Source organism: Aminobacter ciceronei (assembly GCF_014138625.1).
Lineage (GTDB): Bacteria > Pseudomonadota > Alphaproteobacteria > Rhizobiales > Rhizobiaceae > Aminobacter > Aminobacter ciceronei.
In genome coordinates this window covers 55,806-105,336 of record NZ_JACJHY010000027.1, presented here as the reverse complement: position 1 = coordinate 105,336, position 49,531 = coordinate 55,806, and the positions used below count along the sequence as shown (strand labels likewise).

Here is a 49,531-nt window from a genome sequence, read left to right as displayed (position 1 = left end):
GCCAAATACACCATCAATGCCGCGCGCACCTTCGGCATCGCGGAGCATGTCGGCTCGCTCGAAGACGGCAAGATGGCCGACATCGTCATCTGGCGTCCGGCCTTCTTCGGCATCAAGCCGGAGCTCGTCATCAAGGGCGGTTTCATCGCCTGGGGCGCAATGGGCGACAGCGCTGCTTCGCTGATGACCTGCGAGCCGCTGCTGCTGCGTCCGCAATGGGGTGCCTTCGGCCGCGCCAAGCAAGCGCTGTCGGCATGCTTCGTCAATCCGCTCGCCATTGAGCGCGGACTGGCCGCGACGCTCGATTTGAAGAAGGCATTGCTGCCCTCACGCGGCAATCGCAGCCTGTCGAAGAAGGACATGCTGCACAACGACGCCTGTCCCAACATCCGCGTCGATCCGCAAACCTTCGACGTCTTCGTCGATGGCGAACTGGCGACATGCGAGCCGGCCTACGAGTTGCCGCTGACCCAACGCTACATGCTGAGGTGACATCATGGACACCAGGACGACCTCATTGAACCCGTCCCCTTCACGCGTCGGCGCCGCCCGAATCGGCATTGGCGGTCCCGTCGGCTCGGGCAAGACCGCGCTGATCGAACGGCTGATTCCGGCTTTCGCGGCGCGCGGCGTGTCGCTGGCGATCGTCACCAACGACCTCGTCACCGCCGAGGACGCCGAGCGCATCCGCCGCTCGGGCCTGATCGACCCTGCACGCGTTGCGGCTGTCGAGGCGGGCGCCTGCCCGCACACTGTCATCCGCGAGGATCCCACACTCAACATTGCCGCCGCCGATGATCTGGAAGCCTTGTTCCCGGATGTCGAGCTGATCCTTATCGAAAGCGGCGGCGACAATCTCGCCTCGACCTTCTCGCTCGACCTCGTCGACTGGTGGATGTTCGTCATCGATGTCGCCGGCGGCGACGACATCCCGCGCAAAAATGGTCCGGGCGTGCTCAAATGCGATCTGCTGGTCGTCAACAAGACCGACCTTGCGCCTTATGTCGGCGTCAACCTCGCTGCGATGGCAGCACAGGCCGCCGCCGCGCGCGCCGGCCGACCGATGGCACTCACCAACTGCCGCAGCAATGAAGGGGTCGACGCGATCGCCGACCGCATCCTTTCGGATGTGTTGTTCAGATGACCAGCCACTGGCCACAACTGCGCCCCGAATATGCCACGCCGCAACCGCGCCATGCACGCAGCGGCCGCTTCGAGCTGGCGCTGTCGCGTCATGGCGCGCGCACGCATATCGGCCGCCAGTATGTCTCCTACCCGTTCCACATGACGCGGCCGTTTGCGCTTGATGCCGCCATCCCGTCCCTGCTCACCGTCTATCAGCAGTCTTCCTCGGGCGGGCTCTATCGGGACGACAGGCTCTCGAGCCGCTTCGATGTTGGGGCGGGCGCCGCCGGCCACGTCACCACCCAGGCGGCTACGGTCGTTCACGACTGCTACGGCCAGCCAGCTCGCCAGACGACCGAGATCGTCCTGCAGGAGGGGGCGTTCCTGGCGCTGACCCCCGATCCGCTGGTGCTGTTTCCCGGTGCCGCGTGTTCGAACATCACCCAGGCCCGGCTCACGCCCGGTGCGGTGCTGTTGCTGTCCGACGCCTTTACCCTGCACGACCCGCAGGCGCGCAACCGTCCGTTCGAGCGGCTGGAGGCGAAGGTCGAGATTCATGACGCCGACGGACGGCTGCTCGTGCGCGACAATCTTGACATCGCCGGAGCGGACCTTGCCGGCCCGGCTTCGCCCGCCGGCGCATGGAAGGTCGTGTCCAGTTTCATGCTCGTTGGCGCGCCTGACCGGCTGCCAACTGTCGATGAGCTCGCCGGCCTCGGTCGAGCGGAACGCCAGATAGCCGGCATCACCGCGCTGCCCAATGGCGCGGGCTGGGGCGTGCGCTGCCTGGCGGCGGACGCGATCGCGGCGCGCGGGATCGCCGACGATCTCTTTGCGCTCGCCGTTGCCGCAGCCTTCGGACAGCAACCCGCGCGGCGGCGCAAATGACGACCAATTCGCATCCGATCTGTGAATGATGAAAGGAACAGGACGATGAACAGCAAATCTCTCATTCGGACAGCGGCACTGGCCGCCTTCGCACTGGCGCCCGGTCTCGCCAGTGCCCACACCGGCATCGGCCATGTCGAAGGTTTCGCCCACGGCTTTGTCCACCCGCTTGGCGGGCTCGACCATGTGCTCGCCATGGTGATGGTTGGGCTCTTTGCCGCCCAACTGGGCGGCCGGGCCCGCTGGCTCGTCCCGGCAAGCTTCGTGTCGGTGATGATCCTGGGCGGCGCACTTGGTCTTGCCGGCATTGCCGTGCCGTTCGTCGAACTCGGCATCGGCCTGTCGATCGTCGTTCTCGGTGGTGTCGTCGCCTTCAACCTGCGCGCCGGAGTGGCGGCAGCGATGGCGCTGGTCGGCTTCTTTGCGGTCTTCCATGGTTATGCCCACGGTGCCGAGATGCCCGAAAGTGTCAGCGGTCTGGCTTATGGCGCAGGCTTTGTCCTGGCGACGGCGATGCTGCACGCGGCCGGACTTGGCTTCGGCCTGACTCTCGACGGCAAGGCCGGCGTACGTGGAGCGGTCGTGGTCCGTTCGCTTGGCGCGCTCGCGGCTTTCGCCGGCATAGGCGTAGTGACCGGCCTCGTCTGAAAATGGATTAGCGCGTGGGAGGCCGTGTTTGTGTTCCGGCAGGTAGAGGCGAGACACAGAGACACACTGAGCGGTCAGGACGAACTATCATGATCCAAGACCTTTCGACACTGACGGGCAATAGGCTTCGTGAACAGGCCATCGCTTTGTTCCACGAAGGCATAGAGGCGTCCGACCCCGAAAGAGCTGTTGCTTCGGCCCTGCAAAGTCGCAAGACCGAACTTGAGCTTGCCAAGCGAGTAATCCTTATTGCTTTCGGCATGGCAGCGTGTCCAATGGCCCGCGCCGCCCTGCCTTTTGTGGTCAACAAGCTGCACAGTGCGTGCATCGTCACAAACTGCGAGAATCGATCGGCAGTAGAAGGGATGCACGTCACGGTCGCCGGTTATCCGCTTCCCGACGAGCGCAGTGTCGCAGCAGCCTATGCAGTTGAACGCGCTGCGCGTTCAGCCGTACCTGGCGACTTGGTGCTGGTACTCATAAGCAGCGGTGGTTCAGCGCTGGTGTGTGCCCCAGCGCCAGGTGTGTTGCTTGCCGACAAAATAGCGCTCAGCGAAGCCCTGCTGCACTCGGGCGCGGATATCTACGAGATTAATGCTGTCCGGCAGCAGTTTTCGCGCCTGAAAGGCGGCCGCCTTGCGCAACTCACAACCGGCGCGCAGATACTCTCGTTGATCCTTTCGGATGTTGCAGGCGATGAAGTCGGAACAATTGCATCGGGGCCAACAGCGCAGCCTGCAACTACTGCTGCAGACGCACTCGCTGTACTAATCCGCTACCGCTTGAACGGGGTTGTGTCGGGCGCCCTACGCTCATATGCCGATCATCTGCTCGAACGTACCGAAGAAATGAGGTTCTCGCATGTCGAGAACGTGGTGGTTGGCTCTGTCAACGCTAGCTTGTGCAAGGTGATCGAACGGGCAGCTGCCAGTCACAAAACTATCCTCAAAGTTGACGAGCTTGAAGGTACCGCATCCGATGTCGCTGCGACGCTGCACCACCTAGCGAAAATGCAGTCTGCAGAAAGCGGGCCAATGGCGATAGTCGCGGGTTGGAGCCCTGCCGACAGGAAGGCCGGCGTCCGGGAGCGAAACCAAGAACTCGCTCTTCGTTTCGCGTTCCTCGATGAGCAAGCACCAATCGGGCATCCGTGGGCATTTCTGAGCGGCTGCGCTGGACGTGACACAGCCGGAGCTATTGTCGACCCCAACTCGATTTCGCGAGTACGGAAGCTTGGCTGCGATCCAGGAGCTTTGCTTGAGGCTGGTGCCTTTCATCAAGCCCTTCAGTATTCGGGTGATTTGCTCGCAACAGTCAGCACCCGCACCGCTGCAACTGACCTGCAAATATTACTGATGAATAGGCCTGCAGGAAAATGAGGGAGGTGATTGGGTCTGCTTCTCAAGGAAAGGGTTCAGATGTGCTGATGATTTGTCAGAGCATACGTCGATCCGAGCCAAAAGGTCAATTCCGTGGAGAGTGACGTCTGCGTTGATAACTATGCTCGAAATAATGTAGGCCTCAATTCGAGGCAGTTGCAGGTACTTATCGGAAGGGAAGTGCGAAAGTATCGCAGGAAGCACGAAATTACGGCCACCGAACTTGCTCACGCGGCGGGAATTTCGCTTGGGATGCTATCTAAGATAGAAAAGGGGATAATTTCACCGTCGCTTGGTACCTTGCATTCACTCTCGGAGGCTTTGGCCGTTCCGATTTCGGCTCTTCTACGACGTGCCCAGGCCGAGAGAACTGCCGTATTTACAAAGTGCGTGTCGAGTAACGCAGGCGAAAAATCCTCAATTATAATTGAAGCAATATCAAGTGTAGATGGGTTTGCTGTTCATCCATTGATATTAACGTTTACGTCTGAGAATTTAAATAAATCAAGTGAAATTTGTTCTGAGGCCGGGATAAAGTTTATATTTATATTGGATGGAAAAATGGAATATAATCATGGCGATAAAACATACGATATGGCAACGGGCGACAGTCTTCAATTTGATGCGATAATATCTCACGGGCCTAAGACGTTAAATTCATCAATAGTTAAGTGTTTATCAATACTATCTGTTGATCGAAATAACTGAATGCGTGTCGACTGGCGCAATTCTGATTTAGTCGATGCTCGCAAGAATTTGGGCATCGATACAAAAATCGAGAAATACCTGACGAACTTCTGTCGTGGAAATTTCCGCGGTCTCTGCCCGCGTCAAGGCGATGACAGCAAGGCGAGCCGTTTCTGTGCGGAGCCCGCCAGGCCATTCAGACAAAAAGATCCGAGCCTCGTCGATAGAGGAAATCGCGATGGTGCGGCCTTCGAATGCGATCCAGATGATATCAAAGTCCATCGTCGGCGAGTCTCACTACAGTATTTGTCGACACTTCAAGCCTCCACACGCAGATAACCGCTCAGCCCGGTTCTCTGATGCTCGATCACATGGCAGTGGAACGCCCAGTCGCCAGGGTTGTCGGCGACCAGTGCCACCTCCATCGTTTCCTTCGACAGCAGCAGGGCGGTGTCTGTCACCAGTGGGGCGACCTTGCGCTTGTCGGAGCGCAGCAGGCGGAAGCTCATGCCGTGCAGGTGGATGGGATGATCGTTCGGTGTTTCGTTGCGCAGGCGCAGGACATAGCTCCGACCCTGTTTCAACACGGCGAGCGGCTCGCCGGGGCCCGGTATGTCGGATTGCCCGGCAACCCGGTTGATCGACCAGAATGTGTAGCCGAGGGTGCCGCAAATGCTCGGCGCAGGGGCGTCGCCGCCGGGCGACCAGCCAAAGATGAAGTCTATCGTTTCAGCATTGGCGAGATCAGCCTGTGGTATCGGATTGGGCCGCAATGGCTTGAGCTCGTCCAGCCTGCGCCTGATACTGGCACCCAGGGGCCGAAACCGCGCGAGAAGCCGCGGCCCTTGCGGCGTTCTCAGGCTCAGGCTCACAATGTCGCCCGCACTGTCAGGTACACGCAAGGCGATGTCGGCGCGCTGCCCCGGCGCCATGACGATACCCTTGGGCGCAATGGGCTGCGCCAGGGGATTTGCATCCAGTGCGATCACCAGGGCGGTTCCGCCCTCGAGATCATATGTGCCGACGCGGGTGACGTCGGTCACCGCCAGACGCAGCCGCACGAGGCTGCCGGCGGCGAGATCATATGTCGGAGCGACCTCCCAGTTCACTGTGCCGACCGTGCCCAGAGTGCCGCCACGGGCCGCATTGCGTGGCTTGAACAACTCGATGAACTGACCATCGCTGCCGAGGCGGAAGTCCCTGATGTTGAGCGGCAGGTCGCGGTCGAACCCCGGGTCTTCCTCGTCTTCGACCACCAGGACGCCGGTCAGCCCCCTGGCCATCTGCTCCAGCGTGTTGCAATGCGGATGATACCAATAGGTGCCGGCATCCGGCGCTGCCAGAGTGTATCGGAAGCTGTTGCCGGGCGCGATCGGCGCTTGTGTCAGATAGGGAACGCCGTCCATCGCATTGGCGATGCGCAAACCGTGCCAGTGCACGATCGTCGCTTCCTCCAGCTCGTTCACCACATCGATCGAGAATGGTTTGCCCTGCGGCAGCCGCAGCACCGGAGGCGGTCCGTCGGCGTGAAAGCTCATCATGCCTTCGGTCGTCGTGCCGGGCAGGATCGAATGGCGCAGCATCGACGCCCGCAGGGTCAGATCGACCGCGTTGGCCCGACTTGCCGCTACAGCGCCGGTGGCGGCCGCGGCAAGAGCTGCGGCACCCCCGAGCAAGACCTCGCGGCGCGATATTCCAGGCATACGGACTTACCTTTCGCAGGCCTCGATGGCGCCGTTCTTCGAATTTCCGGCTTGCCGGGGGCAATCCCAAAACGATCCGGGTCGAAACGATCCAGACCGATACATCCATCCGCCTGCATCAGCAAACGAGAGCGCCGTGACGCGGAACACTGTGCTCATGTGCCTTGTCGGGACGTCGCCTGCTCATTCCGGGCCATGTCGGTCCGGGAATTTCGAGGCCACTTGCGGACGACAATGGCGGCGATCAGGAAACCCTGCACCAGAACAACAGCGTAAGCGGCCAGGATGGCGGCGCAGGGGACGACAAAGTTCAGTTGGGGAGCCGCGCCGAGCACCACCGGCATTACCCATGAAACGACCGACACGACCCCGCAGCCGATGAGTGCGGCGCGCTTGCGCGGTTCGATGTCAGCCAGGAGGTGCTTTCCGACCTGCTGCCTGAGGAACGGCAGCACCAGGCGATGAATGGCGATGCCGTTGATCGTCAGTATGGCGACGATGATCACCTTGGCCCAGATCTTCGGGTTCAGGACTTTCTCCGGCTCGGCGGCCTGGTAGAGCAGAAGAAACCCGATGCCCGACAGCCAGAGCATCAGCAGGCCGCGGGCAACAAAGCGACTGATCCATTCGACATTGTCGACGAGCTCGGCTGTCACGGCTGTCCAGCGATAACGCGACAATGTCAGGTCGAGAAACGCCGCCCCGCCGAATCCCAGGATCAGGCCGCCGAAATGGATCAACCTCAGTGATGTCCTGGCATAGGACAAAAGCGCGGGTGATGATGCGAGGGAGAGGTCGAAAATGCTCAATTGTGTCACCGGATGGAGGACGCAACGGCCCATCACCCCCTCCCGATGGGAAGGCGTGCCCGCTGCGTATCGAGCCTGAAGGGAAAGTTCGAGTTGACCGAGTGCGCCCCACCGAGCCGGGGCAAACTGGACGGGTTCGTCCTATTTAAGCTGATTTTCATAGTCAAGTATGAGGGGTCGCTATTTTAGCATTTCTGCAAATTTCCCGGGGCATGTGGCGCTGTTGTGTTGGCTGACACTGGCGAAACGTGAGCGCACCGAGCAGCTGATAGAGGCGCATGAGCAACTGGCGATCGCTTACAGCGGGGCCTACTTGCTCTGGGCTTCGCGGTCGTCACTCCTCATGGCGTCGGGGCTCGCTACGGTGGCCTCGATTCCTCGCTTCCAATTTGCTAAAGTAGTTGATGACGGTACTTTTCGGGTTGGCGGCTAGGTTGATGCTGACCGAAAAATGCGGCTCTGAAGGGCGATTGATCTCGATAGATTCCGACAGCGCGCAAAAAATTTTTCGCGGAAATTCCCGTTTAAAATCAACACCGTATGATTTTGACGGCTTATGGGTCGGCATATCGGTCTGTGGGCAAGAAAAAACCCAGCTAGATCAATGACCTAGCTGGGTTTTGAATAATTGAGTGGGAATGATTTCAGGCCCATCCTGACGTATCCGAAAAAACGCCATTCTACGATCTAACCAATTGAAATAAAAATACTTTCTGTTGCTGCCTGCCGAGAACAATCGGCAGGCAGCAGACCGACTTGTCGTGCGTTCTGACGGACCTTCCCTCTTCATCGCGCTGAAGACACTGCGCCGGCAACTCCCGTTATGTGCTGCCGTCACGCTACGATGCTGACGCACCCATGTCCCGGGCCACCTTTAATCGGGTTACGTACCTGGTCGTCGAGCAGGCGAAGAAGGACGGTCTGCCCCTTGAGCCTTTCACCGTGCACGATCTGAGGCGGACTGGTTCGACGCTGCTCAATGAACTGGGTTTCAACAGCGACTGGATCGAAAAATGCCTCGCGCATGAGGACGGTCGTTCGTCACGAGGTCAGCCGTCGGGCGAGATCTCTGCTGGCCTGAACAGGCCGAGCTTGTCGAGCGGGCTCGTGACCGTGCGCACCGTCCGGGTCGCGACCTTGGTGTAGAGGGCGGTGCTGTTCAGCTTGGCATGCCCGAGCAGGACCTGGATGATCCGGATGTCGACGCCGTCTTCCAGCAGGTGAATGGCGAAGCTGTGACGCAGCGTGTGAGGCCCGACCCGCTTGGTAATGTCGGCGGCCTGCGCCGCCTCGACGACGATGCGGTAGAGCTGCCGCGTGCTGATCGGCTTCATTGCGTGTTGGCCTGGGAACAGCCAGCCATCGCGGTGGCGTTGAGCAGCCCTGCCGGACAGCTGAAGTGCCGCGACCGTTTCCGTGAAGCGGGCGACCAAGCGTGTTGATATGCCCCGTCAGAGCATCCGCTGAAGAACGTCCCGCGGTCTGAGTTGCGCAGATGATGCTTCAGCGCGACGCAGGCAGGTCGCAGATAGGCGCTGTGAAGCGCCTGCAAACCCCGTAAACCTTGGGCCGGTCGTCAACTGAACTCCCAATTCCGGTGCGGTCACCTTTGTGTTTGAACGCGGAGAAGTCGGCTGTTCGGACGGATACGCGATTTCGGTCGAGCCGGTCTGCTAAAACTTTGTCGGCCGTTTCAAATTCCGCAGGATGACAGCGTACCACCATGTCGAGGTCAGCAGCCCTGAATAGTTGATGCCATACGCGGAACGCGCTGAGATAGATCTCGTGGGGCTCGCACGGCGGGTCATCTTAGCAGGACCCGTGGAACAGACGAAAGCTCAGCTGGAACGCATCAGCGCCATAGGAACAAAACTCTGGCAAGGATGACCGAGGGTTCGGCGGCCTGAACACAGAGGGACAGCAGTTTTGCAAGATGATGCGGTGCTGTGCGCCGGGGGAGGTCCGGCAGGATAGCGAACCTCCCGATCCTGCTAGTTGATCGTGACTGCCATCACGCCTGGGCGAGCAACATTCTCCCGAGCCAAGACAAGCAGGATCACTAGGAAGACCGCTTCGACCACAGCGAAGGCCATGAAGGCTTCAGAAAATGAGCCGCCCGAAGCCCTGATTACCAGGCCCATCATCCACGGAGAAACGAAACTCGCCGCCACGCCGAGGACTTCCGCATAGCCAACTGCGACGGTCGCCAGTTCGTCGGCGTATTTCTCGGTGAGCAGGGCGAAGATGGCGCCGCCACCAAGTACCGCGATGCCGCTCAGGCCAGCAAGGACCAGCAGCCAGCCAAACGGCATCGGATAGATTGCCGCAGCGGTGAAGGCGAAGGCGATCATCAGCGCCATTGCAGTGCCTAACTTGATCATGAAGGCCTTGCCTACGCGGTCGGCCGCGTAGCCGCCGACGACCAGGAACAACACCTGCGACAGACCCATCAGCGTGCCGACAACAGCCGCGCTTTCGACCGGCATGTTCTGCACTGCGATGAAGGCCGGTACGACCCAGGTCGCCGTTCCGGCAATGGCGAAAGTGCAGGCCGCGATGCCCAGACCCCCAACGATGATCCACTTCGAGCGGAAGATGACGCTGATCGGGATCGATGCACCACGCGGCAGCGGCGGCTCCCAGGCAAAGCCGTTGATACCTATCTCGGCCGGCCCATTGCGGGCGAAGAGGCAGTTGATGAGAGCGACGATCAACGTCCCGCCGGCCAGAACAGCGAAGAATGTACGCCAGCCAAAGGCCATGGTCAGCGGAATTCCAAGCGCGAAATCAAGCGTGATCGCCAGGCTGTATGCCGCCAGGATGAGGCCGATGATGCTGCCGCGTCGAGACTGCGGAAACCAGCCGATGACCAGCTTCATGTTGCCGAGAAAGATCGCCGCGTCGAAGAAACCAATCAAGAGACGCAACGCGACCAGCTGACCATAACTCTGCACATAGATCTGCAGGACCATACCCAGGCCGGTGCCTGCAAGTCCGATCAAAAGCATCATGCGCGCCGTCATGTGCCGGCTGAAATGCGACCACACGACCATGCCGATGCCGTAGGTCAGCGCGAAGATACCCTGCGCGAAGCCGGCCTGAGCCGGGTCGAGTTGCAGGGTTTCGGAGATGAATGGAATGACTGCTGCAAAGGCATACCAGTCCGCCGCAAGAAAGACCTCGCACACCAAGGCGAGTGCAAGCATGCCGATTTGCCATCGCCGGATGCGCGACCGGTCGTTTTCGGTAATTGTGTCCCAGTTCATCGTCCGTCCCCCGTTGGAAAACCTGGTTTTTGCGTGAGTGTGGTCGCCTATTTTTGCAACTTCGTTTGAGCTGCGGCCCACTTTCCGCGGGTATTCCGCCTGCGGCGACTGACACAGGCGGAAGGATGTGTCGCCGTCAGCTCTGCGGCGGCAGGAAATTGACCTCGTGTTCGGCTGCGATACGCACGACTTCAGCCGGATCGCCGACATTGTGGATGCGGTCGAACAGTCCGCGCAGGACCCGCGTCGGTGAGACCCAGAACAGGCAGCGCACAGTGCCGGAAGACTTGTTGAAGATGCCGTGCGGCTCTCCCATCGGCATGCGGATCAGGTCGCCTGCGGTTGCATTCACTTCCTTGCCGTCGAGCCAGAGGTCGAGGCGGCCCTCGAAGACCGAGACAAACTCGTCCTGGGTCGGGTGCGTGTGAGGCGGAACGAAGGTGCCGGGGGGCAAGATCGCGTGCCACGCCATGGAGGCATCCGATTGTTGCTTCAGCGTGTATGTCTGGCCAAGAATACTCCAGACGGTTCCGTCATAGGCTTCGTCGCTTTTTGTCACGCCGGCCTGCATTACAATCATGATGTGGTTGTCCTTGTGAGTTGGTGTTCGTCGTTGAGGGTGCCGTCAGGCGGCGAGAAAATCGCGGAGCAGGGTGGTCGCCTGGGGCGCTTCCTCGAACAGGAGATGCCCGGCGCCTGGGACCAGCTCGAGGCGAGAAACGGGGATGCACTTCAGCCAGGCGTGTGCCTGCGCAGCCGGCCGCATTCGGTCCTCGCTGCCCCAAAGCAGCAAGGTGGGAGCAGCAATGCGATGAAGCCAGGCGCCCAGTTTCGGATTGCCTTGCGGTTCGATGGCAAGCAGGCGACCGAGCGCCGCCATCTCGCGCCCAAGCGACGCGCCGAATGTAGGGTCTTGGGTCGTTGGAAAATATCCCAGCGCGACGCGCGGGTCATGGGTCAAATAGCCGGGAAGTTCTGGCGGGCTGACGGTGGACAGGTCGGGCGCGGGGTGTTCGCGCACGACCAGACCCGCCGGTGAAATCAGTGCCAGCCGACGCAGACGGCTGCTTTGCCGAGCCGCGTACTCGGCAGCGATCCAACCTCCAAGCGAGAAGCCGGCAAGGTCGAACGCTTCAAGCCCGAACCGGTCAAACAGATCGGCATAATGCAGCACATAGTCGTCGATTGAGGTGATGCGATCGTCGTCTGCCGAGTCGCCGAACCCTGGATGATAGGGAATAATGACTTTCGCGCCCGTAGCCAACGTGCGGGCGAATTCGAAGCCGGTAAACGTTCCTGCGCCATGCAGGAAGACCAGAGGAAAGCCCTCGCCGATACTGTGCACGATTGTGCGAATGCCGCGGATCTCGTACTCGGCGCGCTCAAAACCTTCCAAGGCCGGAAAGGGTCCGGGTTGCAGTGTCATGATCTGAAAACTCCCTGTTTATTCGGCGGCGACACAGCACGGCCGCCCGGCGAGGCCGGCAAACTGGTCGACCGCGTCGATAATGCGCTTGAGCACCATGGGATTGCTTGGAACGCCATCGGTGAAGTCGGTTTCGCTGGCATAGATCGCAGTTGGGATGGTGCAGGCTTCAAAAAACCCGAAAAGCGGTCGAAGCTGATGTTCAACGACGAGGGAGTGGCGCATGCCGCCGCCCGTCGCAGTCAGAAGCACAGGTCGGTTGATCAGCGCTGACGGGTGGACAAGGTCAAACACGTGCTTGAACATCCCGGCATAAGAACCCTTGTAGACCGGGCTGCCGACGATCAGCGCGTCGGCGTTTTCGATCGCTTCCACAATCGATCGGGCCTGATCGTTCAATCCGGCCGGTGAACAGGCGGCCAACCCTTCTCCGGCGTCCACCAAGTCGAATATCTCGACGGAAAAGCCATGGCGCTGGCGGATCTTTTCGGAAACGGCTTCGACAAGCGCACGTGTTTTCGACGGCCTCTGCGCGTTGCCGCAGAAGCCGATGACTTTGACACCGGTCATCCAGATCTCACTCCCGTATGGAACCACCAGGTATTCATCGACCTGTTCGGCGGTTCGCCAACTCCCATAAGCGCTCAGTTTCAGAACGGTAAGCTGCTTGGGCAAGCCCCCCAGTTGAGGGGGTTGCTGTCGCAACGCCCGGTTGGAACAGTGCCGGGAGAAAGCGCCTGGCACGATCGGCAAGGCGCAGACCAACAAGGGTGGAGCCTGTGAACATGTCAGTCGTCGAGTTCAAGAAAACCGGAAATCCGTCGCTGGCCGAGATGGCCGCCCATGTCGAAAACATCCTGCCGGCGATCGAGTCGGCTGCGGAAGAGAGCGAACAGCTGAACAGGCTGTCCGATGCGACATACATGCTTTTGCGTGATGCCGGTCTCTTCAGCATGATGATGCCGAAGGAGGTTGGCGGAGCTGAACTTTCTCACGTCGACGCGATGCGGCTCGGCGAACGCGTGGCATGGGCGCATGGTTCTGCCGGCTGGTGCGTGATCGTGAACAACGCTGTCGGCGGTGTGATGTCGCTGTTTGTCTCGGAGAAGGGCGCCGCCGATATTTTCGCCGAGGGTCCCGATGTCATGGTTGCCGGAAACGGTGTGCCGCGAGGCTATGCGCGGCCGGTCGACGGCGGCTACATGATCCGCGGCAACTGGGCCTATGGCAGCGGCATTCATCACGCCGCCTGGATCCATTCCGGCTGTTTCGTTACCGAGGCGGACGGCAAGACCATGGTCAAGCAAGCCAATGGTCAGCCGGAGATCGTCATCACCCATCACCCGCGCGAGACCATAGAGTTGAAAGGCAATTGGGATGTGCTCGGTCTGCGCGCCACAGGCAGTTTTGACTACACGCTCAAGGATGCCGACGAGCTCTTTGTGCCCAAGCATCTGTGTTATGGCTTCAACGACGGTGATGCCAAGCGTGGCGGCCCGCAGGGTAGTCTCGGGCTGGTGGGCTACACGGCCTGGGGTCACACGACATGGGCGCTTGGCGTCGGGCGGCGCATGCTCGACGAACTTGCCAAACTGGCTAAGGTTCGCGTCGACGCGTTTGGCAAGATGAATGAGAGCGCGACCTTCAAATATGAGTTCGCCCGGGCTGAGGCGCGCTTCCGTTCGGCACGTGCCTTTGCCTATCAGGCCTGGGCGAGCATGGCCGAAACCTTCGATGCCGGCCGCAACGCTTCTGTCGAACAGGTCGCCGATGTGAAGCTTGCGATGCGTCATGTCCATGACGTCATCTCCGATGTCGGCACCTTCGCCCACCGCGCGGCGCGCGGCGCGTCACTTCACAACGGAACCATGCAGCGTTTCTATCGCGATATCCATTCGGGTACCCAGCACATCCTGATGGCTGACGAAATCGTACAGGAATGCGGCCGCGTCTATCTCGGCGCGGTCAAAGCCGACGCAAAATGGGGAGTCTTTGGTGTGGATGGCTAGATAGTCGCGCAAACGGCTGTCTTCGCCGCCGCAGTCAGCTTGATTTTTGCCGAGGTTGCTTGAAAATCCCGCCTCGGCAGAAGCGCTCACGCACTGGCGAGCCTTTGCCACATGTTCCTGACAAGCTCGAACAATGAGCAGCAGGGCTGAGGAGGGAAAAATGATGTCGGGGACATCGGCTGGACGATCGAACTATTCGACGGGAGAGGTCGGCCATGCCGCGCTGGCCGTTGCTGAAAGCCGCTCTCTCGAAGCTCTTGGCGAGTCATGCCACCGCGAAATGGGCAAGCTGATGGGATCGCCCACGGTCGGGCTTTACCTGTTGGATGATCACAAGCCGAGCCTTGTCTACAGCAAGCAGGCGCCTGAGGGCTTCATCCGGGAGTACAGCGATGAATTCGACAAATACGATCCGCTGCTCGCCTATATTTTCGAGAAAGGCCGGCCTGTCGACGGGTCGACGGTGGTCGGTACGTCTGGCTGGCAGCACTGCAACAATTTCCAGTTGTTGAGGCGCTGGGGCTTCAAGCACTGCATGGCCGGGCCGCTTCTGGTAGAGGGTCGCGTGGTTGGCGTCGTCTACACCGCCAATGGCGGTGAGAGGGGACCCTATCGCGCTGAGGCAGTCGACAGCATGGATATTCTTTGCCGGGCCGGTTCACTCGCACTCGCCACCATGGTGGAGACTGGCCGGCTCGGCGGTGCGCCGATCGGCTGGATAGCGCAGTCCAGCGTTGCGTCACGCCATGAGCGGACGATCGGCGGGGCATATGCCTTGAACCAGTTGCCGGCGCGATCGCGCGAAGTGGCGCTTTTGCTCTGCCGCGGCCAGTCCAACAAACAGATCGCGCGGGCGCTGGGGATTTCCGCATATACGGTCAAGGATCATGTCGGCAAACTTTGCCAGCGACTTCACGCCCACAACAGAACTGAATTGGTCCAGCGACTGCTGACGACGCACTAAACCCACCATCCAGACGCTAAGCAGCAATAACACCGCAAGCGTCGGCCACCTATTTGAGGATGCGGTGTCCGCAAGTGGGGTCGGCACCGGTAGCCGATGCAGATGATGCTGGCCTCCGTGGGAGGTGTTCAGACATGCGGGCGACACCGCCAGCAGCGCTCAGAAATCATCGCCCACATTTACGAAGAGCTTGCGACCTGGAATGTCCCGCAGACCGGCGCAAACCCTTTTGCGTGAGCTTCAACAGCTCACTGGTCATGGCTGAGTGGTAAGGCGCTAGCGCCCGGCCAGGTCCAGCAACCGGTTCCACCGCAGCTTAGCCGGAACCTGCGAACAACGTTGGCCACTCGCCTGCGTATCCAAGCGGATGCCAGCTGGTCGCGCGATCAATGAACTGACTTCAGCAGAAAATCGCGGAAGCACCGCGCCGCAGGCGAAAGAGAACGCGTCCGCTTCTGAATCAGGCTGACCTCGCGCTTGATGTGCGGCTCGGTCGGTGTGCGAACGACGAGGCCCATGGAGGTCGCAAGGCGCGTGACCGCCGAGGTCATAATCGCGACGCCTAAGCCGCCTTCAACCATGCCGATGATCGTCAGCGGCAACGCCACCTCTTGCATCGACTTGTCGAGTGGCAGAACGATGCCGTTGCGCGCCAGTTCGTTTTCGAGCCGGTCACGGATCGGGTTGCCGCGCTGCGGGCCGATCAGCTTGCAGTCGGCAAGGTCGGTCCAGCGCAGTTCGGGACGTTTCACCAGCGGGTCCTCGGCATGGAGCACAACCAAAAACTCATCGGTGGAGAGCCGTGTGCCGACGAGTTCCGGATCGTCTTCCGGCACCGTGCCAAGTCCAAGGTCAACCAAGCCACTGGCGACCTGCTCCAGGACGGTCTTCTCCGCGACATCGTGCAATTCGACCGTTATCTCGTTGTAGAGCTTGGTGAAGGCGTTGACGAGTTGCGGCAGCATCAGGGCGGCCTGAACCGTTCCGGCGGCCATCGTGACCTTGCCGCGACGCAGCGCATTCAGTTCCCGCGAGCTCTCCACCATGCCCTCGATATCGGCAACGGCACGGGTTGCGATCGGAAGGATGTCGATGCCCGCCTGGGTGAGGCGCAGCAGGCGGGTGTGCCGATCGAAGAGGCGAAGATTGAGATTTTGCTCCAGCTGCCGCACCAGAGTGCTGACGGCCGATTGTGACGATCCGAGCTTGTCGGCGGCCAGCGTGAACTGTCCGAGGTTGGCCACGGTGACGAAGGCGCGGAGCTGTTTCAGCGTGACGTCCATGCCGACCCATTCATTCAGTTACCAGATGAATAAATATGATTGTGCCGATTGTTTGCTGATTTGGCCAGCCGCATGATCCCCCTTGTACGGCGTGCGGTGTAAAAACATGAGGCCAAGATGCCCCCCACCGCGCCGGAGCACTATTCGCTGGGAGGATAGCGAATGTCCAAACTTGATACGACGGATCCCGTCGAGAAGAAGTACCCGATTCCAAGCCTTTTCGCTCTCGGCCTGCAACACGTTCTCGTCATGTATGCCGGCGCAGTCGCCGTCCCGCTCATCGTCGGCAGCGCGCTGCAGTTGCCCAAGGACCAGATCGCCATGCTGGTCAGCGCGGATCTGTTTTGCTGCGGCATCGTCACCCTCATCCAGGCACTTGGTGTCGGCCGCCACGTCGGCATCCGGCTGCCGATCATGATGGGCATTTCGTTTACTGCCGTTCCCTCGATCATCGCGACGGGCAACAATCCGGACCTCGGCATGCCCGGCGTCATTGGGGCGGTCATCGCCTCCGGTGTCTTCACCGTCATCGCCGCGCCTTTCTTCGGACGGTGGGTGCGGTTTTTCCCGCCGGTCGTCACCGGCACTGTCATGCTGGTCATCGGCCTTTCGTTGATGCGCGTCGGCGTGAACTGGGCCGCTGGCGGCCAGCCGATGATCCGGGGACCGGAAGGCATGATCCCGAACCCCGCCTATGGCGCACCCTTCGCGCTCGCCGTCGCAGCCATCGTGCTGCTGTCGATCCTGCTGCTCACACGGGTTCTCAAAGGCTTTCTTTCCAACCTTGCGGTGCTGATGGGCATCGGCATCGGCTTTGCCATCGCGATCGCATCCGGCAAGGTTGATTTCCATGGCGTCGCCGACGCCGGCTGGGTGCGCATCATCCACCCGCTCGCCTTCGGTTGGCCCGTTTTTGAGTTCTGGTCGATCCTTTCTCTCTGCGCGGTCATGACGGTCATGATGATCGAATCGACCGGGCAATTCCTGGCGGTCGGCGACATGGCCGGGCGCAAGATCACCCAGGCTGAGCTTACCCGCGGCCTCAGAACCGACGGCGTCGGCAACATCATCGGTGGCCTGCTCAACACTTTCACCTACACGACCTATGCGCAGAATGTCGGTCTGCTCCAGATCACCGGCGTCCTGAGCCGCTTTGTGGTCGCGACGGGCGGCGTCATCCTGGTCCTGCTCGGTTCGCTGCCGAAGGTAGCCTTTATCAGCGCCTCGATCCCGAGCTACGTCGTCGGCGGTGCCGCCATCGTCATGTTCGGCATGGTCTCGGCGACGGGTGTGAAGATCCTGTCGAGAGTGGATTTCGTCGCCAACCGCCGCAACCTCTACATCGTCGCAGTCAGCGTCGGCCTCGCCATGGTGCCGGTCGTGGCCGACAACATCTTCGCCCAACTGCCGTCAGCAGTCGAAAAATTCCTGCACAGCGGCGTGCTCGTCGGCACCTTCGCGGCAGCTCTGCTCAACATCCTCTTCAACGGCGTGCCCGCGAAAGAGCCTGAGGACAGCGAACTGCAGAACCGTACGCCGGCGGCCGACCTCGCCTGAACAGCAACAACCATTTAGTCCGGCGGCCTTCGCGCCGCCGGTGCCCGAGCCGCGTAGCCCAAGAGGCCAAGTGGCCAGATCCAAGAGGAATGCCATGAGGCGCTTTGAATACCACCGGGCGGACACGCTGGAACAGGCCTCCCGCCTTCTCACCGACCTCGGCGAAGACACCTTCGTGTTCAACGGTGGTACGGACCTTCTCGTTGAAATCCGTGAAAGGCTGCGCCGGGTTCGCAACGTCGTCGACATCAAGCAGATCCCCGGATTGTCCGACATCATCTATGACGAAACGCGCGGCCTGACTTTCGGCGCGCTGGTGACCGTGGGCCGCCTGGAGCGCCTGGCATTGGTGCGCCAGCGTTACCCGAACCTGTATGCGGCCTTCGCCTCGCTAGGCTCCATCCAGGTGCGCAATCGTGCGACGGTGGCAGGCAATGTCTGTCGTGCCTCGCCGTCAGCCGATACGATCCCACCGCTGATTGCCGATGGCGCGTTCATCCACATCTACAGCCGCACCAACAGGCGCGTCGTGCCACTTGCCGAATTCTTCACCGGCCCCGGCAAGACTGTGCTTGCCAAGGGCGAGATTGTTACCGGTATCACCGTGCCGCCAGCCGGCGACAACTCCGGCAAGGCCTATCTCAAGCATGGCCGCCGTAAGGCAATGGAACTCTCCACCGTCGGCGTCGCCGTCAGCCTCACCATGGAAGGTGGTCTCTGCGATGACATCCGCATCACGCTCGGCGCGGTCGGAGCAACCGTGCTGCGCGCACCCCAAGCCGAGGCCATGCTGCGCGGCACGTCGCTCGACGCGGCAACCGTCAAAAACGCCGCCAACAAGGCGATGGAAGAGTGCACGCCGATCAGCAACGTGCGCGCCAGCGCCGATTACCGCCGCGATATGGTGGGTGTGCTGACCGGCCGCGCCATCAAACAGGCATTGGAGGCTTTCGCATGAAACGGATCGTTGAACTCACCATCAATGGCGAGCCGCGCGACATGGTGGTGGATAGCTGCCGCTCGCTGCTCGATGCGCTGCGCGACGATCTCGGCCTCACCGGCACCAAGAAGGGCTGCGACGTCGGCGATTGCGGCGCCTGCACCGTCATCGTTGATGGCGAGCCGGTCAATGCCTGTCTGATGCTTGCAGTGGAAGCCGAAGGCCGCTCGGTCGAGACGATCGAGGGACTTCAGCCAGGCGTCGATGTGCTGCATCCGCTGCAGGATGCCTTCATGCGCTACGGCGCTTCGCAATGCGGCTTCTGCACCCCGGGTATCCTGATGATGGCCAAGAAGCTGCTCGACGACAATCCGCGCCCGACGGACGAGGACATCCGCTTCGGCCTCAGCGGCAATATCTGCCGCTGCACCGGCTACACCAAGATTTTCGACGCGATCAAAGCAGCCGCGATCGAGATGGAGGCTGCAAGATCATGAACATGACGACCCCTATCGAACAGCGCGATTTCAAGATCGTCGGCAAGAGTGTTCGCCGCGACGACGTGCTCGAAAAGGTGACGGGCGAGGCCGAGTATACCGGCGACGTCAAACTGTCGGGCATGCTGCACGGCAAGATCAAGCGCGCGGCCATCGCGCATGCCCGCATCAAGAGCATCGATGTCAGCAAGGCGCTCGCCTATCCGGGCGTCAAGGCGGTGCTGACGCATGAGAACGTGCCACGCGTGCTGCATTACGGCTCACCGCACCCGCGCTCGGCTTCCTGCACCAAGGACCAGTATATACTCGATGACAAGGTACGGTTCTGGGGCGAGGGCGTTGCCGCCGTCGCGGCCATCAGCGAGGAGATTGCCGACGAGGCTCTCGACCTGATCGAGGTCGAGTACGAGCCCTTGCCGGCCGTCTTCGAACCGGAGGATGCGGCCCAGCCGGGTGCGCCGCTCATTCACGATGTCGGCCCTGGCGGCAACCTCGTGCTCGATCCGGTGCGCATCAATCGCGGCGATGTGGACGCCGGCTTCGCCCAGGCGGATTTCGTGCTCGAAGGTGTTTTTTCCGGTGGGCGGCCGCATCCGGCTTACATGGAGCCGAATGTCTGCATCGCCGACTGGGACGGTTCCAACAAGCTTACCTTCTGGACCTCCACCCAGACTTCTTTCATGGTGCGCGGCATCCTTGCCGAAGTGCTCGGTCTGCCGCTTACCAAGGTCCGCGTGCTCGTCGACCACATGGGTGGCGGTTTTGGAGCTAAGCAGGACCTGTTCCAGCACGAATTCCTGTGCGCGCTTCTTGCCAAACAGACGCGCCGGCCAGTGAAGATGGAATTCAGCCGCCACGAGACTTTCGTCGCCGGCCGCTCGCGCCACCCCTGCAAGATCTGGCTGAAACAGGGTTTCAAGAACGACGGCACGCTCGTCGCGCGCGACATGAAGCTGGCCTACGATTCCGGCGCCTACGGTTCGCACGGCCCAGGTGTCACCATTGTCGGCACGACGGCTGCCACCTCGCTTTATCGCTGCGAGAACGTGCGGCTGGAAGGACGCTGCGTCTACACCAATACGCCGATCAACGGTGCCTTCCGCGGCTATGGCGTGGTGCAAAGCTATTATGCGCTCGATATCCAGATGGACGAGGCGGCCGAACGGCTAGGCATGGATCCGGCGGAGCTGAAGCTGAAGAACGTCGTTCGCGCCGGCGACATCGCACCGTCGGGCCACCCGATCCTTGGTCATGGCCTCGAAATCTGCCTCCAGCACGGCATCGACGTGCTGGATTGGAAGAAGCTGCGCAACCGCGACCGCACGCCGGATCCCAAGCGACCCCACATTCGCACTGGCTGGGGCATCGGCTGCGAAATGCACGGTTCTTCCGCCTATCCCGGCATCAAGGAACAGGGCAACGCCACGGTGAAGGTCAACGAGGACGGTACGGTGACATTGCTCACGGGTGCCGCCGGCCTGGGCACCGGCGCGCACACAGCACTTGCACAGATCGTTGCGGAAGAACTCGGAGTGCGCTTCGAGGATGTTGGCACGATCCATGGCGATACGGACGTGGTACCTTGGGACATCGGCGCGTTTGCCAGCCACACGACTTATCTCGTCGGCACGGCTGCCAAGATGGCAGCCGGTAAGGTCCGCACTGCGGTTCTCGAACGGGCAGCGATGAAGCTGCAGGTCTCGCCGGCCGAGATCGATCTTTCCGAAGGCAAGGTCTTCGTCATCACCGATCCAGGACGCTGCATGACGGTCGCTCAGGCGATGGGTCCTTCCCGTGGCATTCCCGCCGCCAACATCGTTGCGAACGGCACCTACGAGCCGACGAAATCCTATTCCTTCGCCGCACATTTCGCTGAGGTGCATGTCGATACGGAAACCGGCATCGTGGAGGTCAAGCGCGTCATACCTGTGCACGACGTCGGCCGGGTCATCCATCCGATTGCCGCGCAGGGGCAGATCGAGGGCGGCATCCAGCAGGGCATCGGTCACACGCTGACCGAGGACTACGTCATCGACAAGAAGACCGGCCGGTCGCTCAACGCCGGCCTCGTCGACTACAAGATGCCGCTCTCGATGGACATGCCTGACATCGAGACGATCATCCTCGAAGCGGCACCCGATCCAGGTGGCCCCTGGGGCGCCAAGGGCGTCGGCGAGGACCCGATCATTGCCATCGGCCCAGCCATTGCCAACGCCATCCACGACGCCATCGGCGTTCGCTTCCGCCACTATCCGATCACTCCGGAAGACGTACTGAAAGCCTTGAGGGAGAAGGCCGCATGAACATGCACATCGAACCTGAGAGCCGGAAGCTCCCGATAACGATCCTCACCGGGTTCCTTGGATCGGGAAAGACGACGTTGCTCAACTACATCCTCACCGAACGCCATGGCCACCGGATCGCGGTGATCGAAAACGAGTTCGGCGAAGTCGACGTCGACAGCGACCTGGTGCTGGCCTCTGACGAAGAGATCTTTCAGATGCAGAACGGCTGCATCTGCTGCTTCGTCGATGTGCGCAACGACCTCATCGACGTGATGAAGAAGCTGTTGAGCCACAAGGACAAGTTCGACCACATCATCGTCGAGACTTCTGGTCTTGCCGATCCGACGCCTGTCGCCACGGCCTTCTTCGTCGATCGCAGCGTTGCTGAAGAGGTCGAGCTGGATGCCGTCGTCACGCTGGTGGATGCAATGCATATCGACCAGCATCTCTATGATCCGGTTCTTGACGGCAGCGACAACCAGGCGGTCAACCAGGTCGTCGCGGCCGACCGCATCCTCATCAACAAGGTTGATCTTGCCTCAGAGGACGCCCTCGGTTCGCTCGAGGCGTCGCTGCGCAAGCTCAACCAGACGGCGCCGATCCTGCGTTCGACCTATGGCAAGGTGGACCTGACCGATATTCTCGGTGTCAACGGCTTTCGCCCGTCCTATGTGCGCGAGCGGGCGGAAATCCTCGACATCGACATGGACGACGACCACGATGCGCATGGCCATCACGAATGCCACGATACGGCCTGCGACCATCCGGACCATGACCATGGGCACCATCATGACCACGGCCACGGCCGAGCATCGGTCCTGCGCCCGCACAGCCACGATGCGACGGTGAAATCCCACTCTTTCGTTTATCCCAACTCCTTCGACGGCGAGAAGCTCGCCACCTTCCTGAAGGATTATCTCGGCGAGCGCGGCGACGACATCTTCCGTACCAAGGGCATTGTTTCGGTGGCCAATGACGAGCGCTTCTTCGTGCTCCAGGCGGTGCACAAGCTGGTCGATTTCCGTCCGGATCACAGCTGGGGCGAGGATGTCAGGAAGTCGAAGTTCGTCTTTATTGGCCGCAATCTCGACCGTGACGGCATCGACAGGAACCTGCGTGCATGCCTGGCGGCCTAGCGGCGCTTCTCCCGTCCTAATACGCCTGCTCAATTCCTGTGTCCAAGACGCCCGCGCAATTTCCCGCGCGGGCGGTCGCTGCCGATCGCCATGAAATAGCGTTTAAAAAGAATAGGTTAGTCGATTTTTCCCCGTTGACAGAAAGTCGGCCCCATGGTTTCTTCACCGTTGAGTAGAAGCGCCGACAATTGCTCACCGTCTGTTGGACGATGAGGCCGCGATGTCGATGCTCACTGCGAAAGGAACACCTGTCGGTTGCAGCCGCCCTGCGGCGTCCGCACCGACTACCCTTCCCCATCATCGGCATTTCCTGAGATCGCGCATCCATGCCGGCTTTTGGCCGGCCTGGGGTCCATCGCGCGGCCCCGCATCGACCGGATCCTCTACGACAGGAGAACAAGGATGATCATTGATCTAAGCTGCTACCCCACCGATCTGGTGGACCTGGCTTGGCGCCACGACGGACCGCCGTTCACCGGCGACAAGCTTTTGAAGATGATGGACGGCCCGTACTATGTGAACGGCAAGCCGCGCCGGATCGACAAAGCCTTCATCCAGCCGCCGCAAGGCAACACCATCTACACCCATGAAGTCATGGACCTGGAAGGCAAGGCCGCCATCCGCCAGTACATGGCCTATACGGAAAAGATGGTGACGGAGCACCCGGACCGTTTCCTTGGCTGCTTCGTCTACAACCCGCGCTATGGCACGCAGAACGGCGCCGAAGAAATCGAACGCTATGCCAAGGAGTTCGATTTCAAGATGGTGCAGTTGCAGGCGAACATGCATGCCTACCGCCCTGACCGCGCGCTCGACTGGCTGCGTCCGGCCATGAAGAAATGCGCCGAGCTCGGCCTCATGGTGAAGGTGCATACCGGCGACGGTCCGTACTCAATCCCCACCGAGTTCTATCCGATCATTCGCGAGTTCCCGGAAGTGAATTTCATCCTCGCGCATTTCGGCGTGCAGACCGGCGGTGTCTACGTGTTCGAGCCGATGCAAATGGCGCTCGACACGCCGAGCGTCTACGTCGAATCCGGCTGGTGTCTGCAGTCGCGCATCGTCGAGTTCGCCAAGGTCCTACCCAAGCACAAGATCCTGTTCGGCTCCGATACGCCGCCGAACGAACCAGGCATGTGGATCAACCTTCTGGAAGTCCTCTGCCACGAGCCGCCGCAGGGCCTCAATCTCGATGAGGATACGCTGGAGGATTACCTCGGCAACAACACCGCCCGCATGATCGGTCTCGAGCCTACCAGGCCGCCGGCGACCGTCGAGGAAGCCGAAGCGTATCTGCGCCAGCACGGCGTCGCGCTTGCCGCGTAAAACTGAACGGAGTGAACAATGATCATCGATACCCATCTTCACCCGACGAACCTCGTGGACGAGGCGTGGCGTCATACCGGTTCGCCCTTCACGGGTGAGCGCATGCTGAAACTGATGGACGGCCCCTACATGATCAACGGCAAGCCACGCCGGATCGACATGGGCTTCATCCAGCCGCCACCAGGCAACACCGGCTACCGGGACGGCAACCGCAAGGGCCGCGACGGCATTCGCGACTACATGGCCTATTGCGCCGAGCTTTGCCAGACGTACCCGGACCGCTTCATCGGCAACTTCAACTACAATCCGCGCTGGGGACCTGAGAACGGCGCGGCGGAGCTGGAATTCCACGTCAAGGAATACGGCTTCAAGATGCTGAAATTGCACGCCAACATGCACGGCTATCGTCCCGACCGCGCGCTCGAGTGGCTGCGTCCGGCGATGAAGAAGTGCGCCGAGCTTGGCGTGGTCGTGCTGATCCACACCGGCGACGGCCCGTACACGATCCCGACGATGTTCTACCCGATCATCCGCGAATTCCCGATGGTCAACTTCATCATCGGCCATTTCGGCATTCAGACGGGCGGCAACTACTCGTTCGAATCCTTCTGGATGGCGATGGATACGCCGAACGTCTACTGCGAATCCGGCTGGTGCTTCCAGTCGCGCATCGTGGAGTTCGCCCAGCAGCTGCCGAAGAACAAGATCGTCTTCGGCACGGACAGCCCACCGAACGATCCGGGCATGTGGCTGCGCGAGCTGGAAGTGCTCTGCAAGGACCCGCCGCACGGCATCAACCTCTCCGAGGACGATCTGGAAGGCTATCTCGGCAACAATATCGCCAAGCTTGTCGGCATCGACCCGTCCCCGCCGCCGCGCGACGTAGAGGATGCCCAGGCGCGCCTCAAGGATTCCTACGCCGGCGTCGACCGCGCCACCGGCAAGCATCTGGAATTCGCCTGATTTGACAAGGGCGGCGCCTTTCGGGGCGTCGCCAGCCACCCGCAGCGACCCGAGGCCGAGACATGAGCCAGTACCACAAGCAAGACGTCCGCCGTTTCCTGGCCGATTATAAGGCGGAACATCCCGATGATGTCATCACGATCGATGGGCCGGTCTCGGACGACCAGGACGCAACCGCGTTGATCTGGAACCTGGCGGACAAGGGCCAGCATCCGATGCTGCATCTCAAGAGTGTTAGCGGCATAGGCAGTGAGGTCGTCTGCAACATCTTTGCCTCGCGTGACCGCATCGCCCGCCTGCTCGGCTCGACTGCCGACAAGCTGCACGAGGCCTACCAGTCCCGTTCCAACAAACCCTTCACGCCGGAGGTGTTTGAAAGCGGCCCGATCACCGAAGAAATCATTTCTGGTGACGCCGTCGACCTGCACGCATTGCCGATGCTGAAGCACTTCGACACTGACCGCGCGAAATACATCACGTCAGGCATCATCATCGGTGAGCACCCTGAAACCGGGGCCGGCAATCTCAGCTATCACCGCGCCATGATCCATTCGAAGACTTCGCTCGCGACCTCGCTGCATTCGCGCGGCCATCTCTGGCGCCTGATGAACATGGCGAAGGAGAAGGGCGAGCCGATGCCGGTCGCCATGGTGATCGGCGGGCATCCGCTGTTCATGATCGCCGCCTCCGCCCGCCTTGCCTTCGGCGAGGACGAGCGCGATGTTGCCGGCGGCCTGATGGGCGAACCCCTTCAGGTGGTGCGCACTCCAAAATACGGCATCCGTGTGCCTGCACATGCCGAGGTCGTGCTGGAGGGCGTGCTGGATCCCGAGGCCCATGTGGAGGAGGGGCCGTTTGGTGAGTTCACCGGCTATTCCTCCGACCGCTCGACCAACAATCTTTTCACCGTCGAAACCATCATGCGGCGCCGCGATCGGATCCTCGTCTCCGTCGCCGGCGGCAATTCGGCCGAACACCTCAACCTCGGCCGCGTGCCCCGCGAGGCGGAAGTGGTGGAGAAGCTGAAAGCTCGTTTCCCCTCCATTACATCAGTGCACTATCCGTCCTCCGGCACCCATTTCCACGCCTACATCGCGATGAACCAGACGCGCGAGGGCGAGGCACGGCAGGTCATGCTCGGCCTGCTCGGCTGGGACCAGTACCTCAAGACCGTCGTGGTGGTGGATGCGGACGTGGATATCACCCGCGACAGCGAGGTGCTCTGGGCGCTTGCCACCCATTTCCAGCCGCACAAGGACGTCGTCATCATCGAGGGCCTGCCTGGCAATGCGCTCGACCCGTCGGCGAGCGGCATCGGCACGACCTCGCGTATGGGGCTCGATGCGACGCGCGGCCCGAATTTCCACGGCGTTCGCGCCCGCATAAGCGACGAGGCCTCGGCTCGCGCTGCCGCACTCCTCAAAAGCGTGGGATAGGCGATGACGACGCGGCCAAGTCGCATGATCGTCGGCATTTCGGGCGCTTCCGGCATGGTCTATGGCAAGCGCATCCTCGAAGTGCTGCGCGACCTCGAGATCGAGACTCATTTGATCATGTCACGCGCAGCCTGCATCACGCTCGCGGCCGAGGCGGATTTTACCAAGCAGGATCTTGAGGCACTGGCGACAGTCACCCATTCAAACAAGGATATCGGTGCCGTCTGCTCTTCAGGCTCCTACAAGACGCTCGGCATGATCGTCGCGCCCTGTTCGGTGAAGACCATGGCGGAAATTGCGACTGGTACGACCGACAATCTGCTTTCCCGCGCCGCCGACGTGGTGCTGAAGGAGCGCCGCCGCCTCGTTTTGATGCTGCGCGAGACGCCGCTCCATCTTGGCCATATCCGCAACATGGCGCAGGTCACCGAAATGGGCGGCATCATCTATCCGCCCGTTCCGGCCTTTTACGCCAAGCCGCAAAGCCTTGAAGAAATGGTCGACCACACCGTTGGCCGGGTGCTCGACCTCTTCGATCTCGACCCCGGCATCGTACGCCGCTGGCCGGGAACGCAGGGAGGGGAATGATATGGGCGCCTGCATTGCCAGCGAGCCGAAAACGCTCACGCCAGAACCCCGCGCTGCCTTCCTCTCGGACGATGCGATCGCCATCCTGGCATTCGCCGCCGAAGCGCTCAAACAGGGACTGGCCGCCGCCCTCGTCACCCTCGTTGAAATCCGCGGCGGCGCTGCCCGCGCCATCGGCGCGCAGATGGCGGTGCGCGATGACGGCCTTTATTGTGGTTTCGTCTCCGGCGGCTGCACCGAAGCGGCGGTGGCCGCTGACGCCGTGGTCGCCCTCCAGAATGGCATCGATCGCAAGCTTCGCCTCGGCGAAGGTTCGCCGTTCTTCGACATCGTGCTGCCCTGTGGCGGCGGCATCACGCTGGCTATCCACGTCCTGCGAAATGCCACAGCACTCCGCCACATACTTGCCGCGCTGCACCGCCGTGCTCCCGGGCGCCTCCGGTACAACCCCGGCAGGCAGGCTCTTTTCTTCGAACCAGGCGAAGGCGTGAGTGGCTGGGAGGGAGAGGAATTTGTGCGCGTCTACCACCCGAAGCAGCGCATGCTTCTTGCCGGCACGCCCCTGGAGGCTGGCGTGGTGACGCGTCTGGCGGAAGTATCCGGCTATGAAGTCGTGGAGATCGAGCGGGGCCAAGCTCCATCGCCGAAACAGCTGGACGCTGACACGGCGGTCGTGCTCCTCTTCCATGACATCGACCGTGAGTTGCCGCTGCTCGAGGCTGCGCTCGCCTCATCCGCCTTCTATATTGGTGCTCTGGGAAGCCGCCGTACTCACGCGAAACGCTGTGAGGTCTTGCGCAAACGCGGTCACCGCGAGACCACGCTTGCCAGGATCAAGGCGCCTATCGGCATATTCGACAAGGCGACAGACGCAAACTCGCTTGCCCTTTCGGTGGTCGCCGACGTCGCGCAGGCAAGATTGCTCCACATGAAGGGCAAGGTCCCGACCGACCCGACGGTCCCCCGGACGCTTGCTCTCAACACGATCGACAAGTGCTTCGCCCCCATGAACGCAAGTGAACTCATCACAAACGCAGGGGGCAACTACGTCCGGGCTTTTCGCTGGCCGCAGGCCTCCCAGCTTGTCCAGTGTGTTCCCAAAGTCCGGCGTGGGCCGGCGACGCATTCGGGGGCTCCCACAACGCCCCCTCGCGTCGCCGGCTCCTTATCCTGCCCCGCCTGCAGTGCCAGCCAATCGTTTGAAGGGCGAACCGATGAAGAGCGTTTCCACGCTACGAGCAAACGGCAGTATTCAAGGTACCTGTCCGCAAAGGGCGGAGCCGCCCTTCTCAAATCGCATCGAACTGACATCTCGCGCGCTGATCAAAAATGAGCGTGGCTGCATCCTGTTGGTCAGATCCAAGAATTCAGCCAACTGTCTGTGGCAGATGCCAGGTCGCCAAATCGGGCGTGGAGAAAGCTGCGCGATGTCGATTGTTCGATGCCTTCACGACGATCTGGGAATCCTCACATGGCCAGTCTCGGCCGTTTTCATAAATGACCAGTTTGATGACATTGGTGGCCTCCACACACTTTCGATCACTTATGCGGTTTCCATACTCTCGGGTGAACCGCGTGTGACAGCCTCTGGCCAATTGGATGAGGCGCGATGGTTTGGTCAACCGCCCGAAGGTGTCACCAAAGAGACTGTCTGTGCACTGGAAAGTCGCGAAATCGTAATGTTCAGAGCGTCCTGACAGGTCCAGGCTAGCCTTAGGCTCACCGAAAACCAGGTGCCGACGACTAGATCGCACCACCTAAGTGCGACCGAGGGCGCTTGCGCCAGCGTTTTCAGGTCGCATCGCCGCCACGAAGGCCGCTTTCAAACGTTCAGCTGCCGGTGACAAGCTATGCTGGCGCCGTTGCAAGAGCGAGACATTGCGCATTACGGTCGGGTCGACGAGATCCACGGTAGTTACACGAACTGCTGACGCCAGTTGGCTGGAGTTCTCCGGCAAGACGGCAACGCCCATGCCGGCGGAGATCATGCTGATGGCGGTGGTCGAGAAGCGCACTTCGTATTTTGGCTGGAAGTTGGGCACAACACGGATGAGGTTATGCTCGACAATGCTGCGAAGCGGATTCGTGGCTGCGAGCGTGATAAGTGTCTCGCCCTTCAACTCGGCCCAGCGAACGGATTTTTGCCTGGCGAAGCGATGGTCTTCCCGGCAGACAAGCATGAGCTTGTCGCGCATGAGAGGCGTAGCGGTGATTTCGGGATCGTCTTCCGAGAGCGTGCCGATGGCGATATCGACCTCATTGCGCTTGAGCGCCGGACTGATCGCCTCTTCGGGCATGTCGCGGATGCTGACCAGAATTTCGGGATGCATGCTCACGAACGCCGCAATGATAGGCGGCACGATCGTCGCTGCGAGCACGATTGCAGCGGCGATCGTCACCTGGCCGCGTTTCAACGATGCGTTGTCGCGCATATCGCCAACTGCGAGTTCCAGGTCTTTCAGTATCTTACGGGCTTGTGGCAGGAACTCCTGGCCCACGAGAGTGAGCGAAACCATGCGGGTGTGGCGGTCAAACAGGCGTACGCCGATCTCCGATTCCAGATCTCGAATGACTATGCTGACGGCCGATTGCGTGAGGTGAAGGTTCCGGGCCGCGAGATTGAACTGGCCAAGGTCGGCCACCGCAATGAAGGCCCTGAGTTGCCGCAGGGTGATGTTCATGGATGCGCGGCCCTCCTGTTCTCCAATGTCATCAAATCCTGCCGTCCCTATGCCTGTCCAGCCTGCAGCACCGGCTGTTCGGTCTGGCCTGCCATTGGCAACACTGCTTCGTCGGACCGGATACAGTCTGATACCACACCCGGCCCGACCGGTTTGAGTTCAATCTAGATAACCGTGGCGGTCGGCGAGATAAAACACCTCCAGCAGCATGCTCACGGCAGCACCCGAACCTTGGTCTTGGTTTTGCTGGATTCCAGCGCGGCCTAGCTTGCCAGCGCAGGCTGGTTGGTCTGGCCGGCCATCAGCAGACCAAGTTCGTCGAGGCGAGTTCGGTCAGGCGGCAGTTCACCTAGGATTTCGCCGTGGAACATCACCAGGATACGGTCGCAGATCGCGAAGAGTTCTTCGAGTTCGGTGGAGATGAGCAGAATGGCGCGGCCGTTGTCGCGCTGTTTAAGCATCTCCTCCATCACGAACTCCATGGCGCCGATATCGATGCCCCGGGCGAGCTGGTTGACGAGGATGAAATCCGGGTTGCGGGCAAGTTCACGCGCGACCACCAGCTTCTGCTGGTTGCCGCCGGAGAGCGCGCCGATCGGCTGATCCTCGTCGCGGCTTTTTATGCGAAACCGCTTGATGAGATCGCGTGTGTGCTCGCCGATGACCCCCCGGTTCAACATACCGCGGCTGGCGAAAGGCTTCTGATCGTAGCGCTGGAGGATTGTGTTTTCGCTCAGCGACATCGAAGCCACGATGCCGTGTTTGTGCCGGTCCTCCGGGATGTGTGAGAAGCTGCTGGCATTGATGCGGGCCGGGTCGAGGCCGGTAATGTCCTTGCCATTCAAAATCACGCGGCCGCTGTCGACCGGCAGCAGACCGGAAAGTGCGAGCGACAGTTCCGTCTGACCGTTGCCGGACACGCCGGCAATACCGACGATCTCGCCGGCGCGCACGTAGAGGCTCACGCCGCGCACGGCCGGCAGGCCGGTCTCGGCGCGGCAGGTGAGTTTGTCGACCGACAGCACGATGTGGCCGGGCGGTTCAGGGCTGCGCGGCAGCTCCATGCGCACGTCGCGGCCGACCATCATGCGGGCAAGCTCGCGTGCATTCGTCTCGCCGACATTGACCGTGTGCACGACGCGCCCGTCGCGCATGACGCCGATGCGATTGCTGACGCGCATCACCTCGTCGAGCTTGTGCGAGATGAAGACGACCGTCTTGCCGTCTTTGGCGAGGTCTCCCATCAGCGAGAGCAGGCGGTCGGTCTCCTGTGGGGTGAGCACGGCTGTCGGCTCGTCGAGGATGAGCAGGTCGATGCCGTGGAACAGGACTTTCAGGATTTCCACTCTCTGCTGCTCGCCGACCGAAAGGTCTTCGATGATGGCGTCCGGACGCACGTCGAGGGCGTAGCGATCCGAAAGTTCGCGGATTTTTGCATGGACCTCGTCCATGTCGTTAATGACGCGCAACGGAGATCCCTGGCCGAGAATGTAGTTTTCCGCCACCGTCAGGTTCGGCACGAGCATGAAATGCTGGTGCACCATGCCGATGCGTTGACGGATCGCCTCGCGCGGGCTGTTAAAGCGCACGGACTGGCCCTTGAAGACGATCTCGCCTTCGTCGGGCCGAACCATGCCGCAGATCATGCTCATCAGGACGCTCTTGCCCGCACCGTTCTCGCCCAGCAGCGAGTGGATCTCGCCCTGCTCGATTTCCAGTGACACGCCGTCGCTGGCAACGATGGGGCCGAAGCGCTTGCGGATGTTCTCGACGCGCAGGAAGGGTTTCTGAGACATGTCCGTTACCTCATCTCGTAGGGCTGGCCGAGTTTGCTGGGGGCAGCGCCCTTGCCTCGGACCACGACGAGCGTGACGATCGTCATGATGTAGGGAAGCGCCTGCAGCACCTGGTAAGGCACAACGATGGATGCCTGCGCCTGGAGCATCAGCTGCAGCGCGTAGAACAGGCCGAAGAGCAGCGAGACGAAGAACGCCCCAATCGGCGACCAGCGTGCAAAGACGACCACGGCGAGCGCGATGAAGCCGCGGCCGGAGGTGATGCCCTCGACGAACTGATTGGAATGCCCGAGCGTCAGGAAGGCCCCGCCGAGGCCGGCGAGCCCGGTGCCGACCAGCACCGCGGCATAGCGGTAGCTCGCAACATCGCGGCCGGCGACGTCGACGGCTTTCGGGTGTTCGCCGACAGCGCGGAGCGTCAAGCCGAAGGACGTGCGGAAGAGCACGAGGCTGGCCAGGATCGCGACGAGGACCGTCGAATAGACGATGAGGTTCTGCCGGAAGAAGGCTTCGCCAAGAAAGGGAATATCGCTCAGGAAGGGGATCTGCACGGGCTGCGCGATCTCGATGCCCTTGCCGGTCGAGACGTAATAGGTACGGAACAGGAAGGCGGTGAGACCCATGCCGAGCAGGTTTAGCGCCGCACCCACAACGATTTGGTCCGCTTTGATGGTGATCGTAAAGAAGGCAAAGATCGCCCCGAACAGCATGCCGCCCGCGATGCCGGCCAGCAGGCCAAGCGGGATACTGCCGGTGGCGAAGGCTGCCGCGAAGCCGCAGAAGGCACCGACGAGCATGGTGCCTTCCAGCCCGATATTGAGCACGCCCGCTCGCTCGGAAAATATCTCGCCGATGGAGGCGAAGATCAGGGGGGTCGCAAGCCTCCAGGCGGCGCCCGCAAGCGTCGCGAGAAAGGTGAGAAACATCATGTCGTCCATGGAGATACCCCTCAGGAAGGTCGCCTAGAGCAATTCCGGCAAGGTGCGTGAAGTGGTCCTGCCCGGGAATTGCGCAAATGCTCCAAAGTTTTGTTTTCCCTCAGGGCTTAGGCGCCTTGCGGGAGTTTCCATTTTTCAAGCCACGATCCTGCGGATGTCGCGCAGCCTGGTGAAGGCGACGACCGAGAGAATGACGATACCCTGTATGATCAAAACGAGGACCTGCGGCACCTGCGAGGTGATTTGCAGCACCTCCGAGCCGGAGCGAAGGGTCGCGAAGAGCCCGCCCGAAACGATCGCCGCCAGGGGGTTGTTGCCGGCAAGCAGCGCGACCGCGATCCCTTCGAAACCGTAGCCCGGCGAAATGTTCTGGTAGAGGCGGTGCGTGACACCCGCCACTTCGAAGGCGCCGGCCAGCCCCGCCATTGCACCGGAAATGCACATTGCGATCATTACGTTGCGGGCGACCTGCATACCGGCATAGCGGGCTGCGTATGGATTGAGACCAACGACGCGGAGTGAAAAGCCGCGGCTGCTGCGCTGAAGAAAGATGTAGAGCGCGACTGCCAGAACGACGGCGACGATGATACCGATATGGAGGCGCATGTCGGAGACGATGCGTGGCGTCCAAGCTTCGCGGATAAGTCGGGCAGATTGAGGATAGGCAGCACTTGCATCGCGCATCGGGCCGGTGACGAGATAGCTCGTTAGGATCAGCGCGATGTAGTTGAGCATGATCGTTGTGACGATCTCGCTGGCCTGGAAGCGTACTTTGAGATAGCCGGCAATGCCTGCCCAAGCGGCCCCCGCCAAGGCGCCGGCCAGCATGACAAGCGGCGCATGCACCCAGACGGAAAGCCCGTCAAAATTGGTGCCGACCAATGTGGCGGCAATCGCTCCAGCATAGAGCTGGCCCTCGGCGCCTATGTTCCAGATCGAACAGCGGAAGGCGACGCAGAGGCCAGCGCCGATCAAGATCAGCGGCGTCGCCTTCAGCAGGATTTCGCCAACCGAGCGCATGTCCTGAAAGGAGCCGAAGATCATCACTGTGACCACGTCGCTCCCATCGAAACCGTTCAGCCACAAAAGGGCTGCGCCGCATGCTAGCGCGACAAGGACCGCTGCGGCCGGCGTCGCCGCGTTGATCACGGCTTGCCTGAGCGTTCGGCCGAAAGCTTGGGCTGCTTGAGGATACACGTTCTCACGCACTCCCTGGTTTACCTGTTCCATGGGTCCGGTCCGAATGTTGGTATGAGGCGCAGCAAGGCGCTGTGGCCGAAGGGCCGGCCACAGCGCTTGCGGGTCACTGGGCGTCGGTCTTGATCTCACCGGCAGCGATTTTGGCGCTGATCGCCTTCACCTCGGCGCGGATGTCTTCGGGCACGGAGACCGGACCGTCATCGCGGAAGGTGAATGAGATGACTTTCGGATCCTTCAGGCCAAAGATGATGTTTTCCTTAGGCGGGCTCCCGTCCTTTATCGAGTGCACGACTTCCACCACGCCCTGCGCGTAGTCGGCAACGTAGAGGCCGAGAATGTTGTTCGGTGCTACCTGGGTAAAGTCGCTGAAGATCGAAAAAGAGCGCACAGCCGGCCCGGATTCCGAGATCGCCTGATAGCCGCCGACGGTCGCACCCGAAGCATTCGGCACGACGAAATCCGCGCCCTGCGAAATCATGCTCAAGGCTGCTTCCTTGGCAGCGGTCGTATCGGTGAAGTTGCCGATATAGGCCTCGCTGATCGGGAAGGCCGGATTGACGCTCTTGGCGCCGTTCTTGAAGCCGACAAAGGCCTGCTGGATCGGCGGGATTTCCATGCCGCCGACGAGGCCGGCCTTTTTGCCCATCTTAGCTGCGATGACGCCCATGAGGTAGAAGGGCTGGCTCGTATCGGTGTTGAGGCCGATGACATTGCCTTCGTGGATGCTGCTCGACGAGATCAGGAAATAGGTGTCGGGATAGTCGAGCGCGACTTCCAGTGCGGCATCTTGGAATTCGAAGCCGTGGCCGAGGATGACCTTGTAGCCCTGGCTGGCATAGTCGCGGAACGCCTTTTCGAACGAGGCCGGGTTCTGTTGCAGCTCGACATAGCTGATCTTGGCACCGAGCTGTTCTTCGACGCCCTTCAGCGCATTGAAGCCGATCCGGTTCCAGCCCTCTTCCGAAACGCTACCGGGCACGAGAAGGCCCATCTTGAAGTCTTCGGCCTGTGCCATCGCCGGAATGGACACGGCGATGGTCAGCGCCGCCACTCCTTCCACGAACGTTCTGCGTGAAAGTCTCATTGCTCTTCCTCCCATTTGATAAGTTCCCAGGGACCGCGCTTATTTCGCGCGTGTCTGGATCTCACCCGCAATGATCTTCGCACTCACCTCTTCAAGGTGATTGCGCAGGTCTTGCGGTATCGATCTGGCGGCTTCGTCGTTGAAGGTGAACTTTATGACGTCCTTATCCTTCAGGCCGAAATCGACATTGCTTTGCGGCATGGCGCCGTCCCGAATGCCCGAGACGATGCGTACGATGCCTTGACCGTAATCGGCTATGAACGTGCCGAGGATATTCTTGGGGGCGACGTCGGTGTAGTCGCTATAGACGCTGAAGGTGCCCGACTGCGTGCCTGATTCCTGCGCGGCGCGGATGACGCCCAGTCCCGCTGCATTTGCATTGGGAACGACGAAATCGGCGCCCTGCGCCATCATGCTGACGGCGGCTTCCTTGGCGGCGCTCGCATCGGTGAAGCTGTTGATGAAGACCGTGGACACGGGGTAATCCGGGTTCACGCTCTCGGCACCTTTCCGAAAGCCCTCGAAGGCATGCGCGATGGGCGGAATTTCCATGCCACCGATAAGGCCCGCGCCCTTGCCCATCTTTGCAGCGATCACGCCCATCAAGTAAAAGGGCTGGCTGGCATCGGTATTGAGGCCGATGACTTTCCCTTCATGTACGCTGCTCGACGAGATGAGGAAAACGGTGTCGGGGAAATCCTCAGCCGTCGTGAGGGCGGCGTCCTGGAACTGGAAGCCATGGCCCAGAACGACTTGATAGCCCTGGCTTGCATAGTCGCGGAACGCCTTTTCGAAGGCGGCTGGGTTCTCGGCCAGCTCGACATAACTGATCTTGGCGCCGAGCTCCTTTTCCACTCGCTTCAGCGCGTCGTAGGCGATCCGATTCCAGCCTTCCTCCGCGACGCTACCGGGGACCAGGAGGCCCATCTTGAAATCTTCGGCATGGGCATGGTCTAGCCAGACCATGCCGGCAAGGGCCGATCCGAGAGTGGAGGCAAGCAGCGAACGACGTGAAAATGCAGTGCTCTTCATCCCATTCTCCCATTAGATTGAGGTCCAATCCCCCCGGAGTTGCTCTCGGCTTATGCGTTCTCCTTCAAGCGAACGGTGTCGGTTGTGCTCTGTGAGACGAGACGACCCTTCGAGAAGACGAAGGCCCGGTCTGGTCCGCCGGCAACCAGCGTGTCGGTGTCGGTGCAGTCGGCGATGACGAAGTCGGCGCGGGCGCCGGCCTTGAGGCCGTGCTCCTTGCCGAGACTCATCAGGCGGGCTGGCGACGTCGTGATCATGCGGTGGGCAGCAGCAAGCTCATCCCCCCGAAGATGGCCGGCGAGCAATGTCCAGCGCGCGATTTCCAGCATGTCGCCCGAGCCCGTTGGCACGAAAGGGTCCTGGATGTTATCCGACGCCGCGGCAATCGTGACGCCGGCGCGGTAGAGCTCGGCAACGCGCGTCAGGCCGCGCGGCGGCAACATCTCGGCGTCGCGGCCCTGCAGGTAGAGGTTCGCCGCTGGCAATGTGACGACGCCGACATCAAGCGCAAGAAGACGCTCTGCGATACGCTGGAATTCCTTGCGGGGCAGGGCACTCAGCACAGAGACGTGACTGAATACGGTGCGGCCCTGCATGCCGAAGCGCTCGACCCGCTCGAGAGCTGCATCAAGCAGATGCACATCGGCATTGAGATGTTCATCGAGATGCAGATCGACCGGTTTTCCCGCCTTGACGGCGGCGGAAAACAACATGTCGAGGTAGCGTGGTGGGTCTTCCGAGACAGCAGGCGTGCCACCCACTGCATCGGCGAGCGCCACGGCGCCATCGATATTCTCGGTCAGCCAGTCGAAGTCCTGGCCGGGATGCGGTGTCATGAAGGCCACGAGCTGCAGAGTGATGTCATCTCGCGCCCCGTCGCGCACGCCTGCCAGCGTCTCAATGCCATGGAAGCCGGCATCCTTGTCGACGTTGACGTGGCTGCGAATGGCGGTCGTGCCGCGGGAAAGACACCGCCTGATGGTGCGCATCGCCCGCTTGTGGATGTCATCGGGACCGGCGGTTCGGGCATATTTGGCGAATGCCTCGCGGGCGCCTTGGAGCGTGCCGGAAGGATTGGGGGTAAAGTGCAGTACTCCGGTCTTGTCGAGGTGCTGGTGCACATCGACGAAACCTGGCGAAACCAGCATGTCTGTAATGTCGACGCAGGCGCTGCAGGACCTGGTGTCCAGGGACGGCCCGATTGCGACAAAGCGTCCATCCGCCCCGACTATGATGTCGCTGACCGCTTGCGAGCCGTCTGTCTGAATGACAGCTCCCCCGGTGAGTGCAAAGGGCTGCCCAGAGACGAGGTCTGCTATGGATGCAGTTGGAAAATCGCGCACAGCTTGTTCCCGCATTCTTGTTATGACGGAAAGAGAGCACGGGCGATTAATTTAGACAAATTTATTATTTCAATCTTTTGATGAGGAAAAAAAAATAATGCGTCGTGAGCATTCTCTGTCTTTGGCAAAAGGAAAAATGCTCCAGTTCAACAGATCTCGCTCTGCATTCAGGAGGTCGGTGCTGTGTTGACGCTTGGTATCGGGTGGAAGCGGAATGTCTGCTATCGTGTTTTTTCGTGCCAGAACGGACGGTCCGCTCCCGTGATGAGTTTCGGGCGCCGGCGGACGTACGAAAGTCCCCGAGGAAGGAACCCACGGGCCACAGTCAACGGCTATGGATATTTCGATCTGTGGCTGATGTCGGCGATGGCGCGGCCGCCGATGGGAAGCGCGAGGTGGATGCGGACAGGCCGCTTCGTTGCTCCATCGCGCGGTATTGGCGGCCCGGCGCTGGTCCGGCCACTCGCCTGTCGAGGCCAGGCTCCTTGTTGAAGAAGCCCGTCATGCTCTGCCGCTGCCGAACGACGCTCAATGCAAGCGCAACGAACGGCGCGTGCCCTTTACCTCACCGCGCGCCCTCCCGCGCAGCGGGTTCGTTCCACGGCCCCAGATACGACGTTCAACGTCTATTGGAGTGTCCGGCAATGACAACTCTTGGCAACGCCAGTGCCGTCCGAGGCAACATCGCAACTGAAGGACCCATAGCGGGGCAAATCGTGAACAGGTAGATAGAAGTTTATTGGTAGTTTCTAAACTTGTTCGCAATAAACAAGAATACTGTTTCAATAGATACTTGCATTATTGCTCAAACACGGAAAGGTTGAGCTTGCGCTAAATTTTGCGTGGGCGACGTGGAACACATAAGTTCACCAGGTTCTGGGATGGACAGCAGGCGTCATTTGCTTGGCGTTGATCACGCAATTCTTGCGTCAACCTGCCGATCCAGATGTCATCCGCCATGACGCCCGCTTGACCATCTTCTGTCTGGAGGCTTGGCGGCGTTGCTCAAGCCAGGCCTGGCTTGATGTCATTGGCAAGCGCGCCAGGCGACTGAAGGCAGCAGCAACAGACCCGATGCGCGCAGCGGAAAACCTACCATTCTGCGAACGAACCGTCCTTGTGGCGCCAAACGGGGTTACGCCAGCGATGGCCCTCCTTTGCGCGTTCCTTCACGTAGTCCTCGTCGACGTCGACTCCGAGCCCGGGACCGTCCGGGATGGCGACGAAGCCGTCCTCATAACGGAACACGTCCTTGTTCTTGGCATAGTCGATGAGGTCGTTGGACTTGTTGTAGTGGATGCCCAGGCTCTGTTCCTGGATGAAGGCATTGTAGCTCACCGCGTCGAGCTGCAGGCAGGCAGCGAGCGCGATCGGACCGAGCGGGCAGTGGGGGGCCACGGCGACGTCATAGGCTTCGGCCATGGCAGCGATCTTGCGACATTCGGTGATGCCGCCGGCATGTGACAGATCCGGCTGGATGATGTCGACGACGCCTTCCTGGAGTACGCTCTTGAAGTCCCAGCGGCTGTAGAGCCTTTCGCCGAGTGCGATCGGCGCCGATGACAGCGCGGCGATCTCCTTCAGTGCCTCGCGGTTTTCGCTGAGCACCGGCTCCTCGATGAACATCAGACGGTAGGGTTCAAGCTCCTTGACCAGCACGCGAGCCATCGGCCGGTGAACGCGGCCATGGAAATCGACGGCGATACCGACATGAGGACCGACGGCCTCGCGCACCATGGCGACACGCTCGATCGCCGCATCGATCTTGTCGTGGCTGTCGACGATCTGAAGCTCTTCGGTGCCGTTCATCTTGAGGGCTGAGAAGCCGCGTGCCACCACGTCCCTGGCGCCGGCAGCGACATCGGCGGGACGATCGCCGCCGATCCAGGAATAGACCTTGATGCGATCGCGGCAGCGGCCGCCAAGCAGTTCATGCACCGGCACGCCGAGTGCCCGGCCCTTGATGTCCCATAGCGCCTGGTCGATGCCGGCAATCGCACTCATCAGGATCGGACCGCCGCGGTAGAAACCGCCGCGATACATGACATTCCAATGGTCCTCGATGAGCCGCGGATCCTTGCCGATCAGATAGTCGGCGAGTTCATGGACCGCAGCCTCGACGGTATGGGCGCGGCCCTCGACCACGGGCTCGCCCCAACCGCTCACGCCCTCGTCGGTTTCGATCTTGAGAAACAGCCAGCGCGGCGGAACGATGTAGGTCTTGAGTGCAGTGATCTTCATGGTGTCGGCACTAACTCCGGATGGGCTGGCGTTCAGTCTTTCTTGTGCTGGCTCTTGGCGCGCGCGAGGTCGCGCGCGGCGAGGTCCAGGATCTCGTTGGCTGCGTGGCGAGCAGCTGCGGCGTCGCGCATGCGCAGCGCTTCGACGACGCCGTAGTGAACCCTGACGGCTTCGTCGCGCCGGTCGACGGAATTGGCTGTCGCCTCGAGCGCAAAATTCAACGCTGTCTCGATCATCCCGCCGATCTGGCGAAAGATCGGGTTGTGGCAGGCCCCATAAAGGACCTGGTGAAAGGCGGCGTCCGAGCGGGCGAAACGGGCAACGTCGCTTCCCGCTGCTTCCATGCCTTTCCATGCCAATTCGAGATCGGCGATCTCCTGCAGCGAGGCTCGGGTCGCGGCAAGTTCGGCGACCAGCGGCTCGATGGCACGGCGGGTTTCCAGGATGGAGTCGAACAATTTGGGATCAAGTGTGTTTGGCGCGTGCCACTCCAGCACCTGGGGATCAATGATGTTCCAGTTGTCGCGTTCGCAGACGACGGTGCCGATGCGCGGGCGGCTGAGAACAAGGCCCTTGGCTGCGAGCGTCTTGAGCGCTTCGCGGATGACGGTGCGGCTTACACTGTACTCCGTGCAGAGGTCGATTTCGCTCGGTAGCGTGCTGCCCACCGGATAGTTGCCGGCGAGGACTTGAGAAGCGATTGCCCGCACGACATCGGGCAGGACGCGCGGGCGACGTGACTTCGCTGCCGCTTCAGGTGCCTCGTTGATGTTCATGCGTTCTCCTCCCCAAGAGCGTTTTCTCGTTCTTATGTCCGCTTCTTATGCCGGACAATGCGCCCCTGCGATCATCCATGACGGTGTCGCGAAAGGAAGCTATCTCATTTATCATACCAGCGCAATTGACTGGTATGATAAAAGAAGCTAGCGTTTGTCATCCGGGCTGATTGCCCGGCACCTTTGGGAGGAGTTCACATGCGATTGTTGAAGACGGCGCTCGTCGCGGGCGCCCTTGCGGTTCTGTCTGCCACCACCATTGCTTCTGCCTATGCGCAGGAGACCAAGATCGGCTTCATCGTGAAGCAGCCCGAGGAACCCTGGTTCCAGGACGAGTGGAAGTTTGCCGACCAGGCGGCCAAGGAAAAAGGTTTTACGCTGGTCAAGATCGGCGCTGAGGACGGCGAGAAGCTGATGTCGGCGATCGACAATCTCGGCGCCCAGGGCGCCCAGGGCTTTGTCGTCTGCACGCCCGACGTCAAGCTTGGGCCTGGCATCGTCGCCAAGGCGGCCGCCAACAACCTCAAGGTGATGACCGTCGACGACCGTCTGGTCAGCGCTGACGGCAAGCCGATCGAGGAAGTTCCGCATATGGGCATCTCTGCCACCAAGATCGGTGAGGCAGTCGGCCAGGCCATCGTCGACGAAATGAAGGCCCGTGGCTGGAAGGCCGAAGAGGTCGGTGCGATCCGTGTCTCCTATGACCAACTGCCGACCGCCGTCGATCGCGTCGAGGGCGCGATTTCGGTGCTCAAGGCCAACGGCTTCAAGGCCGAGAACATCTTCGACGCGCCTCAGGCGAAGACCGACACGGAAGCCGCGCTCAACGCGGCGACGGTTGTGCTGAACAAGAACGCCAACATCAAGAAGTGGGTCGCCTTCGGCCTCAACGACGAAGCGGTTCTGGGTGCCGTGCGTGCATCGGAAGGCGTCGGCATCGCGGCTGACGGTATGATCGGTGTCGGCATCGGCGGCGCGGACTCGGCGATCAACGAGTTCAAGAAGCCTTCGGCCACCGGCTTCATCGGTTCGGTGATCATCTCGCCGAAGCGCCATGGCTATGAGACTGCGCTCAACATGTATGAGTGGGTCGCCAACGGCAAGGAACCGGAGAAGCTGATCCTGACCGCCGGCGCGCTTGCCAAGCGTGACGACTTCGAAAAGGTCCGTGCGGAACTCGGCATCGAGTAATCACCGCTACATTGAACGGTGTCCGGCGGCGTTGATTTGCTGCCGTCGGACATTCAGGAGGACCGTCGATGTCATTTCTCGAATTTTCTCACATCTCGAAAGCCTATCCTGGCGTCCAGGCGCTGTCCGACGTGTCGTTTTCCGTCGCAAAGGGGGCCGTCCATGGCCTGATGGGCGAAAACGGCGCCGGCAAGTCGACGATGATCCGGGTCCTCTCGGGCGACCAGCATGCAGATGGCGGCGACATCATCATCGACGGCCAGGTCCAGAAATATGCCTCGACGCGTGACGCCTTTCATGCCGGCGTCATCGTCATTCACCAGGAACTGCAGCTGGTTCCGGAGCTTACCGTCGCGGAAAACCTGCGGCTCGGCCGCTTTCCGGCCAATGCCGGTGTCATCCAGTCACGACAGATGTTTTCGGAGGTCGGCGACAAGCTGAAATCTGCAGGCATCGACATCGACCCGCGCCGCAAGGTCAAGACGCTGTCGATCGGCGAGCGGCAAATGGTCGAGATCGCCAAGGCGATCATGCTCGATGCACGCGTCATCGCGTTGGACGAGCCGACGTCGTCGTTGTCGTCGCGCGAAAGCGAAATTCTCTTCAGCCTGATCGAGCGCCTGCGCGCCGAAGGCAAGGTCATTCTCTACATCTCCCATCGCCTCGACGAGGTGTTTCGGCTCTGCGACAGCCTGACCGTGCTGCGCGACGGCAAGCTGGCCGCCCATCACCCGAGTCTCGAAAACGTCACGCGCGAACAGGTGGTGGCGGAGATGGTCGGTCGCGAGATCTCCAATGTCTGGGGCTGGCGCGCCCGAACGGTGGGCGATGTCAGGCTGAAGGCTGAAGGCATCGCCGGCGAGAAGCTCGTGCAACCGGCGAGCTTCGAGGCGAGGGCTGGAGAAATTCTAGGCTTCTTCGGACTGATCGGTGCCGGCCGCTCCGAATTGATGCGTCTGGTCTATGGTGCCGACACGCGCAGCAGCGGAACGATCAAAATCGATGGACAGGCAGTGCACGCCGTCGACCCGCGCCAGGCGATACGCGCGGGCATCGTGCTGTGCTCCGAAGACCGCAAGCATGACGGCATCATCCAGGGACGGTCGCTCGAGGAGAACATCAACATTTCCTCGCGTCGCCACAACACCCGCTTCGGCATCCTCAATGCGCGCAAGGAAGCCGAAATCGCCGAGACCTATATCAAGAAGCTCAAGGTCCGCACGCCTTCGCGCAAGCAGGACATCCTGAACCTGTCCGGTGGTAACCAGCAGAAGGTCATTCTCGGCCGCTGGCTGTCCGAACAGGGCGTCCGCGTCCTTATCGTCGACGAGCCGACCCGCGGTATCGATGTCGGCGCCAAATCCGAAATCTACGAAATCCTCTACCAGCTCGCCGAGCAGGGCATGGCGATCATCGTCGTCTCCAGCGAACTGCCGGAGGTAATGGGCATCTGCGACCGCATCCTGGTCATGTGCGGCGGCCGCATCTCGGCGCACATCGACCGCAACGATTTCAGCGAGCGCGCAATCCTGGCAGCAGCGCTTCCCGACAAGAAGACGCCAGACGCAATCGCATCCTGAGGGGACTGAGCATGACAAACTCTTTCAAGAAGATACTGCTCGGCGACCAGGGCCTCGTCGTGATCTTCGTTCTGGCCTTTGCGCTGGTGTCGATCTTCGTCCCGAACTTCCTGACCGAGCGCAATATGCTCGGCCTGCTGCAGTCGGTCGTCACTGTCGGCATCGTCGCCTGCACGATGATGTTCTGCCTGGCGGCGCGGGATTTCGATCTATCGGTCGGTTCGATCGTCGCTTTTGCCGGCATGGTCGCCGTCATGGCCTCGAATGCCACCGGTTCGATCATGGTCGGGATCCTCGCGGCCCTTCTCTGCGGTGGCGCCGTCGGCCTGATCAACGGTGTGGTCATTGCCAAATTCCGCATCAACGCGCTGATCACCACGCTGGCAACCATGCAGATCGTGCGCGGCCTCGCGCTGATTGCCTCCGACGGCCGGGCCGTCGGCATCAATGATCCGAATTTCTATCAGCTCGCGCTGTCCAAGCTGCTCGGCATTCCAACGCCGATCTGGGTGCTGGCGATCCTGTTTGTGGTGTTTGGCTTTGTGCTCAACCGCACCGTCTTCGGCAAGAACACGCTGGCCATTGGCGGCAATCCCGAGGCGTCGCGTCTGGCTGGCGTCAATGTCGACTGGACGCGTATCTGGATCTTCACCCTGCAAGGCATGGTCTGCGCCATCGCCGGTATCCTGCTCGCATCGCGCATCACCTCGGGCCAGCCCAATGCGGCCATCGGCCTGGAGCTGTCGGTCATCTCGGCCTGCGTGCTCGGCGGCGTTTCGCTGGCCGGTGGCCGCGCGGCCATCGCCGGCGTGATCGTCGGGGTCATGATCATGGGTATCGCCGAGAATGTCATGAACCTGCTCAACATCCCGGCGTTTTATCAGTACATCGTCCGTGGCGTGATCCTGCTGCTCGCCGTGTTGCTCGACAATCTCAGGTCAAGCGCGCTCGGACGCCGTTGAGATGCAAGGGTTTGTCGAACTTGAAGGCGACCGCCTGTCGCTGCGGATGAGCCTTAAGGGCGGGGCGGTCGTTGACGGCCATACGCGCGATGGACGTCGCTTCCTGCGCCGACATGACGACGGCGCGTTCGACGTCTTGCGCTCGGCCTGCTTTCCTTTGGTTCCGGTCGGCAATCGCGTCGAAGGCAACGGTTTCGAGCTCGGCGGCAAAAGCTATCGCTTCACGCCCAACACGGCTGAGCCGAACTACATCCATGGCGACGGCTGGCTAGCCGAATGGAACGTTGAAGATGCATCGGCCACCCATGTTCGGCTCGCTTTCGAGCAACTGCGGCCGGCTAAGTCGCCACACGTCTATCGCGCTGTTCAGACCGTCACACTGGACGGTGCAACCGTGACCTTATCGCTTTCGGTGACGAACCTGGGTAACGAGCCGTTGCCGTTTGGCATCGGCTTCCACCCCTATTTTTCCCGCACCGAGGGCACCCTGCTCATGGCCCCGGCGATGGCTTGGTGGACCGAGCGCGAGGGCTATCTGCCTGGCGTGCGCACACCGATCCCGGACAGCGCCGATTTCGCAACGCCGCGCCTGCTGCCACGCCGAAGGCTGAACAATTGCTTCGAAGGCTGGAGCGGGCAGGCGCGGATCATCTGGCCCGAGACGAAGCTCGCCGCAGACATCGCCGCCGATGCGCCGTTCTCGCGCTACATGCTCTATGCGCCGGAGGAAGACAGGAGCTTCTTCTGCCTTGAGCCAATGTCGCACACGCCCAATGCGCTGGCGACTTCAGGCCCGAACGCACTCCATCTGCTTGCGCCTGGGCAAACCCTGTCTGGGGCTTTTTCGATCACCGTTTCGAACTTCGAGGTTACCCAATGAGCGACCGTCTTGTCGGCAAACGCATTTTCCTGACCGGCGCAGCACAGGGCATTGGCCTGGCCATAGCTCAGCAATGCCTGAAGGAGGGTGCAAAACTTTTCATCGTCGACCGTGACGGCCCGCTGCTGCGCGAGACTGTTGCCAAGCTTGGGGCATCCGAGGGCGCGCTCGGTCATGCCGAGGCCGACATTTCCGATATGACTGCCATAGCTGCCGCCATGATCTCGGCGGAAAAGACGATCGGCCCCGTCAACGCCCTGATCAACAATGCCGGCATCAACGTCTTTGGTTCGCCGCTCGAAACCACTGATGCCGAATGGCTGCGTTGTTTCGACGTCAATCTCAAGGGCGCATGGAACTGCTGCAAGGCAGTATTGCCAGGCATGATCTCGGCCGGCGGTGGGGCGATCCTCAACATCGCCTCGACGCATTCCTTCACCATCATTCCGCATACCTTCCCCTATCCGCTGGCCAAGCACGCGCTGCTAGGACTGACCAAGTCTCTGGCGCTCGAATATGCGGCTTCCGGCGTGCGCGTGAATGCGCTCGCACCCGGCTATGTCGAGACACAGAAGAACATCGACTACTGGAACAGCTTTGCCGATCCGGCAAAGGCGCGTGCCGAAACCCTGGCTCTCCATCCCGGCAAGCGCATCGCCACCACCACCGAGATCGCCAAGGCGGCCGTGTTCATGATCTCGGACGAATGCCCGTTCATGAACGCCGCCTGCCTGACTGTCGACGGTGGGCTGAGCGTTCTCCAGCACGCCGCGCAGTGAGGGGACGATGGCCGCAGCATCCGTCATCGTGGCAATCGATTGGGGAACCACCCGCATGCGGGCGTGGCTCCTCGATGCCGAAGGTGCCGCCCATGCCGAACATCGCAGCGACGAAGGGCTGACCACAGCCCAGACGGTCGGCTTCGAGCCCATTCTCCAACGGTGCCTTGCTGCCTTGCGCGCGCCGGACGACGTGCCGGTCATCATCTGCGGTATGGCCGGCGCGCGCCAGGGATGGATCGAGGCGCCTTATGTCGACGTCCCGTCCTCAATTTCGGCGATCCTGAGGGGCGCCGTCCGCGTTCCCCATGCGGGGCGCGACATCCGCATCGTGCCGGGCCTGGCCTGTCGCAGTCTCGACGCCCCCGACGTGATGCGGGGCGAGGAGACGCAACTGGCCGGCGCGAAGCTCGAGACTGCCGGCCGCCATGTGGTCTGTATGCCGGGTACCCACTCCAAATGGGTGATTGTCGACAGTGGCGCCGTCGAGACTTTCCGGACGTGGCCAACCGGCGAATTGTTCGCGCTGCTCTCAGGTCACTCCATCCTGCGCCATTCGATTGGCGAGCAGCCGGACACCGTCTCGACGGAGAACCCGGTATTTGCAAGAGCCTGCGAGCTCGCGCTCGCTGACGGCGGCGATTTCGCCTCGCGACTGTTTTCGATCCGGGCCGGTTCGCTGCTTCATGGTCTGACGCCTGAGGACGCGGCTGCAAGGCTATCCGGCCTGATGATCGGCAGCGAAGTGGCGTCTGCTCGGCGACAATTTCTCCATGCTGACGCAAGTGTGACCCTTGTCGCATCAGGTACGCTCGCCACGCTTTATCGCCGTGTTTTCGAGATCGCCGAGTTAGAGGTCCGCGCCATCGATGCCGACACCGCAGTGCGCATCGGCCTGTTTGAGGCGGCGCGCCAGAACGAAATGATCCAAGGAGTGCCGGCATGACCAGAACAGCGCAATTTCCCAAGCTGCGCCGCGGACTGGTCGCGATCCTGCGCGGGCTTACTCCTGACCAGGCCGTTGCGGTGGCCTGCGTTATCTATGAAGCCGGTATCGAGGCAATCGAGGTGCCGCTCAACTCGCCGGAGCCATTTGCCTCCATCGCTTCCATCGTCGGAAGCCTGCCAGTTTCCGCGTTGATCGGTGCAGGTACCGTGCTTGAAGCAACCCAGGTCGATAGCCTCGCTGGGGTCGGCGGTCGCCTTGTCGTCAGCCCCAACATCGACGCCGAGGTGATGGCTGCAGCTGCCCGCCAAGGCATGGTGACTATGCCCGGGGTGATGAGCCCGACCGAGGCGTTCAAAGCGGTTAAGCTCGGAGCTTCGGCGCTGAAATTCTTCCCCGCCAGCGTGATCGGGGCAGGCGGTATCGCTGCGATGCGCGCGGTGCTGCCCAAAGACACTGTCATCGGTGCCGTCGGCGGTGTTTCGGATCGCGATTTCGCCAGCTATCGCGCAGCCGGCGTCACCGCTTTCGGGCTAGGCACCAGCCTGTTCCGCCCCGGCATGGGTATCGATGAGGTGGCGGCGCGGGCAAGGTCCGCAGTAGCTGCCTGGGACGCGGCTTTCGAGGACGAGAACAATGCCGGCTGACCTCGTTTCGGTATTGTCCGACCATGCCTGTGAACTCGGCGAGGGACCGAGCTACGATCCGGTGAGTGACACGCTTTACTGGTTCGACATCGTCAACGGGCTGCTGCTGGAGAAACGTTTCGGCGAAGATCGCACCATGACGACCCAGCTCGGCCAGATGGCAAGCGCGCAGGCGACCATCGATGGCGAGCGTCAGCTGATCCTGACCGAGACCGGCCTTCACGTCAGGGACAGAACGACGGGTGGCATGGCCCTTCATACCCCGGTCGAGGCGACGAACGCGGCCACGCGCTCCAACGATGCCCGGGTGCATCCATGCGGAGCCTTGTGGTTCGGCACGATGGGCAAGCAGGCTGAGGCGGGCGCCGGCAGGGTCTATTGGTTCTTTCGCGGCGAATTGCGCGAGCTCTATGCCGGCGTTTCCATTCCCAATTCGATCGCGTTCTCCCCCGACGGCACCATTGCCTATTACGCCGACACCGCAGTCGGCCGGATCATGCGTGTTGCCTGCGACGCAAGGACCGGACTGCCTGAAGGCGAGCCCAAGGTTTTTGCCGGAAGCCCGAGCACGGGCAGCTTCGACGGATCGGTGGTCGACGCCGATGGAACCCTGTGGAACGCGCGCTGGGGTGAGGGCAATTTGGTCGCCTACGCGCCCGACGGCGAACTTGTCCGCTCGGTGCCGTTGCCGGTGAGCCAGCCGTCATGCCCGGCATTCCTAGGCAAACATGCCGACCGTCTTGCGGTGACGTCCGCCTGGATCGGGTTGAGCGATGACGCGCACCGTGCCGAGCCGGATGCCGGAAGGACTTTTCTGGTCGACCTGCCGGTCAAGGGCCGGCTGGAGCCTGATGTGCTGATCTAGCGGCATAGCCGTGCCCTCCGCCGCCAGCGGACCTTCAACTACGGGAATACGACAGTGACACGGAAATTGCGTTCACAGGCCTGGTTCGGTGGCTTTGGCAAGGATGCCTTCATTCACCGTAGTTGGATGAAGAACAACGGGCTGCCCGACGATGCCTTCGACGGCCGCCCGGTGATCGGCATCTGCAACACCTTCTCCGAACTCACCCCCTGCAATGCGCATTTCCGCGGCCTGGTCGAGCACGTGAAGGCCGGCATTCTCGAAGCGGGCGGCCTGCCGCTCGAGTTTCCTGTCTTCTCATGCGGCGAATCCAACTTGCGTCCGACAGCCATGCTGTTTCGCAACCTCGCCTCGATGGATGTCGAAGAAGCGATCCGCGGCAACCCGATGGACGGCGTGGTGCTGATGGCCGGTTGCGACAAGACCACGCCGTCGCTGGTCATGGGGGCTGCGTCCTGCGACGCGCCGGCGATCGTCGTTTCGGGTGGCCCGATGCTCAACGGCCGTTTCCGTGGCAAGCCGATCGGCTCTGGCACCGACGTCTGGAAGTTCTCCGAGGACGTGCGCGCCGGTCTGATGACCGAGCAGGAGTTCGCCGCTGCCGAAAGCGCGATGTCGCGGTCGCCCGGCCATTGCATGACCATGGGCACCGCTTCGACCATGGCGTCGATGGTCGAGTCGCTCGGCCTGGCCCTGCCTGGCAACGCCGCCTATCCCGCCGTGGATGCCCACCGCGCGCGGCTTGCCCGCCTTTCCGGCCGGCGCATCGTTGCGATGGTCAAGGAAGATCTGCGCCTGTCCGCCATCCTCACCAGGAAGGCATTCGCCAATGCCATCCGCATCAACGGTGCAATCGGCGGCTCGACCAACGCGGTCGTGCATCTGCTCGCCATCGCCGGCAGGATCGGCACTGAGCTGACGCTCGAGGACTGGGACCGTTATGGCCGCGACATCCCGACCATCCTCAATTTGATGCCTTCCGGCAAATTCCTGATGGAAGAGTTCTGCTACGCCGGCGGTCTTCCTGCCGTCATGAAGGAGATCGCCGACCTGCTCGATCTCGACGCGCTGACGGTTACCGGCAAGACGGTCGGCGACAACTTCAATGAAGAGGTGATCCTGCCCCGCGACAAGGCGTTGACCCAGCAGGGCGGCATTGCCGTCCTGCGTGGCAACCTCGCGCCCAACGGTGCAATCCTGAAGCCTTCCGCAGCGTCGCCGGAGCTGATGCGCCATCGCGGCCGCGCCGTGGTTTTTGAAAATATCGAGCACTACAAGGCGCGCGTCGACGACCCCGCTCTCGACATCGACGAGACCTGTGTGATGGTGCTGAAGAACTGCGGCCCCAAGGGTTATCCCGGCATGGCCGAGGTCGGCAACATGGCCCTGCCGCAGAAGCTCTTGGAAAAGGGCGTACGCGACATGGTCCGCATTTCCGACGCGCGCATGTCGGGCACCGCCTTCGGCACGGTTGTGCTGCATGCGGCACCCGAGGCGGCCGTCGGCGGCCCGCTGGCCCTCGTCGAGGATGGCGACATGATCGAACTCGACGTCGAGAGCCGCCGTTTGCACCTCGAAGTCAGCGATGAAGAACTCACCCGCCGCCGCAGGCTGTGGACCTCGCCTGTGCCGGAGATGCAAGGCGGCTACCAGAGCCTCTATGTCGAGCGTGTCA

General features: G+C 61.4%; 46 protein-coding genes and 1 pseudogene (1 of these 47 running past the window's edge). 29 read left to right on the top strand and 18 right to left on the bottom strand.

Annotation, left to right across the window (positions count from 1 at the left end):
* The 6 genes from HNQ95_RS24425 to HNQ95_RS24400 form a co-directional block, all read left to right on the top strand.
* The coding region (locus HNQ95_RS24425; RefSeq protein ID WP_182575485.1) for an amidohydrolase family protein at positions 1–492 on the top strand (492 nt) is incomplete at its 5' end.
* A 4-nt stretch (positions 493–496) separates the two neighbouring features.
* A complete protein-coding gene (gene ureG / locus HNQ95_RS24420) occupies positions 497–1,144 on the top strand; it encodes an urease accessory protein UreG (RefSeq protein ID WP_182575484.1) in 648 nt (215 codons plus the stop codon).
* On the top strand, positions 1,141–2,013 hold the full coding sequence (locus tag HNQ95_RS24415) for an urease accessory protein UreD (RefSeq protein WP_182575483.1): 873 nt from the start codon (positions 1,141–1,143) through the stop codon (positions 2,011–2,013). Before ureG ends, HNQ95_RS24415 begins: the two co-directional genes overlap by 4 nt.
* A gap of 45 nt (positions 2,014–2,058) precedes the next feature.
* Positions 2,059–2,661 (top strand): HupE/UreJ family protein, encoded by a 603-nt coding sequence (locus HNQ95_RS24410; RefSeq protein ID WP_182575482.1) that lies wholly within the window; start codon positions 2,059–2,061, stop codon positions 2,659–2,661.
* An 89-nt stretch (positions 2,662–2,750) separates the two neighbouring features.
* Positions 2,751–4,040 carry a glycerate kinase type-2 family protein gene (locus tag HNQ95_RS24405; protein WP_182575481.1) on the top strand — a complete coding sequence of 430 codons (1,290 nt, stop codon included), beginning with the start codon at positions 2,751–2,753 and terminating at the stop codon, positions 4,038–4,040.
* Positions 4,041–4,133: 93 nt separating this feature from the next.
* Positions 4,134–4,748 carry a helix-turn-helix domain-containing protein gene (locus tag HNQ95_RS24400; protein WP_182575480.1) on the top strand — a complete coding sequence of 205 codons (615 nt, stop codon included), beginning with the start codon at positions 4,134–4,136 and terminating at the stop codon, positions 4,746–4,748.
* Positions 4,749–4,775: 27 nt separating this feature from the next.
* On the opposite strand, the gene HNQ95_RS24395 is transcribed toward HNQ95_RS24400, so the two are convergent.
* The 3 genes from HNQ95_RS24395 to HNQ95_RS24385 all read right to left on the bottom strand — a co-directional run bounded on the left by HNQ95_RS24395 (position 4,776) and on the right by HNQ95_RS24385 (position 7,272).
* Positions 4,776–5,009, bottom strand: a complete 234-nt coding sequence (locus HNQ95_RS24395; RefSeq protein WP_182575479.1) for a DUF982 domain-containing protein — start codon at positions 5,007–5,009, stop codon at positions 4,776–4,778.
* Positions 5,010–5,044: 35 nt separating this feature from the next.
* The gene (locus HNQ95_RS24390; protein ID WP_182575478.1) at positions 5,045–6,430 is read right to left on the bottom strand and encodes a multicopper oxidase family protein; all 1,386 of its coding nucleotides are present in this window, start codon (positions 6,428–6,430) and stop codon (positions 5,045–5,047) included.
* Between the two features lie 155 nt (positions 6,431–6,585).
* Entirely contained in the window at positions 6,586–7,272 is a 687-nt protein-coding gene (locus tag HNQ95_RS24385; protein ID WP_246340955.1) for a hypothetical protein, read from the bottom strand.
* Positions 7,273–7,643: 371 nt separating this feature from the next.
* Between HNQ95_RS24385 and HNQ95_RS24380 the strand changes: the two genes are divergently transcribed.
* Positions 7,644–7,847 (top strand): hypothetical protein, encoded by a 204-nt coding sequence (locus HNQ95_RS24380; protein WP_182575477.1) that lies wholly within the window; start codon positions 7,644–7,646, stop codon positions 7,845–7,847.
* A 174-nt stretch (positions 7,848–8,021) separates the two neighbouring features.
* Positions 8,022–8,289: pseudogene (locus HNQ95_RS24375) on the top strand (tyrosine-type recombinase/integrase); the annotation flags it as partial.
* Here HNQ95_RS24375 and HNQ95_RS24370 read toward each other — a convergent pair.
* The 5 genes from HNQ95_RS24370 to msuE all read right to left on the bottom strand — a co-directional run bounded on the left by HNQ95_RS24370 (position 8,289) and on the right by msuE (position 12,606).
* A complete protein-coding gene (locus HNQ95_RS24370) occupies positions 8,289–8,633 on the bottom strand; it encodes a tyrosine-type recombinase/integrase (protein ID WP_281381297.1) in 345 nt (114 codons plus the stop codon). The pseudogene HNQ95_RS24375 and the gene HNQ95_RS24370 overlap by 1 nt on opposite strands.
* Before the next feature lie 597 nt (positions 8,634–9,230).
* Positions 9,231–10,715 carry an MFS transporter gene (locus HNQ95_RS24365; protein ID WP_246340954.1) on the bottom strand — a complete coding sequence of 495 codons (1,485 nt, stop codon included), beginning with the start codon at positions 10,713–10,715 and terminating at the stop codon, positions 9,231–9,233.
* Positions 10,642–11,085, bottom strand: a complete 444-nt coding sequence (locus tag HNQ95_RS24360; protein WP_067964827.1) for a cupin domain-containing protein — start codon at positions 11,083–11,085, stop codon at positions 10,642–10,644. Before HNQ95_RS24360 ends, HNQ95_RS24365 begins: the two co-directional genes overlap by 74 nt.
* 45 nt (positions 11,086–11,130) lie before the next feature.
* Positions 11,131–11,931, bottom strand: coding sequence for an alpha/beta fold hydrolase (locus HNQ95_RS24355; RefSeq protein ID WP_182575476.1), 801 nt, complete (start codon positions 11,929–11,931; stop codon positions 11,131–11,133).
* Between the two features lie 18 nt (positions 11,932–11,949).
* Complete coding sequence (gene msuE, locus HNQ95_RS24350; RefSeq protein ID WP_371746519.1) at positions 11,950–12,606, bottom strand: FMN reductase; 657 nt, start codon at positions 12,604–12,606, stop codon at positions 11,950–11,952.
* 110 nt (positions 12,607–12,716) lie between these two features.
* Between msuE and HNQ95_RS24345 the strand changes: the two genes are divergently transcribed.
* Complete coding sequence (locus tag HNQ95_RS24345; RefSeq protein ID WP_210283847.1) at positions 12,717–13,940, top strand: acyl-CoA dehydrogenase family protein; 1,224 nt, start codon at positions 12,717–12,719, stop codon at positions 13,938–13,940.
* Positions 13,941–14,073: 133 nt separating this feature from the next.
* Positions 14,074–14,904, top strand: coding sequence for a LuxR C-terminal-related transcriptional regulator (locus HNQ95_RS24340; RefSeq protein WP_083948663.1), 831 nt, complete (start codon positions 14,074–14,076; stop codon positions 14,902–14,904).
* A 386-nt stretch (positions 14,905–15,290) separates the two neighbouring features.
* Here the strand turns inward: HNQ95_RS24340 and HNQ95_RS24335 are convergent, their stop codons facing one another.
* Positions 15,291–16,187, bottom strand: a complete 897-nt coding sequence (locus HNQ95_RS24335; protein ID WP_067964818.1) for a LysR family transcriptional regulator — start codon at positions 16,185–16,187, stop codon at positions 15,291–15,293.
* 162 nt (positions 16,188–16,349) lie between these two features.
* Here HNQ95_RS24335 and HNQ95_RS24330 point away from each other — a divergent pair, with 162 nt between their 5' ends.
* From HNQ95_RS24330 to HNQ95_RS24285, 10 genes are all read left to right on the top strand, one after another.
* Positions 16,350–17,744 (top strand): nucleobase:cation symporter-2 family protein, encoded by a 1,395-nt coding sequence (locus HNQ95_RS24330; protein WP_182575474.1) that lies wholly within the window; start codon positions 16,350–16,352, stop codon positions 17,742–17,744.
* A 94-nt stretch (positions 17,745–17,838) separates the two neighbouring features.
* Positions 17,839–18,702, top strand: coding sequence for an FAD binding domain-containing protein (locus HNQ95_RS24325; RefSeq protein WP_182575473.1), 864 nt, complete (start codon positions 17,839–17,841; stop codon positions 18,700–18,702).
* Positions 18,699–19,181, top strand: a complete 483-nt coding sequence (locus HNQ95_RS24320; protein ID WP_182575472.1) for a (2Fe-2S)-binding protein — start codon at positions 18,699–18,701, stop codon at positions 19,179–19,181. Before HNQ95_RS24325 ends, HNQ95_RS24320 begins: the two co-directional genes overlap by 4 nt.
* Complete coding sequence (locus HNQ95_RS24315) at positions 19,178–21,484, top strand: xanthine dehydrogenase family protein molybdopterin-binding subunit (RefSeq protein WP_182575471.1); 2,307 nt, start codon at positions 19,178–19,180, stop codon at positions 21,482–21,484. Before HNQ95_RS24320 ends, HNQ95_RS24315 begins: the two co-directional genes overlap by 4 nt.
* The gene (locus tag HNQ95_RS24310; protein WP_182575470.1) at positions 21,481–22,602 is read left to right on the top strand and encodes a CobW family GTP-binding protein; all 1,122 of its coding nucleotides are present in this window, start codon (positions 21,481–21,483) and stop codon (positions 22,600–22,602) included. The genes HNQ95_RS24315 and HNQ95_RS24310 overlap by 4 nt, the downstream gene beginning before the upstream one ends.
* A gap of 402 nt (positions 22,603–23,004) precedes the next feature.
* Positions 23,005–23,928 (top strand): amidohydrolase family protein, encoded by a 924-nt coding sequence (locus tag HNQ95_RS24305; protein WP_067964806.1) that lies wholly within the window; start codon positions 23,005–23,007, stop codon positions 23,926–23,928.
* Between the two features lie 18 nt (positions 23,929–23,946).
* Complete coding sequence (locus HNQ95_RS24300; RefSeq protein ID WP_067964804.1) at positions 23,947–24,891, top strand: amidohydrolase family protein; 945 nt, start codon at positions 23,947–23,949, stop codon at positions 24,889–24,891.
* Positions 24,892–24,953: 62 nt separating this feature from the next.
* Positions 24,954–26,327, top strand: a complete 1,374-nt coding sequence (locus tag HNQ95_RS24295; RefSeq protein WP_067964802.1) for a UbiD family decarboxylase — start codon at positions 24,954–24,956, stop codon at positions 26,325–26,327.
* Positions 26,328–26,330: 3 nt separating this feature from the next.
* Positions 26,331–26,915, top strand: a complete 585-nt coding sequence (locus HNQ95_RS24290) for a UbiX family flavin prenyltransferase (RefSeq protein WP_067964800.1) — start codon at positions 26,331–26,333, stop codon at positions 26,913–26,915.
* 1 nt (position 26,916) lies between these two features.
* The gene (locus HNQ95_RS24285) at positions 26,917–28,248 is read left to right on the top strand and encodes an XdhC family protein (RefSeq protein WP_182575469.1); all 1,332 of its coding nucleotides are present in this window, start codon (positions 26,917–26,919) and stop codon (positions 28,246–28,248) included.
* A gap of 424 nt (positions 28,249–28,672) precedes the next feature.
* On the opposite strand, the gene HNQ95_RS24280 is transcribed toward HNQ95_RS24285, so the two are convergent.
* From HNQ95_RS24280 to HNQ95_RS24240, 9 genes are all read right to left on the bottom strand, one after another.
* Positions 28,673–29,596, bottom strand: a complete 924-nt coding sequence (locus HNQ95_RS24280) for a LysR family transcriptional regulator (protein WP_182575468.1) — start codon at positions 29,594–29,596, stop codon at positions 28,673–28,675.
* 263 nt (positions 29,597–29,859) lie between these two features.
* Entirely contained in the window at positions 29,860–31,392 is a 1,533-nt protein-coding gene (locus HNQ95_RS24275; RefSeq protein WP_182575467.1) for an ABC transporter ATP-binding protein, read from the bottom strand.
* Between the two features lie 5 nt (positions 31,393–31,397).
* Positions 31,398–32,330: an ABC transporter permease gene (locus HNQ95_RS24270; protein ID WP_067964793.1), complete on the bottom strand. Its 933-nt coding sequence runs from the start codon at positions 32,328–32,330 to the stop codon at positions 31,398–31,400.
* A gap of 135 nt (positions 32,331–32,465) precedes the next feature.
* Positions 32,466–33,560 (bottom strand): ABC transporter permease, encoded by a 1,095-nt coding sequence (locus HNQ95_RS24265; protein WP_083948661.1) that lies wholly within the window; start codon positions 33,558–33,560, stop codon positions 32,466–32,468.
* 73 nt (positions 33,561–33,633) lie between these two features.
* Positions 33,634–34,614, bottom strand: a complete 981-nt coding sequence (locus HNQ95_RS24260; protein ID WP_067964789.1) for a BMP family protein — start codon at positions 34,612–34,614, stop codon at positions 33,634–33,636.
* 39 nt (positions 34,615–34,653) lie between these two features.
* Entirely contained in the window at positions 34,654–35,646 is a 993-nt protein-coding gene (locus tag HNQ95_RS24255) for a BMP family lipoprotein (RefSeq protein WP_182575466.1), read from the bottom strand.
* Between the two features lie 50 nt (positions 35,647–35,696).
* Positions 35,697–36,794 carry an amidohydrolase family protein gene (locus HNQ95_RS24250; protein WP_067964785.1) on the bottom strand — a complete coding sequence of 366 codons (1,098 nt, stop codon included), beginning with the start codon at positions 36,792–36,794 and terminating at the stop codon, positions 35,697–35,699.
* 1,287 nt (positions 36,795–38,081) lie between these two features.
* The gene (gene dgoD / locus HNQ95_RS24245; RefSeq protein ID WP_067964783.1) at positions 38,082–39,230 is read right to left on the bottom strand and encodes a galactonate dehydratase; all 1,149 of its coding nucleotides are present in this window, start codon (positions 39,228–39,230) and stop codon (positions 38,082–38,084) included.
* Positions 39,231–39,262: 32 nt separating this feature from the next.
* Positions 39,263–40,006: a FadR/GntR family transcriptional regulator gene (locus tag HNQ95_RS24240; RefSeq protein WP_067964781.1), complete on the bottom strand. Its 744-nt coding sequence runs from the start codon at positions 40,004–40,006 to the stop codon at positions 39,263–39,265.
* 198 nt (positions 40,007–40,204) lie between these two features.
* Here HNQ95_RS24240 and HNQ95_RS24235 point away from each other — a divergent pair, with 198 nt between their 5' ends.
* The 9 genes from HNQ95_RS24235 to HNQ95_RS24195 all read left to right on the top strand — a co-directional run.
* Positions 40,205–41,197, top strand: a complete 993-nt coding sequence (locus HNQ95_RS24235; RefSeq protein WP_067964779.1) for an arabinose ABC transporter substrate-binding protein — start codon at positions 40,205–40,207, stop codon at positions 41,195–41,197.
* Between the two features lie 68 nt (positions 41,198–41,265).
* Complete coding sequence (gene araG, locus HNQ95_RS24230) at positions 41,266–42,777, top strand: L-arabinose ABC transporter ATP-binding protein AraG (protein WP_182575465.1); 1,512 nt, start codon at positions 41,266–41,268, stop codon at positions 42,775–42,777.
* A gap of 11 nt (positions 42,778–42,788) precedes the next feature.
* The gene (gene araH / locus HNQ95_RS24225; RefSeq protein WP_067964775.1) at positions 42,789–43,739 is read left to right on the top strand and encodes an L-arabinose ABC transporter permease AraH; all 951 of its coding nucleotides are present in this window, start codon (positions 42,789–42,791) and stop codon (positions 43,737–43,739) included.
* A gap of 1 nt (position 43,740) precedes the next feature.
* Positions 43,741–44,619, top strand: a complete 879-nt coding sequence (locus HNQ95_RS24220) for an aldose 1-epimerase (RefSeq protein ID WP_182575464.1) — start codon at positions 43,741–43,743, stop codon at positions 44,617–44,619.
* Entirely contained in the window at positions 44,616–45,398 is a 783-nt protein-coding gene (locus HNQ95_RS24215; protein ID WP_182575463.1) for an SDR family oxidoreductase, read from the top strand. The genes HNQ95_RS24220 and HNQ95_RS24215 overlap by 4 nt, the downstream gene beginning before the upstream one ends.
* 7 nt (positions 45,399–45,405) lie before the next feature.
* On the top strand, positions 45,406–46,344 hold the full coding sequence (locus HNQ95_RS24210) for a 2-dehydro-3-deoxygalactonokinase (RefSeq protein ID WP_182575462.1): 939 nt from the start codon (positions 45,406–45,408) through the stop codon (positions 46,342–46,344).
* A complete protein-coding gene (locus HNQ95_RS24205; protein WP_067964767.1) occupies positions 46,341–46,991 on the top strand; it encodes a 2-dehydro-3-deoxy-6-phosphogalactonate aldolase in 651 nt (216 codons plus the stop codon). Before HNQ95_RS24210 ends, HNQ95_RS24205 begins: the two co-directional genes overlap by 4 nt.
* Complete coding sequence (locus HNQ95_RS24200; RefSeq protein WP_182575461.1) at positions 46,981–47,856, top strand: SMP-30/gluconolactonase/LRE family protein; 876 nt, start codon at positions 46,981–46,983, stop codon at positions 47,854–47,856. Before HNQ95_RS24205 ends, HNQ95_RS24200 begins: the two co-directional genes overlap by 11 nt.
* Positions 47,857–47,910: 54 nt before the next feature.
* Positions 47,911–49,531, top strand: partial view of an IlvD/Edd family dehydratase gene (locus HNQ95_RS24195; RefSeq protein WP_182575460.1) — the 5' portion only. 77 nt of this gene lie beyond the right edge of the window; the window shows 1,621 of its 1,698 coding nt (coding positions 1–1,621); the start codon lies at positions 47,911–47,913; its stop codon lies beyond the right edge, outside the window.

Coding starts and splice junctions, on each gene's coding strand:
- ureG (WP_182575484.1), top strand. CDS start 497: ATGGACACCAGGACGACCTCATTGAACCCGTCCCCTTCACGCGTCGGC.
- HNQ95_RS24415 (WP_182575483.1), top strand. CDS start 1,141: ATGACCAGCCACTGGCCACAACTGCGCCCCGAATATGCCACGCCGCAA.
- HNQ95_RS24410 (WP_182575482.1), top strand. CDS start 2,059: ATGAACAGCAAATCTCTCATTCGGACAGCGGCACTGGCCGCCTTCGCA.
- HNQ95_RS24405 (WP_182575481.1), top strand. CDS start 2,751: ATGATCCAAGACCTTTCGACACTGACGGGCAATAGGCTTCGTGAACAG.
- HNQ95_RS24395 (WP_182575479.1), bottom strand. CDS start 5,009: ATGGACTTTGATATCATCTGGATCGCATTCGAAGGCCGCACCATCGCG.
- HNQ95_RS24390 (WP_182575478.1), bottom strand. CDS start 6,430: ATGCCTGGAATATCGCGCCGCGAGGTCTTGCTCGGGGGTGCCGCAGCT.
- HNQ95_RS24385 (WP_246340955.1), bottom strand. CDS start 7,272: ATGGGCCGTTGCGTCCTCCATCCGGTGACACAATTGAGCATTTTCGAC.
- HNQ95_RS24380 (WP_182575477.1), top strand. CDS start 7,644: ATGACGGTACTTTTCGGGTTGGCGGCTAGGTTGATGCTGACCGAAAAA.
- HNQ95_RS24365 (WP_246340954.1), bottom strand. CDS start 10,715: ATGTCGGCGATCCGGCTGAAGTCGTGCGTATCGCAGCCGAACACGAGG.
- HNQ95_RS24360 (WP_067964827.1), bottom strand. CDS start 11,085: ATGATTGTAATGCAGGCCGGCGTGACAAAAAGCGACGAAGCCTATGAC.
- HNQ95_RS24355 (WP_182575476.1), bottom strand. CDS start 11,931: ATGACACTGCAACCCGGACCCTTTCCGGCCTTGGAAGGTTTTGAGCGC.
- HNQ95_RS24345 (WP_210283847.1), top strand. CDS start 12,717: ATGTCAGTCGTCGAGTTCAAGAAAACCGGAAATCCGTCGCTGGCCGAG.
- HNQ95_RS24340 (WP_083948663.1), top strand. CDS start 14,074: ATGAGCAGCAGGGCTGAGGAGGGAAAAATGATGTCGGGGACATCGGCT.
- HNQ95_RS24335 (WP_067964818.1), bottom strand. CDS start 16,187: ATGGACGTCACGCTGAAACAGCTCCGCGCCTTCGTCACCGTGGCCAAC.
- HNQ95_RS24330 (WP_182575474.1), top strand. CDS start 16,350: ATGTCCAAACTTGATACGACGGATCCCGTCGAGAAGAAGTACCCGATT.
- HNQ95_RS24325 (WP_182575473.1), top strand. CDS start 17,839: ATGAGGCGCTTTGAATACCACCGGGCGGACACGCTGGAACAGGCCTCC.
- HNQ95_RS24320 (WP_182575472.1), top strand. CDS start 18,699: ATGAAACGGATCGTTGAACTCACCATCAATGGCGAGCCGCGCGACATG.
- HNQ95_RS24315 (WP_182575471.1), top strand. CDS start 19,178: ATGAACATGACGACCCCTATCGAACAGCGCGATTTCAAGATCGTCGGC.
- HNQ95_RS24310 (WP_182575470.1), top strand. CDS start 21,481: ATGAACATGCACATCGAACCTGAGAGCCGGAAGCTCCCGATAACGATC.
- HNQ95_RS24305 (WP_067964806.1), top strand. CDS start 23,005: ATGATCATTGATCTAAGCTGCTACCCCACCGATCTGGTGGACCTGGCT.
- HNQ95_RS24300 (WP_067964804.1), top strand. CDS start 23,947: ATGATCATCGATACCCATCTTCACCCGACGAACCTCGTGGACGAGGCG.
- HNQ95_RS24295 (WP_067964802.1), top strand. CDS start 24,954: ATGAGCCAGTACCACAAGCAAGACGTCCGCCGTTTCCTGGCCGATTAT.
- HNQ95_RS24290 (WP_067964800.1), top strand. CDS start 26,331: ATGACGACGCGGCCAAGTCGCATGATCGTCGGCATTTCGGGCGCTTCC.
- HNQ95_RS24285 (WP_182575469.1), top strand. CDS start 26,917: ATGGGCGCCTGCATTGCCAGCGAGCCGAAAACGCTCACGCCAGAACCC.
- HNQ95_RS24280 (WP_182575468.1), bottom strand. CDS start 29,596: ATGAACATCACCCTGCGGCAACTCAGGGCCTTCATTGCGGTGGCCGAC.
- HNQ95_RS24275 (WP_182575467.1), bottom strand. CDS start 31,392: ATGTCTCAGAAACCCTTCCTGCGCGTCGAGAACATCCGCAAGCGCTTC.
- HNQ95_RS24270 (WP_067964793.1), bottom strand. CDS start 32,330: ATGGACGACATGATGTTTCTCACCTTTCTCGCGACGCTTGCGGGCGCC.
- HNQ95_RS24265 (WP_083948661.1), bottom strand. CDS start 33,560: ATGGAACAGGTAAACCAGGGAGTGCGTGAGAACGTGTATCCTCAAGCA.
- HNQ95_RS24260 (WP_067964789.1), bottom strand. CDS start 34,614: ATGAGACTTTCACGCAGAACGTTCGTGGAAGGAGTGGCGGCGCTGACC.
- HNQ95_RS24255 (WP_182575466.1), bottom strand. CDS start 35,646: ATGAAGAGCACTGCATTTTCACGTCGTTCGCTGCTTGCCTCCACTCTC.
- HNQ95_RS24250 (WP_067964785.1), bottom strand. CDS start 36,794: ATGCTGGTTTCGCCAGGTTTCGTCGATGTGCACCAGCACCTCGACAAG.
- dgoD (WP_067964783.1), bottom strand. CDS start 39,230: ATGAAGATCACTGCACTCAAGACCTACATCGTTCCGCCGCGCTGGCTG.
- HNQ95_RS24240 (WP_067964781.1), bottom strand. CDS start 40,006: ATGAACATCAACGAGGCACCTGAAGCGGCAGCGAAGTCACGTCGCCCG.
- HNQ95_RS24235 (WP_067964779.1), top strand. CDS start 40,205: ATGCGATTGTTGAAGACGGCGCTCGTCGCGGGCGCCCTTGCGGTTCTG.
- araG (WP_182575465.1), top strand. CDS start 41,266: ATGTCATTTCTCGAATTTTCTCACATCTCGAAAGCCTATCCTGGCGTC.
- araH (WP_067964775.1), top strand. CDS start 42,789: ATGACAAACTCTTTCAAGAAGATACTGCTCGGCGACCAGGGCCTCGTC.
- HNQ95_RS24220 (WP_182575464.1), top strand. CDS start 43,741: ATGCAAGGGTTTGTCGAACTTGAAGGCGACCGCCTGTCGCTGCGGATG.
- HNQ95_RS24215 (WP_182575463.1), top strand. CDS start 44,616: ATGAGCGACCGTCTTGTCGGCAAACGCATTTTCCTGACCGGCGCAGCA.
- HNQ95_RS24210 (WP_182575462.1), top strand. CDS start 45,406: ATGGCCGCAGCATCCGTCATCGTGGCAATCGATTGGGGAACCACCCGC.
- HNQ95_RS24205 (WP_067964767.1), top strand. CDS start 46,341: ATGACCAGAACAGCGCAATTTCCCAAGCTGCGCCGCGGACTGGTCGCG.
- HNQ95_RS24200 (WP_182575461.1), top strand. CDS start 46,981: ATGCCGGCTGACCTCGTTTCGGTATTGTCCGACCATGCCTGTGAACTC.